Annotated in this window: 48 protein-coding genes and 1 riboswitch (1 of these 49 running past the window's edge); of the genes, 22 read left to right on the plus strand and 26 right to left on the minus strand. The window is 64.0% G+C overall.

Translation table 11 applies throughout. The features are described 5' to 3' along the window. A protein-coding gene (locus tag FJ977_RS34400; protein ID WP_140777053.1) for an MFS transporter crosses the window boundary here: on the plus strand, window positions 1–1,134 show its 3' portion. Its footprint begins 48 nt before the window's first position; 1,134 of the gene's 1,182 nt are visible here — the last part of the coding sequence; its start codon lies beyond the left edge, outside the window; the stop codon is at window positions 1,132–1,134. Here FJ977_RS34400 and FJ977_RS34405 read toward each other — a convergent pair. Continuing rightward, a complete protein-coding gene (locus tag FJ977_RS34405) occupies window positions 1,092–2,006 on the minus strand; it encodes a LysR family transcriptional regulator (protein ID WP_140777055.1) in 915 nt (304 codons plus the stop codon). The two genes, FJ977_RS34400 and FJ977_RS34405, sit on opposite strands and share 43 nt — an antisense overlap. A 114-nt stretch (window positions 2,007–2,120) precedes the next feature. Here FJ977_RS34405 and FJ977_RS34410 point away from each other — a divergent pair, with 114 nt between their 5' ends. Then, window positions 2,121–2,330, plus strand: a complete 210-nt coding sequence (locus tag FJ977_RS34410) for a DUF680 domain-containing protein (protein ID WP_140777057.1) — start codon at window positions 2,121–2,123, stop codon at window positions 2,328–2,330. 91 nt (window positions 2,331–2,421) lie between these two features. Beyond that, on the plus strand, window positions 2,422–3,381 hold the full coding sequence (locus tag FJ977_RS34415) for an SDR family oxidoreductase (protein ID WP_140777059.1): 960 nt from the start codon (window positions 2,422–2,424) through the stop codon (window positions 3,379–3,381). Between the two features lie 68 nt (window positions 3,382–3,449). On the opposite strand, the gene FJ977_RS34420 is transcribed toward FJ977_RS34415, so the two are convergent. The 4 genes from FJ977_RS34420 to FJ977_RS34435 form a co-directional block, all read right to left on the minus strand. Further along, the gene (locus FJ977_RS34420; RefSeq protein ID WP_140777061.1) at window positions 3,450–3,608 is read right to left on the minus strand and encodes a DUF3309 family protein; all 159 of its coding nucleotides are present in this window, start codon (window positions 3,606–3,608) and stop codon (window positions 3,450–3,452) included. 120 nt (window positions 3,609–3,728) lie between these two features. After that, window positions 3,729–6,905 carry an efflux RND transporter permease subunit gene (locus tag FJ977_RS34425; protein WP_140777063.1) on the minus strand — a complete coding sequence of 1,059 codons (3,177 nt, stop codon included), beginning with the start codon at window positions 6,903–6,905 and terminating at the stop codon, window positions 3,729–3,731. 77 nt (window positions 6,906–6,982) lie between these two features. After that, window positions 6,983–8,158, minus strand: a complete 1,176-nt coding sequence (locus tag FJ977_RS34430; protein WP_140777065.1) for an efflux RND transporter periplasmic adaptor subunit — start codon at window positions 8,156–8,158, stop codon at window positions 6,983–6,985. Window positions 8,159–8,933: 775 nt separating this feature from the next. Further along, complete coding sequence (locus tag FJ977_RS34435) at window positions 8,934–10,010, minus strand: substrate-binding domain-containing protein (RefSeq protein ID WP_140777066.1); 1,077 nt, start codon at window positions 10,008–10,010, stop codon at window positions 8,934–8,936. 230 nt (window positions 10,011–10,240) lie between these two features. Between FJ977_RS34435 and FJ977_RS34440 the strand changes: the two genes are divergently transcribed. Together FJ977_RS34440 and FJ977_RS34445 are read left to right on the plus strand one after the other, a co-directional pair. Next, window positions 10,241–11,695: an aldehyde dehydrogenase family protein gene (locus FJ977_RS34440; RefSeq protein WP_140777068.1), complete on the plus strand. Its 1,455-nt coding sequence runs from the start codon at window positions 10,241–10,243 to the stop codon at window positions 11,693–11,695. A gap of 107 nt (window positions 11,696–11,802) precedes the next feature. After that, a complete protein-coding gene (locus tag FJ977_RS34445) occupies window positions 11,803–12,795 on the plus strand; it encodes a methionyl-tRNA formyltransferase (RefSeq protein WP_140777070.1) in 993 nt (330 codons plus the stop codon). Between the two features lie 37 nt (window positions 12,796–12,832). Here FJ977_RS34445 and FJ977_RS34450 read toward each other — a convergent pair whose 3' ends face one another. Then, complete coding sequence (locus FJ977_RS34450; protein WP_140777072.1) at window positions 12,833–13,963, minus strand: patatin-like phospholipase family protein; 1,131 nt, start codon at window positions 13,961–13,963, stop codon at window positions 12,833–12,835. A 193-nt stretch (window positions 13,964–14,156) separates the two neighbouring features. Beyond that, window positions 14,157–15,245, minus strand: coding sequence for a citrate synthase/methylcitrate synthase (locus tag FJ977_RS34455; protein WP_140777074.1), 1,089 nt, complete (start codon window positions 15,243–15,245; stop codon window positions 14,157–14,159). Between the two features lie 93 nt (window positions 15,246–15,338). On the opposite strand from FJ977_RS34455, the gene FJ977_RS34460 reads away from it, so the two are divergent. Then, window positions 15,339–16,481 (plus strand): citrate synthase, encoded by a 1,143-nt coding sequence (locus tag FJ977_RS34460; protein ID WP_140777076.1) that lies wholly within the window; start codon window positions 15,339–15,341, stop codon window positions 16,479–16,481. A 14-nt stretch (window positions 16,482–16,495) separates the two neighbouring features. Here the strand turns inward: FJ977_RS34460 and ftrA are convergent, their stop codons facing one another. After that, a complete protein-coding gene (gene ftrA / locus FJ977_RS34465) occupies window positions 16,496–17,479 on the minus strand; it encodes a transcriptional regulator FtrA (RefSeq protein ID WP_140777078.1) in 984 nt (327 codons plus the stop codon). A gap of 108 nt (window positions 17,480–17,587) precedes the next feature. Between ftrA and FJ977_RS34470 the strand changes: the two genes are divergently transcribed. Then, a complete protein-coding gene (locus tag FJ977_RS34470; protein WP_140777080.1) occupies window positions 17,588–18,007 on the plus strand; it encodes a rhodanese-like domain-containing protein in 420 nt (139 codons plus the stop codon). Continuing rightward, window positions 18,004–18,486 (plus strand): GNAT family N-acetyltransferase, encoded by a 483-nt coding sequence (locus FJ977_RS34475; RefSeq protein ID WP_140777082.1) that lies wholly within the window; start codon window positions 18,004–18,006, stop codon window positions 18,484–18,486. The genes FJ977_RS34470 and FJ977_RS34475 overlap by 4 nt, the downstream gene beginning before the upstream one ends. 39 nt (window positions 18,487–18,525) lie before the next feature. Here the strand turns inward: FJ977_RS34475 and phaR are convergent, their stop codons facing one another. Beyond that, entirely contained in the window at window positions 18,526–19,137 is a 612-nt protein-coding gene (gene phaR / locus FJ977_RS34480) for a polyhydroxyalkanoate synthesis repressor PhaR (protein ID WP_140777084.1), read from the minus strand. A 296-nt stretch (window positions 19,138–19,433) separates the two neighbouring features. Between phaR and FJ977_RS34485 the strand changes: the two genes are divergently transcribed. The 6 genes from FJ977_RS34485 (at window position 19,434) to FJ977_RS34510 (ending at window position 27,476) form a co-directional block, all read left to right on the plus strand. After that, window positions 19,434–20,612, plus strand: coding sequence for an acetyl-CoA C-acetyltransferase (locus FJ977_RS34485; protein ID WP_140777086.1), 1,179 nt, complete (start codon window positions 19,434–19,436; stop codon window positions 20,610–20,612). 90 nt (window positions 20,613–20,702) lie between these two features. Further along, the gene (gene phbB, locus FJ977_RS34490) at window positions 20,703–21,428 is read left to right on the plus strand and encodes an acetoacetyl-CoA reductase (protein WP_140777088.1); all 726 of its coding nucleotides are present in this window, start codon (window positions 20,703–20,705) and stop codon (window positions 21,426–21,428) included. A gap of 708 nt (window positions 21,429–22,136) precedes the next feature. Continuing rightward, window positions 22,137–25,535, plus strand: a complete 3,399-nt coding sequence (locus FJ977_RS34495) for a helicase-related protein (RefSeq protein ID WP_140777090.1) — start codon at window positions 22,137–22,139, stop codon at window positions 25,533–25,535. A gap of 15 nt (window positions 25,536–25,550) precedes the next feature. Beyond that, complete coding sequence (locus tag FJ977_RS34500; protein ID WP_140777092.1) at window positions 25,551–25,937, plus strand: RNA-binding S4 domain-containing protein; 387 nt, start codon at window positions 25,551–25,553, stop codon at window positions 25,935–25,937. A 248-nt stretch (window positions 25,938–26,185) separates the two neighbouring features. Then, window positions 26,186–26,524 (plus strand): ferredoxin FdxA, encoded by a 339-nt coding sequence (gene fdxA / locus FJ977_RS34505; RefSeq protein WP_008873823.1) that lies wholly within the window; start codon window positions 26,186–26,188, stop codon window positions 26,522–26,524. Window positions 26,525–26,894: 370 nt separating this feature from the next. After that, complete coding sequence (locus FJ977_RS34510; protein WP_010911999.1) at window positions 26,895–27,476, plus strand: CarD family transcriptional regulator; 582 nt, start codon at window positions 26,895–26,897, stop codon at window positions 27,474–27,476. 87 nt (window positions 27,477–27,563) lie between these two features. Here the strand turns inward: FJ977_RS34510 and FJ977_RS34515 are convergent, their stop codons facing one another. From FJ977_RS34515 to FJ977_RS34525, 3 genes are all read right to left on the minus strand, one after another. Further along, entirely contained in the window at window positions 27,564–28,331 is a 768-nt protein-coding gene (locus tag FJ977_RS34515; protein WP_140777094.1) for an amino acid ABC transporter ATP-binding protein, read from the minus strand. Beyond that, entirely contained in the window at window positions 28,328–29,008 is a 681-nt protein-coding gene (locus tag FJ977_RS34520; RefSeq protein WP_140777096.1) for an amino acid ABC transporter permease, read from the minus strand. The genes FJ977_RS34515 and FJ977_RS34520 overlap by 4 nt, the downstream gene beginning before the upstream one ends. Before the next feature lie 136 nt (window positions 29,009–29,144). Next, window positions 29,145–29,918: an amino acid ABC transporter substrate-binding protein gene (locus FJ977_RS34525; protein ID WP_140777098.1), complete on the minus strand. Its 774-nt coding sequence runs from the start codon at window positions 29,916–29,918 to the stop codon at window positions 29,145–29,147. A 61-nt stretch (window positions 29,919–29,979) separates the two neighbouring features. Between FJ977_RS34525 and FJ977_RS34530 the strand changes: the two genes are divergently transcribed. Both FJ977_RS34530 and FJ977_RS34535 read left to right on the plus strand, forming a co-directional pair. After that, window positions 29,980–30,243, plus strand: a complete 264-nt coding sequence (locus FJ977_RS34530) for a hypothetical protein (RefSeq protein ID WP_140777100.1) — start codon at window positions 29,980–29,982, stop codon at window positions 30,241–30,243. Further along, a complete protein-coding gene (locus FJ977_RS34535) occupies window positions 30,240–31,103 on the plus strand; it encodes an RNA polymerase factor sigma-32 (RefSeq protein ID WP_140777102.1) in 864 nt (287 codons plus the stop codon). The genes FJ977_RS34530 and FJ977_RS34535 overlap by 4 nt, the downstream gene beginning before the upstream one ends. Before the next feature lie 263 nt (window positions 31,104–31,366). On the opposite strand, the gene FJ977_RS34540 is transcribed toward FJ977_RS34535, so the two are convergent. From FJ977_RS34540 to thiB, 4 genes are all read right to left on the minus strand, one after another. Then, window positions 31,367–32,836 carry a M48 family metalloprotease gene (locus tag FJ977_RS34540; protein WP_140777104.1) on the minus strand — a complete coding sequence of 490 codons (1,470 nt, stop codon included), beginning with the start codon at window positions 32,834–32,836 and terminating at the stop codon, window positions 31,367–31,369. Between the two features lie 259 nt (window positions 32,837–33,095). Further along, window positions 33,096–33,872 (minus strand): thiamine ABC transporter ATP-binding protein, encoded by a 777-nt coding sequence (gene thiQ / locus FJ977_RS34545; protein WP_140777106.1) that lies wholly within the window; start codon window positions 33,870–33,872, stop codon window positions 33,096–33,098. Next, window positions 33,865–35,460: a thiamine/thiamine pyrophosphate ABC transporter permease gene (gene thiP / locus FJ977_RS34550; RefSeq protein ID WP_140777140.1), complete on the minus strand. Its 1,596-nt coding sequence runs from the start codon at window positions 35,458–35,460 to the stop codon at window positions 33,865–33,867. Before thiP ends, thiQ begins: the two co-directional genes overlap by 8 nt. A gap of 178 nt (window positions 35,461–35,638) precedes the next feature. Beyond that, complete coding sequence (thiB, locus tag FJ977_RS34555; RefSeq protein WP_140777108.1) at window positions 35,639–36,637, minus strand: thiamine ABC transporter substrate binding subunit; 999 nt, start codon at window positions 36,635–36,637, stop codon at window positions 35,639–35,641. A gap of 43 nt (window positions 36,638–36,680) precedes the next feature. Further along, window positions 36,681–36,796: riboswitch (TPP riboswitch) on the minus strand. 87 nt (window positions 36,797–36,883) lie between these two features. Between thiB and FJ977_RS34560 the strand changes: the two genes are divergently transcribed. Genes FJ977_RS34560 through FJ977_RS34570 form a run of 3 tightly spaced genes read left to right on the plus strand, consistent with a single transcriptional unit; the run spans window position 36,884 to window position 39,653 of the window. After that, window positions 36,884–37,543 (plus strand): thiamine diphosphokinase, encoded by a 660-nt coding sequence (locus FJ977_RS34560; RefSeq protein WP_140777110.1) that lies wholly within the window; start codon window positions 36,884–36,886, stop codon window positions 37,541–37,543. 1 nt (window position 37,544) lies between these two features. After that, complete coding sequence (locus tag FJ977_RS34565; protein WP_140777112.1) at window positions 37,545–39,365, plus strand: ABC-F family ATP-binding cassette domain-containing protein; 1,821 nt, start codon at window positions 37,545–37,547, stop codon at window positions 39,363–39,365. 51 nt (window positions 39,366–39,416) lie between these two features. Continuing rightward, window positions 39,417–39,653, plus strand: coding sequence for a type II toxin-antitoxin system CcdA family antitoxin (locus tag FJ977_RS34570; RefSeq protein ID WP_140777141.1), 237 nt, complete (start codon window positions 39,417–39,419; stop codon window positions 39,651–39,653). Window positions 39,654–39,697: 44 nt separating this feature from the next. Here FJ977_RS34570 and FJ977_RS34575 read toward each other — a convergent pair whose 3' ends face one another. Next, the gene (locus FJ977_RS34575; protein ID WP_140777114.1) at window positions 39,698–41,356 is read right to left on the minus strand and encodes a hypothetical protein; all 1,659 of its coding nucleotides are present in this window, start codon (window positions 41,354–41,356) and stop codon (window positions 39,698–39,700) included. 74 nt (window positions 41,357–41,430) lie between these two features. Then, window positions 41,431–42,729, minus strand: a complete 1,299-nt coding sequence (locus FJ977_RS34580) for an adenylosuccinate synthase (RefSeq protein WP_140777116.1) — start codon at window positions 42,727–42,729, stop codon at window positions 41,431–41,433. Window positions 42,730–42,942: 213 nt separating this feature from the next. Between FJ977_RS34580 and FJ977_RS34585 the strand changes: the two genes are divergently transcribed. After that, window positions 42,943–43,875, plus strand: a complete 933-nt coding sequence (locus FJ977_RS34585; RefSeq protein ID WP_140777118.1) for a DMT family transporter — start codon at window positions 42,943–42,945, stop codon at window positions 43,873–43,875. A 37-nt stretch (window positions 43,876–43,912) separates the two neighbouring features. Here the strand turns inward: FJ977_RS34585 and serA are convergent, their stop codons facing one another. From serA to glmM, 5 genes are all read right to left on the minus strand, one after another. Further along, window positions 43,913–45,514 carry a phosphoglycerate dehydrogenase gene (gene serA / locus FJ977_RS34590; protein ID WP_140777120.1) on the minus strand — a complete coding sequence of 534 codons (1,602 nt, stop codon included), beginning with the start codon at window positions 45,512–45,514 and terminating at the stop codon, window positions 43,913–43,915. A 65-nt stretch (window positions 45,515–45,579) separates the two neighbouring features. Further along, window positions 45,580–46,755: a phosphoserine transaminase gene (locus FJ977_RS34595; RefSeq protein ID WP_140777122.1), complete on the minus strand. Its 1,176-nt coding sequence runs from the start codon at window positions 46,753–46,755 to the stop codon at window positions 45,580–45,582. A gap of 201 nt (window positions 46,756–46,956) precedes the next feature. Further along, the gene (locus FJ977_RS34600; protein ID WP_140777124.1) at window positions 46,957–47,739 is read right to left on the minus strand and encodes an outer membrane protein; all 783 of its coding nucleotides are present in this window, start codon (window positions 47,737–47,739) and stop codon (window positions 46,957–46,959) included. A 242-nt stretch (window positions 47,740–47,981) separates the two neighbouring features. Continuing rightward, entirely contained in the window at window positions 47,982–48,818 is an 837-nt protein-coding gene (locus tag FJ977_RS34605; RefSeq protein ID WP_140777126.1) for an outer membrane protein, read from the minus strand. A 253-nt stretch (window positions 48,819–49,071) separates the two neighbouring features. Continuing rightward, complete coding sequence (glmM, locus tag FJ977_RS34610; protein ID WP_140777128.1) at window positions 49,072–50,424, minus strand: phosphoglucosamine mutase; 1,353 nt, start codon at window positions 50,422–50,424, stop codon at window positions 49,072–49,074. Between the two features lie 370 nt (window positions 50,425–50,794). Here glmM and FJ977_RS34615 point away from each other — a divergent pair, with 370 nt between their 5' ends. Next, window positions 50,795–51,631 (plus strand): hypothetical protein, encoded by an 837-nt coding sequence (locus tag FJ977_RS34615; protein WP_140777130.1) that lies wholly within the window; start codon window positions 50,795–50,797, stop codon window positions 51,629–51,631. A gap of 186 nt (window positions 51,632–51,817) precedes the next feature. Beyond that, a complete protein-coding gene (locus tag FJ977_RS34620; protein WP_348643258.1) occupies window positions 51,818–52,327 on the plus strand; it encodes a hypothetical protein in 510 nt (169 codons plus the stop codon). Window positions 52,328–52,790: 463 nt separating this feature from the next. Here FJ977_RS34620 and ftsH read toward each other — a convergent pair whose 3' ends face one another. The 3 genes from ftsH to ybgF all read right to left on the minus strand — a co-directional run. Beyond that, complete coding sequence (gene ftsH, locus FJ977_RS34625) at window positions 52,791–54,719, minus strand: ATP-dependent zinc metalloprotease FtsH (protein ID WP_140777132.1); 1,929 nt, start codon at window positions 54,717–54,719, stop codon at window positions 52,791–52,793. Between the two features lie 122 nt (window positions 54,720–54,841). After that, entirely contained in the window at window positions 54,842–56,215 is a 1,374-nt protein-coding gene (tilS, locus tag FJ977_RS34630; RefSeq protein WP_140777134.1) for a tRNA lysidine(34) synthetase TilS, read from the minus strand. A gap of 58 nt (window positions 56,216–56,273) precedes the next feature. After that, window positions 56,274–56,990: tol-pal system protein YbgF (gene ybgF / locus FJ977_RS34635; protein WP_140777136.1), on the minus strand; the 717-nt coding region annotated here is incomplete at its 5' end.

Here is a 56,990-nt window from a genome sequence, read left to right on the forward strand (position 1 = left end):
GTGGCCGCCATTTTCCTTGCCAATGGCTTCCTGACCGGCAGCTGGGCGCCGCAGATTCCGGTGTTCCTGACCCGGCTGGACATTTCGAAATTCACGCTCGGCCTGCTGATCCTTCTGTTCGGTGCCGGCGCGGTCACCGCCATGACCTTGTGCGGCCACCTGATCTCGAAACATGGCTCGCGCACCGTGCTGCGCTGGTTCGGCCTTTGCGGCAGTCTCGGTTTGCTGCTGGTGGCGCTGGCGCCCGACGTGCCGCTGGCGGCCATCGCCATGTTCATTTTCGGCGGCTCGATCGGCGGCATGGATGTCGCCATGAATGCCAATGCGGTGGTGGTGGAGCGAAAAATGTCCCGCGCCATCATGTCGTCCTCGCACGGCTTCTGGAGCCTCGGCGGTTTCGCCGGCGGCGGTCTCGGCGGCTTTGCCATCCAGCACTATGGCCACCTCGCCCATACCGCTGTGGTGACCGCGCTTGCCTTCGCGGCGATCGCCATGGCGGTCGGCTATCTCGTTGCCGAGGACAGACCACAAGCGGCCGAGCATCATAAATTCACGCTGCCGGCAAACCCGCTGGTCTACCTGATCGGCCTGATGGCCCTGCTGACAATGATCTCCGAGGGCGCGGTGCTCGATTGGGCGGCGCTGTATCTCAGACAGGAACTCGGCGCCGACCTTGCCGTCGCCGGTCTTGCCTATGCCGCCTTTTCCGGCGTCATGGCGATCATGCGCTTCTTCGGCGATGGCGTGCGCAACCGCTTCGGCGCGGTGACGACGCTGCGCGGCTCGGCTGTCGTCGCCGCCGCCGGCATGCTGATCGCCGGCCTGTCGCCCTCACCCTGGCTCGCCATCGCGGCCTTCGCACTGTGCGGCTTCGGCATCGCCAATATGGTGCCGATCATCTTTTCGGCCGGCGGCAACCAGGAAGGCATGTCATCGGGCACCGGCATGAGCGTCGTCACCACCATGGGCTATTCCGGCATTCTGGTGGCGCCGTCTGCGATCGGCTTCGTCGCCGAGCATTCCAGTTTCGGGCCGATCTTCGTCGCCATGTCTGTGCTGCTGATCGTCGTCTTGCTGATGGCGGGCCTCGCTCACCGCGCCGAATTCGCCCCCGACACGGCACCCGCCGAATAGCGTTTGAGTTCCTCGTGGAGAAAGTCCGCCACGCGGCGGATGCGCACGCTGCCGCGCACATCGCGATGCATGGCCAGCCACACCGGCAGGCCAGGCAGCGGCAGGCCGGGAAGCACCTTCTCCACCAGCGGATCACGCTCGGCCAGCGGCTCCTGGCCAAGGCCAATGCCGTTTCCCGCCCGCACTGCTTCCCACAGCACGATCTGGTTGTCGGCCCTGAAGCGGAAGCTGCCGCGGGTGACCGGGATGCCATGCTGGACGAAGCCCCTGATGATCTCATCGCTTCGGTCGAAGCCGATCAGGGCGTGATTGACGAGATCGGCCGGCCCCGCTGGGCGGCCGCGCCGATCGAGATAGGAAATGGCCGCGCAGGCGCAGAGCGGGATATCGCAGACCTTGCGCGCCACAAGTTCGTTCTGCGCCGGCTTGACCATGCGGATGGCGATATCGGCGTCCCGGCGCAGCAGGTTCTCGACCTGGTTCGAGGCAACGATCTCGACCTCGATGCCGGGCTCCTCCACGCCGAGCCGCGCCATCATGTCGGGCAGCACATAGGCGGCCACCACTTCGCTGGCGGCAATGCGCACCGTGCCTTCGATCGCCTCGACCGAGCCCAACGCCAATAGCGAAAAAGCACTCGCCTGTTCACTGACCGCCTTGCCGCGCTCGAACAGCGTCGCACCGGCCTCCGTCAGCGCGTAGCCGCTCCGCCCACGCCGGAACAGCGTGACGCCGAGCGCCTGCTCCAACTCCCCGATGTGACGGCCCAACGTCGGCTGGCTGGCCGACAGTTTTCGCGCGGCGGCCGACAGGCTGCCGGTTTCCGCGACCGTGACGAAGCTCTTGATAAGGTTCCAATCGATATCTTCCATTCAATAATGAATATCAAAACTGCATCCATTGTCAATTTCAATTCATCCATGAGGCAATCATATTCGCCCTGCAAACACCGATACGGACTGCAAACACCAACCAGGAGAATTCAAATGACCAAGATCGCACTCACCGCCGCCGCCCTCCTCATCGCCGCCGGCACTGCTTTTGCCGGCAGCGACAAGTTCGGCTCGAACGATACCAAACAGCCCGCCACCACCAGCGCCGACAGCATGATCACCACGTCCATCGAGAAGTCCGGGACCGCCGATCAGCAACCGGTCATCCAGGGCGCCGACCGCAACCTGTTCGGCAACCGCTGAAGGGCGGTTCTCGAACGATCCTGAAAGCGGCGGGCTCGTCCCGTCGCTTCGGAACAAACCTGTCGCTTCAAAGCAAACAAGGAGACGAACAATGACCAAGATCGCAATTCTCGGCGCCAATGGCCGGCTCGGCCGCGTGGTTGCCAAAGCCTTCATCGACGCCGGCTTCGACGTCCGCACCGTCACCCGCACCGGCAAGGTACCGACCGAACTCGAAGGCGCCACGGCGGTTGCCGGCGATGCGCTGGACCGCCAATCGCTGATCCGCGCCACCGAAGGCGTCGATATCATCTTCAATGGCCTCAACCCGATCTACACCGACTGGGGCAAATGCCTGCCGATGGCCGAAAACGTCATGGCCGCCTGCCATGCCAACAGCGCGCTGCATCTGTTCCCCGGCACCGTCTACAATTACGGCTCGCCTATGCCGGCGGTGATCACGGAAGACACGCCGTTCCACCCGACGACCGAGAAGGGCCGCATCCGCTGCGCCATGGAGGATCTGTTCCGCCGCGAGGCCGAGTCTGGCCGGGTGCGCACCATTGTGCTGCGCGCCGGCGATTTCTTCGGCGGCACCGGCAGCGGCTCATGGTTCGACCTGGTTGTCGCCGCCAAGATCAGCAAGGGCGTCTACACCGCGCCTGGTCCCGCCGACCTCGTGCATGAATGGGCCTATCTGCCGGACTTCGCCGTCGGCTTCGTGGCGCTGGCCAGGAACCTCGACAAGCTCGGCTCCTACGAGGCGCTGAATTTTCCCGGCCACGCAGTCACCGATCTTGAGATCAAGGCCGCTGCCGAGAAGGCGCTCGGCTGGTCGCTCAAGATGACCTCGATGCCCTGGTGGGTGCTGCGCGCCGGCAGCCCGTTCGTGGCGATGTGGCGCGAGATCGTCTCGATGTCCTATCTGCGCTTCGAACCGCACCAACTGGTCTCGACGCGGCTGGAAGGCATCATCGGCGAAATCCCGCATACGCCACTCGATCAGGCGATCGCTCAAGCCCTCGAGGATATCGGCATCGCCACTGTGAAGGGCACGTCGAAAGCGGCCTGAGGCAGTCGGCGGGCCATGCCCGCCCTTCTCTTCCGCTGAAAGGCGTCTCGACCAACCGAAAAGGCTGCTCAGAGCCGCCCCATCAGCAGCAACACCAGAACCACCACCAGCACCACGCCGATAATGCCCGACGGCCCATAGCCCCAGGAGCGCGAGTGCGGCCAGGCCGGCACCGCGCCGATGAGGACAAGGATCAGGACGACGATGACAAGAGTGCTGATCGGCATGAGATATTCCCCGCTCTGCGTTGTTCCCGAGACAACGCTTCGCATTGCTCGTGGAGGGAAAATGCAAAAGGCCGCCCGGTTGTTCCGGGCGGCCTTTGCCGGTCAGATCAGGAAACCTGCCTACTCGGCGGCTTTGGGGAAGGCGATCGCGGGTTCCGCGCCGGCATCCGCAGTCGGCGCGTCCGACGAAATCTCGCCCTTGCCACGCCGGAACAGCCGGCTGAATAGGCCGCGCCGCGCGCCGGGTTTGACCTTGGCGCGGGTGAACACCATCAGCATCGACGGCGTCACCACCAGCGTCAGCACCGTGGCGAAGGACAGGCCGAAGACGATCGCTGAGGACAGCGAAATCCACCACTGCGTCGACGGCGCGTTGATCGTCGTCTCGTGATGGAAGATTTCCAGGCCAAGGCCGAACGCGATCGGCAGCACGCCGAGGATGGCCGACACCGCCGTCAGCACCACCGGTCGCGCGCGCTCGCGGCAGGTCTGCAGCACGGCGTCCATCTTGTCCCAGCCTTCTTCACGCAGCCGGTCATAGGTGTCGATCAGCACGATGTTGTTGTTCACCACCACGCCGGCAAGCGCGATGACGCCGATGCCCGACATGACGATACCGAACGTCTCGCCTGTTATCAGCAGCCCGAGGAACACGCCGATCGTCGCCATGACCACGCAGGACAGCACCAGCCAGACGCTGGTGAACTTGTTGAACTGCGCCAGCAGCACCAGGAAGATCAGGAAGATCGCGGCACCGAAGGCCTTGCTGAGGAAGGCGCTGGCTTCCGCGCTGTCCTCGTTCGAGCCGGCCAGCTTCCAGCGGATGCCGCTGCCGAGGTTCATGTCGGTGACGGCCTGGGTCACCTCCTGCTGAACGGCGGCGACCTGGGCGCCGGCGGCGACGTTGGCCTGCACCACCACGGTGCGGGCGCCGTCGATGCGGTTGAGGATGCCGACGCTGGGCTTTGCCTTGCGGACGACGAAGTTCGATATCGGCACCGAACCTTGCGCGGTCTGCACCCTGAGCTCGTCGAGCGTCGACAGCGTGCGCCGGTCCTCCGGCAAGCGCAGCCGGATGTCGACCGCCTTGTCGGCGCCGGCAGGCCGGTATTCCGACAGCTTCAAACCGTTGGTGACGAGCTGCACCACCGTTCCGACCGAGGTCGGACTGATGCCGTATTGGGCAGCCTTGGCACGGTCGACCTCGAGAGCCCAGTCGACGCCGGGTGGCGGCAGGCCATCGGAAATGTCGATGACGCCGGGCACCTTGGCGATCCGCGCCGCCACCGCCCGCGCCTTGTCGTCAAGGCCGGCCGGGTCGATGGCCGAAAGCCTGATCTGGATCGGCTTGCCGGTCGGCGGGCCGGCTTCCGGCACGCGAACCTCGACGTCGACACCCGGGATGCCGGCCATGACGCCGCGCAGATCGTTCAGGATCTGGTTCGCCGATTTGCGTTCACGCCAGTCGATGAATTCGTACTGGATGACGCCGACCACATCTTCCGGGACGTCCTGGCCGCCGCCTTGCGTCTTGCCGACGCGGGTGTAGACCGACTTGATGCCGGGCCAGCCAAGCAGCCTGTTTTCGGCGATCTTGGTCGCCGTATCCATTTCGGCCAGCGAAAGATTGCCGCGGGCATGCACGTAGAGCAGGCCGTAATCCGGTTCGACACTCGGGAAGAACTCGACGCCGGCGCCATACTTCGAATAACCGACGAAGATGCCGGCCAGCAGGACCACGGTGAGCACCATCACGGTGATGGGGAAGCGCACCGCTTGCTTGACGACAGCCATGTACCAGCCATCGCGATTGTCATCCGCGTGATGTTCCGGCGCCTTGGCGAAGATCGCTCCCAGCGTCGGAGCGAAGACCAGCGCATAGAGCATCGACGCCGACAGCGTGACGATCAGCGTGATCGGCATGTACTTCATGAAGTCGCCGATGATGCCCGGCCAGAACAGCAATGGCGAGAAGGCGGCGATGCGTGTCATCGTCGCCGCGATGACCGGACCGGCCATGCGCTTGGCGGCGAGCGCGAAGGCTTCCTGCTTCGGCATGCCTTCGCTCATCCGCCGTTCGGCGAATTCGGTGACGATGATGGCATCGTCGACCAGCATGCCTACGGCCAGGATGAGGCTGAACAGCACGATCATGTTGATCGTGTAGCCCATCATCGCGAGCAGCAGGATGCCGATCAGGAAGGATGACGGGATGGCCAGGCCAATGAGCAGCGAGGCACGGCCGGACAGCGCGTAGAGGATGACGATGAACACCAGGATGACGGCGATCATCACGTGGTTCTGCAGGTCTCCCAGCAACTGGTTGACGAAGACCGACTTGTCCTGCGTGTAGGTGACGTGCATCCCCTCGGGCATCGTCTTGACGAAGGCGTCGGACACCGCCCTCACCTTGGTGAGCGTGTCGATCAGATTGGCGCCGATGCGCTTCTTCACCTCGATGGCGATGGCCGGCTTGCCGTTGAGGCGCGTGATCGTGTCGGCATCGGCGAAGGTCGAACGGATCGTCGCGATATCCTTGGCCTGCACCACCGCATTGGGACCGGCAACCACCGGCAGCGCCGCCACATCCTCAGGCGTCTCGATCAGCGATGGCACCTTGACCGCGTATTTGCCCTGCGACCCTTCGATGTTGCCGGCGGCGACCAGGCTGTTGGAGGCGCCCACCGCCCCGATCAGCTGCTCGAGTTGCAAGCCGTAGGACGATAGTTTCATCGGATCGATGACGACTTCGACGAGATCGTCGCGTGAGCCCTGCAGCGAGCCTTCCAGAACGCCGGGCACCTCTTCGATGCGGTCGCGCAACTCGCGTGCGGCCGCCGCCAGCACACGCTCGGGCAATTCGCCCGACAGCGTGACGACGAGCACCGGAAATTCGGAGATGTTGACTTCGGTGACCACCGGTTCCTCGGCCGCCTGCGGCAGGTCGGCCTTGCCGTCCTGCACCTTGGAGCGTGTGTCCTGCAGCGCCGTCGCCAGATTGGTCTGCGGCTGGAACTCGACCAGCACGTAGCCGCCGCCCTGGAAGGCGGCCGAGCGCATTTCCTTGAGGCCCTTCAGGCTTTTCAGCTTGCTTTCCATTGGCCGCAACAGGAGGCGCTCGGAATCCTCCGGCGAAATACCTTGATAGATCAGGCTGACATACATCATCGGAATCGGAACGTCGGGTTCCGCTTCCTTCGGCGTCGACTGATAGGCGACCCAGCCTGCGATCAGCAGGAAGACCAGGACCGAGATGGTCAGGCGGGCATTGTTGATTGCGAGTCTGACGATATCCATGACTTATGCCTGCGGTTGCTTTCGGACGTGGCGAACGGACGTCTGTCGCCGGAAGGTCCGGCGTCGTCGCCCCCGCGCTACTGCGTGCCGGCGGTGGCTTCGCCGATCAGCTTGTTGATGGTCGCCTGGTCGGCCTCGACCGGATTGACCTCATCGCCTTCCTTCACCAGTTCCTGGCCGGCAACGATGATGCGTGCGTCGGCCGGGATTCCGCCAAGCACCAGACCGGTCGGCGTGTCGTCGACCAGGTCGATCGGGAAGAACGCCACCTTGTTGTCCTTGCCGACGGCGCGGATACCCAGATCGCCCTTGTCGCCCAGCGTCACCACCGAGCGCGGCAGCAGAACCGCATCGGTCGGCAACGCGCTGAGCTGGATTTCCGCCGTCATGCCGGCCGGTACGGAACCGTCGGCATTGGGGATGGCGACCTCGACACGGAAGGTGCGGGTCGCCGACGAGGCGTCGCGGCTGATATAGCGCACGGTGCCTTCGACGGTCTGGCCGCTGACCAGCCGCACTTTGGCCTTGTCACCGATCTTGAGATAGCCGAGGTCGCGCTCGCTGATCTCGCCGCGGGCGATCACCGGATCGAGCTTGAGGATGGTCGCCACCTCGCTGCCCTGCATGACGGAGCTGCCGAGTTCCACCGGCACCCGGTCGATAACGCCGTCGAACGGCGCCTTTACTTCGTTGCGGTCGAGTTCGGCCTGCGCGGTATCCAGTTGGGACTGCGCCTGGGTCAGGTTGGAGCGGGCGGTGTCGAGCTGCAGCTTGGGCAAATTGCCGGTCTTGGCCAGCCGCTCCGCGGCATCAAGCTCGGCCTTGCGCTGCGCCAGCAACTGCTTGGCGTTGTCGACATTAGAGATCTTCTCTTCCGCCGCCAGCATCAGCACCAGATCACCCGTCTTGACGTGCTGGCCCTGGCTGACCGGCAGCTTGTCGATGACGCCGCCGACACGGGTTGCCAGCACAGCGCGCTTGTCGGCCTCGGTCAGGCCTGAAATGCGGATGGCCCGCGCGTAGGTCTTGCGCGGCGGCGTCACCACCGCGACGGTGCGCAACGGCGCTTTCGGTTCGGCTTCCGCCGTCTTCGGCTTGCCCGCGTCTGGTGCCTTGCCCTGCTCGACTTCGGCCGCCTTTGCCTTGTTCGCCGCGACGCTTCCGACCGACGAGAATTCGCCTGTCGCCATCCAGGCCGCGAAGCCGATGAGCACAACAATGGCTGCAAGCTTGTGAAACCTGATTCTAGGCATCGTCGTTTTTTCCGTTGCGGGTTCGGCCAGCGCCGCGCCTTCATGACGCGGGCGCGTCGCCGATATGGGTGCGCGCCTGACCGTGTTCAAATTGCCGTGATCGGCGAGGGCGCTTCTACATCAAAGTTGCACCGCAATATAGTCCGAAAGTTGCAGCAGCATTGCGTGACGGGACAAGGCGTGGCCGCCGCGAAACTGTTGTTGATCCGTTAAAATACCAGTTCAGCGACTTGGCAGTCGGCTCACAACCTCTCCCTCATGACCAACCCTGAAACGGCCCGTCTGCCATTGCCGACGGGCAACGCGACGCCCCTCAAATAACGCCGCCGCCATGCGCAGATTCCTGAATCTGGACGCGAATTTAGACCGACGAGCCAAATCGTTTTCGGTTGGTGAACGATACTACCCCCCGCCTCGGGGCGCTTGTTCAATGCATTGGAATTGCTCGCCAAATGGCGGAGCAAACCAATCAGGCCGGGATCGCCTGAGGCCGGTTTCGTTGCCACGGAACCTAGCGTCGGCAACCTCGATGTGCCCTGTTCGGGAACATCCGGGATCGGTGGAACCTATCGGCTCGCGACCGGACAACGGGCGTGGTGCGACCGCGGAAATCCGAACGGTCTTCCGTGCCATTCGCTGGAGTGGCGTCTGTCGTTCGGCTCGTCGGTTCGGCAACACCGCGCTGCATCTTCGGCACGTGGGTGGCAGCAGGCGTCAGCATGATGAAGCATCCGTCACACGCGAAGGTTGTCGCAGTGCCGGATCGCCCTATCCGCTATTCCGATTTTCGAAAAACCTCACTGATGGTCTTGATCGATCCGGCATCCTTCACGCGATAGCCCGGCAGTTGCGAAATGGCGGCATGGAACTCCTCGCCGCGCATGATCGACAGCACCCGCTGGACGGCTTCCACTTCGAGGATCTGCTTCTTGCAGACGAAGAAATAATCCTCGGTCAGCACCCGTACGAAATCGAGCCCGAACTGCCGCGCGGCGGCCTCCACACCGAAGGCCACGTCAGCTAGGTCGCTGGCGACATAGGCGGCAACCGCGGCATGGGTGAATTCGGAATGCTCGTAGCCATTGATGCGCATCCCATCCAGCCCGTGCTGCGCCAGCAATTGCTCGAACAGCAGCCTGGTTCCTGAATCCGGATCCCGGTTGACGAAGCGGATCGACGGATCGAGCAACCGTTCCAGCGAGGTGATGCCAAGCGGATTGCCGCGTCGGACCATAAGGCCCATTTCGCGCGTCACGAAACTGATGACGCGATGGATGCTGGGCGTCAGCCAGCCCTTGCTGGCGGCGATCGCGCGTTTACGCAACTCGCCCTGCGGCAGGTGCAGGCCGGCCAGATCGCAGCCATCATGGGCAAGCGAGGCCAGGGAATTCTGGTTGCTGACATAGCGGAAGTCGACGCCGATATCGGGCTCGCGGCTAAGGATCTCGCGCAGCTTTGGCACCGCGAAGCCATGACTCGCATGAACCCGCAGGATCAGCGGGCCGTGCGGCAACATCTGGTTGATCTCGGTCTCCAGTTCCTGCGACAGGTTCTGCAGCAACGGACGAAGGCGGGCTTCCAGCCTTTGGCCGGCCCAGACTAGCTTGTCGCCGAACGGCGTCAGGCTGGTGCCGCTGCCTTGCTTGCGCACCACCAGCGGCATGTTGAAGAAAGCGGACCATTTCTCGATTAGGTTCCAGGCGTGCCGATACGAGATATGCGCCTTGTCGGCCGCCGACGTGATCTTTCCCGTCGCGCGTATTTCGGCGAGGAAGTCCAGCATGATTTGCAGCGACTGCGCATCCTCGCGCCGCCTGAAGCGCCATACCGGATCGATTTCGATCTGGATCATATAACCCGCCTCCTCCAGGAGCTTGCAGTAGATCAGAGATATGAACTCACAATCATATCTACAATCGCTACGAGATAGGAACCGTCCTTCATATCTTTGCCTGTGATGATAGGCAATAAATATCATATTCCCAGTGATTTAGCTGAGATGTAGGTTCCGTTGCGACAGAGCAGGTCGTGGCCTCACCGGCCACATATGCAATCAAGTTCATATATTGGGAGAAATGCCGCATGCTCACCCGAGCTTCCGACCAGACGCACAATCTCCTCATTGACGGACGCCGCGTGGCGGCGTTGTCCGGTCGTACCTTCGAGACGCTGAACCCCGCCACCGGGGAAGTCATCGCCAAGGTCGCCGAGGCGGGCGTGGACGATATCGATGCCGCCGTACGCTCAGCCCGCGCCGCCTTCGAAGGTCCATGGAAGCGCATGCGCGCCGCCGATCGCGGCCTGCTGATGCTGAAGCTCGCGGACCTCATCCGGCGCGACGAGGACGAGTTGGTCGATCTGGAGAGCCTCGATTCCGGCAAGCCGGTCTCGGCCATCCGCCGTCAGGACCTGCCGGCGGTGCTCGATACGCTGACCTACTATGCAGGCATGGCCGACAAGATAAATGGTCAGGTCATTCCCGCCCGTACCGATGCCTTGACCTACACGGTGCGCGAGCCGCTCGGCGTCGTCGCCGCGATCATTCCCTGGAACTTCCCGCTGATGATCGGCATGTGGAAGATCGCGCCTGCGCTCGCCTGCGGCTGCACCGTGGTGCTGAAGCCCGCCGAGGTGACGCCGCTGACGGCGCTCAAGATCGGCGAGCTGGCGCTCGAAGCCGGCTTCCCCGCAGGTGTCCTCAACGTCGTTCCGGGCTTCGGCAAAATCGCCGGCCAGGCCCTCGTTGATCATCCCGACGTCGACAAGATCACCTTCACCGGCTCGCCGGTCGTCGGCCGCCAGATCCTGCAAGGCGCTTCGGGCAATCTCAAGCGCGTGACGCTGGAACTCGGCGGCAAGTCCGCCAACATCATCTTCCCTGACGCCGACCTCGACGCCGCGGTCAAGGCCGCCGGCTCCGGCATCTTCTTCAACACCGGCCAGGTTTGCTCGGCCGGTTCGCGCATCCTGGCGCATGAATCCATCTATGACGAGGTCGTCCAGCGGCTGGCCGCTCGCGCCGAATCCACCCGCATCGGCAATCCGCAAGAGACCTCGACGGCGATGGGTCCGCTGGTCTCCGAAGTTCAGATGAAGCGCGTGCTGGACTATATCGAGATCGGCCGCAACGAAGGCGCCTCGCTGGTGACCGGCGGCAGCCGCCACGGCGATGTCGGCTATTTCGTCAAGCCGACGGTGTTCGCCAATGTCGGGCACCAGATGCGGATTTCTCAGGAAGAGATTTTCGGCCCGGTCGCGACAGTCATCAAATTCACCGATGAGGCTGACGCCCTGCGTCTCGCCAACGGCACCGTCTACAGCCTGGCGGCCGGCGTCTGGAGCAGCGACATCGGCCGTGTGCATCGCTTCGCGAGGGAACTGAAGGCCGGCACGGTCTGGGTCAACACCTACGGCCCGACCGATATCCGCTTGCCCTGGGGCGGCTCGCGCGATTCCGGTTTCGGCCGCGAACATGGCGACGCGGCCATCGAGAATTTCACCGAGCAGAAGGTCGTATGGATCCAGACCGGCAAGTGATCCTCCGGCCGACCTGAAGCCTCACGTTTCGAACCGACATCCACCTTCGCGACCGCTGGGCTGCGAGGGTTCACCCGAACTTTGTCCAACGCATAAGGAAAACCATCATGCGCATTGCAATCATCGGACAGCAGGCCTTCGGCAAAAGCGTGCTCGAGGCCTTCCTGGCGCGCGGCGACGACATCGCAGGCGTTTTTTGCGCCCCGGAAAAACCCGGCTCCAGGCCCGATCCGCTGCGCCTTGCAGCGGAAGAGCATGGACTGAAGCTGTTCCAGCTGCCAAGCCTCAAGGGCGAAGCGGCCGAGACCGCGCTGCGCGAGCTCGACGTCGAGCTCGCGGTCATGGCTTACGTCTTGCAGTTCGCCCCGCAGACCTTCGTCAACATTCCGAAGCACGGCACCATCCAGTATCATCCTTCGCTGCTGCCTAAGTACCGTGGCCCAAGCTCCATCAACTGGCCGCTGATCAAGGGTGACAGCCAGACCGGCCTGACCATCTTCCGGCCGACCGATGGCCTCGATGAAGGTCCGATCCTGCTGCAGGTGACGATCGGCATCGGTCCCGAGGACACGCTGGGCACGGTCTATTTCGACCGGCTGTTCCCACTCGGCGTCCAGGCCATGCTCGATACCGCCGATCTCGTCGTCTCGGGCCGGCACCAGGAAATCCTCCAGGACGAATCCCAGGCGAGCTACGAGGGCTGGTGCAAGGACGCCGAGGCGAAAATCAATTGGAACAGCCATATCGACACCATCCACAATCTCATTCGCGGCTGCGATCCCGCACCGGGCGCCTGGACCACGGTGGATGGCGAAAAGATCCGCTTGTTCGAAGTCAGGAAGCACTCAGCGCGCAAGTTCGCCGATGTGGTGGGCAAGCCCGGCGAGATCAGCTGGGTCGGCGACAAGAGCCTGCAGGTCACCGTCCAGGGCGGTAATCTGGAAATCTTCAAGGTGCGCACCGAGGCCGGGACAAAGATGTCCGGCGCCGAGTTCGCGAAGTCGAAAGGCCTGCTCGCCGGTTCGAAACTGGGCACCGACGCCCCGGCTGCCAAGCCTGCATCGCCCGCCAAGGTCGAGAAGGACGTCGCCGACGCTTGATCGCCGGCGCTATCAAAAACAGCGAGCGCCGGCGAGTTCAGGCCCGGCGGCGCTCTGCTTCCGGGTTCTTGCGCACGGCGAGGAATTCCTTGACCCGACGGCCGGGTGCGGGACCGCGCACCGGCTTGAAGCCATCATCGAGTTCACCGGAGAGGTCGAGCGTGGCATGGCTGCCGACGGCGTCGTAATTCTCCTCCAGCCAGTCGCTGGCAGCGGTGCGGCCAAGATCCCTGAGATAGGTCAGGAACGCCCATTCGGCATTGACCTTCGATGACGCCGACAAGTCCTTGAACGCCTCGTCGGCATCGATGCGGTGCATGCGGATGTCGCGGTATTCGCCATGCGGCAGGCGGCCGGCGGCGATCAATTCCTTGACGAAGGCGATCGAGCGGAATTCGCGCAACAGCCCCGCATTGAAGGTGATCTCGTCGATGCGGTTCTGGATCTCGTTGGCGCTCCTCGGTGTTCCCTCGCGCACCACGGGGTTGATCTGCACCAGGAGCACATCCTCGGTCGCCGCTGTCTTGAAGAACGGATAGAGCGCCGGATTTCCGCCATAGCCGCCGTCCCAATAAGGTACGCCCTTGATCTCGACGGCACGGAACAATTGCGGCAGGCATGCCGAGGCCATCACCGTGTCGAGGTCGATCTCGCCGTCGGAAAAGACCCGCAATTGCCCGGTCTCGACATTGGTGGCGGAGATGAACAGTTCCATGGACTTGCAGGCGCGGACATTCTCAAAGTCGATCTCCTGCGCGACCACGTCACGCAGCGGATTGAGGCCAAGCGGGTTGGCGACATAGGGCGAGAACACCCGCGACATCGTATCGAAGAAGACATAGCCTGGCGTATTCTCGATCGACCAGTTGCCCCATGCGACGTCCCACGGCATGCGCTGGACCGGGCTGAACCGGCCCTTCGCCGCGACGGCGTGCCAGAAATCATCGAGCTTCCTGCGCGCGCCCTCGACCCCGCCGCGGACAAAACCGTCGGCCAGCGCCACCGCGTTCATGGCGCCGGCGCTGGTGCCGGAAACGGCCGATATTTCCAGCCTGCCGTCCTCCAGCAGGCGGTCGAGCACACCCCACGAAAAGGCGCCGTGCGAGCCGCCTCCCTGAAGGGCGATGTTGATCTTCTTCTTGTCCTCCGCCTTGCCGTTCTTCGTCATGGCGTTCCTGTCATCCTGATGCGTCAGCCTGCCCCAACGTCAATGGAGAGAGCTGCTGCTGTCGCTCTATGTTGCAGTGCAGCATATAAGGATGGACCATGGCAAGACACGAACACGGTCGCGTTATCACATGAAATTTCGCTCATGCCGAAAGGCCCCTCCGCTTCGACGGAGAGGCCGTGCCCTTGATGGGTTAGGCGACGAGATCCGGCACCGGGCCGACATAGCGCGATTGCGGCCGGATCAGCCGCCCGGTTGTCTGCTGTTCGCGCGCATGCGCGATCCAGCCGGCAACACGGCCCGCGGCGAAGACATTGCTGAAAGCCCGCGGCGGGAAACCCGCCGCTTCCAGCACCAGCGCTGTATAGAACTCGACATTGGTCTGCAGCGCGCGCTGCGGTTTGGCGATCCGCAGCACTTCGAGCGCGGTTTGCTCGACCGTTTCGGCGAAGGCCAGCCGGCGGCCGGTTTCGCCTTCGCCGCCAAGCTGCCGCACCACGGCCTTGAGCACATCGGCACGCGGATCGCGCACGCGGTAGATGCGGTGGCCGAAACCCATGATGCGCTTGCCATGGGCGATCTCGTCGCGCAGCCAGCCGGCCGCGTCGCCATGCGCCTCGATTGCATCCAGCATCTCGATCACCGGTCCGGGCGCGCCGCCATGCAGCGGTCCCTTGAGCGCGCCGAGCCCGGCCAGCACCGACGAGGTCAGGCCGGCCAGTGTCGAGGCGACGACACGGGTGGCGAAGGTCGAGGCGTTGAGCCCGTGGTCGCAGACGGTCACCAGATAGGTGTCGAGCGCTTTTGCCAATGCCGGCGATGCGGCGACGCCATTGAGCATGCTCAGCATGTCGGCGGCATGATCGGCCTTGCCGTCCGGCGCGACCGGCTGCTCGCCGCGCTGCTGGCGCAGCAAAGCCGGCGTCAGCACGGCGGGCGCCGCGATCAGCCGCAAGGCGTCCGCCAGCGTCTCGCCATCCGGCAGCAGGGCCATGCCGGCGCGCATGGCGCTGTAGATTTCGAGCGGCGCCAGCAAGGGCAGCGAAGGCAGGAGGCGCTCGAACACCTCGACACGGGCCCCGCCCAGTCTGGCCGCCAGTTCGGCATCGCCAGGCAGATCGTCGAAGAAACCATCCAGCAGCAGGCGCACCACTTGCGGGTAACTCCATCGTCCGGCCAGTTCCGGCAGCGAATAGCCACGGATCGTCAGCCGGCCACCCAGACCATCCACATCGGACAGCACGGTTTCGGCCGCCACCACATCATCGAGCCCATTCGCCATAGCCTTGTCTCCTTGAAGCTTTTCCATGTGGGAGATAAGGGTAGGCCGGATTGTCATCAATCTTGATCAATAGAATCAATATCAGGGCTCGCCATGTCCGAATGGTTGTCGCGGGAAGAGGCGCTGGAAAGGCTGCGGGTGAGGCCGCAGACGCTCTACGCCTATGTCAGTCGCGGTCGCATCGGCATGCGCCCGGACCGCGCCGATCCGCGCCGCAGCGAATATCGCGCCGACGACATCGCCGCGTTGGCAACGCGAAGGGCGCGCGGGCGCAGCCCCTCTGCCATCGCCGAAAGCGCCATTGCCTGGGGCGAACCGTCGATCGCAACGGCGATCTCGACCGTCTGGCACGGCCATCTCATCTATCGGGGCCAGGACGCCGTTGCGCTGTCCGACCATGCGACGCTGGAAGAAACCGCCGCCGTGCTTTGGGCCCTGCCTGAACCGGTCCGCTTCGAGGCGCCGTCGCCAGATGCGCCGGGCCAGTTCGGCCGAGGCCCGGCCTTCGCGCAACTTGCCTTGCTTGCCGGCCACGCGCGGCCTTCGCTTGGACGCAGCGCCGCCTCGCTGTGCGCCGACGCGGCGCGCGCGATCGGCGCGCTGGCCGGCGCTCTCGGCGCCGAGGCAGGGCCGGAGCCGGTGCATCGGCGACTGGCGCAGGGATGGTCGGTCGGCGATGACGGCGCGGAAGCGATCCGGCGCGCCCTCGTGCTGCTCGCCGATCACGAACTCAACGCATCGACCTTCGCGGCTCGCGTCGCCGCCTCCACGGGAGCCTCACCCGCCGCTTGCCTGCTGGCGGGGCTGACGACGCTGTCCGGCCCGCGGCACGGTGGCGCCGGCGAGGCGGTGATGCACCTCGCCGAAGATGCGGCACGGCACGGCGCCGATGCAACGATCCGGCGCTGGCTCGGCCATGACCGGCCGTTGCCGGGTTTCGGCCATCAGCTCTACCCCGAAGGCGATCCCCGGGCCACGGCGCTCCTGGCGTCCGTCGGCAACACCGACGAGACATTGCGGTCGCTGGAAAGCGCCGCCATTGCCGCGACCGGCGCTCCAGCGAATATCGATTTTGCCCTCGCCGTGCTGACGCGCAGCCTGGGCTTGCCGCGCGATGCGCCGTTCCACCTGTTCGCGCTTGGACGCAGCGTCGGCTGGGCCGCCCATATGGTCGAACAGATCGTGAGCGGCAGCATCATCCGTCCGCGCGGACGCTATGAGGGATTGCTGCCCTGACAGCGGTGATGTCGTCAGGCTGGGTCGGCACTGGTTCCGAACCGCGCCCGGTAAGCGACGGGCGTCGTTGCGAATTGCTGGCGGAAATGATGCCGTAGCGTCGCCGCCGCGCCAAATCCGGCGGTCTCGGCAATCCGCTCGATCGGCATGGCGGTGTCTTCCAGCAATGTGCGCGCCCGCGATAGCCGTTCCGAAAGCAGCCAGCGCGCCGGCGTGACACCGGTAGCGGCCGCGAACCGGCGCAGAAATGTCCGCTCGCTCATTCCGGCCAGGTTGGCGAGGGTGACAATGGTATAGTCGGCGGAAATATCCGCGCGCATCCTGTCGATCAACGGTCCGAGCCGGCTGCGTTCATGAGGCTCGGGAACCGAGCTCTCGACATATTGCGCCTGGCCGCCGTCGCGATGCGGCGGCACGACCAGCCGTCGCGCCACCATGTTGGCGGCCTTGGTGCCGAAGTCGCGCCGGACCAGATGCAGGCACAGGTCGATGCCTGCCGCGCTGCCGGCCGATGTCAGGACATTCCCCTCATCGATGTACAAAACGTCAGGAACCACGGTGATATCGGGATACATCTCCCTCAGTCTCTCGCTGTAGCGCCAATGCGTGGTCGCCTTCTTGCCCGACAGCAAGCCGGCCGCGGCGAGCACGAAGACGCCCGAGCAGATGGACAGGATGCGTGCGCCCCGCTCATTGGCCGCCCGAAGCGCCTCGATCAGCAAGGGCGGCACCGGACACTCCACACCGCGCCATCCCGGCACGATCACCGTGCCGGCCTCGCCGATCAGATCCGGCCCGCCATCGGCGACGATGCGCACGCCGCCCATCGCACGCATTTCGCCGGCATCTATCCCGGCGACGGCAAACCGATACCAATCCGCGCCCATCTCCGGCCTGGGCAAGGCGAACATCTCGGCCGCCACGCCGAACTCGAACGTGCACAGCCCGTCATAGGCGACAGCAACGACCAGTGGATTGGCGAGAGGCAGATTTGGCATGATCTTGACGATATATGGCAAAGCTGCCAGCTGCAATTGCCTCGCCCGGTGCGCTACCTCGGTTCCATCAGAGATGGAGACCAGCTCCATCGGAGATGGAGACCCCTTATGAGCCTGGTGACAGACATTCCGGCGGCATCGCCGGAGATTGCGCGCGACCATTTCCTGCGTCGGCTTTCGGTCGAGACCGACTGCTCCGACGTTGCAGCAGCCCTGCGCGCCGGTGGCCCGGACTTTGTCCTTCTGCATGTGGTCGGTTCGCCTGATGCCTATGAGCGCCGCCATGTGCCTGGCGCGCTGCACCTGCCGCACCGCGAGATCTCGGCCGAGCGAATGGCGGAATGGCCGGCAGGCACGCTGTTCGTCGTCTATTGCGCCGGGCCGCATTGCAATGGCGCGGATCAGGCGGCCTTCAAACTGGCCAGCCTCGGCCTGCCGGTCAAGATCATGATCGGTGGCATGACAGGCTGGCAGGATGAAGAACTTCCTTTCGCCTCGGGCAAGGCGCCTGGCACGCTGAGGTCATGACCCCAACTCCGAGCCCAGCGCGCAAAGCGGTCGTCCGTCCGTTCGAGCGGCGGGATGCCGGCGCGGTGCTCGTCCTTATGCGGGCGCTCGCCGTCTTCGAGGGCTATGACGACAAATTCCGCGTCACCGAGGCCGACATCGTCGACCATGGGCTGGGGCCATCGCCCCGCTTCGGCGTGTTCGTTGCGGAAGTCGATGGCGCAATCGTCGGCATCGCCGTCCACTATCTCATCCCCTGGACCTACGATCTGAAGCCAGTCGTGGTGCTGAAGGAACTCTACGTGGCTGAGGCTGCGCGCGGCATGTCGGTCGGCCACGCTCTTGTGGAACGGCTCCGAGACCATGCCACCAGCATCGGTGCATCCGCCATCAAGTGGACGGTGCTGCACTCCAACATGCCGGCCAAGGCTTTTTATCGCTCGCTTGACGGGCGGGCCGACGACATCTGGGAATTGTGGAAGCTGACCATCGACGGATAAGGCACGGCCGGGTTGGGCTGCGCCCGACCGGCTGCCGGTCTACGACATCGTATCGAGCTTGCGCTGCATGGCCGCGATCTGATCCTTCAGCTGCTGCAGATCGTCGGACTTCTCCGGCGGCGCGTCCTTCCTGGCCGGCTCGGCGGGGGCTGCGGCCGGCGCAGAACCCGGGGGTGGAAAAGGCGTGAACAGCCGCATCGCGTTCTGGAACATCTCCATGTTGCGGCGTGTCTGTTCTTCCAGCGCCTTGATCGGCGTCGCCATCTTCATCACATCCAGCGGCGACTTGCCGATCGCGCCCTTCATCTGCTCGCGAAAGCGCTCCTGCTCCTTGGAGAAGGCGATCATCGACTGTTCGAGGAAGCTCGGCACGATCATCTGCATCTGGTCGCCATAGAAGGCGATCAGCTGGCGCAGGAACGGGATCGGCAGCATGTTCTGCCCGTCCTTGTTCTCCAGCTCGAAGATGATCTGGGTCAGCACCGGATGCGTGATGTCGTCGCCGGTCTTGGCGTCCTGGACGGTGAACTCTTCGCCCTTCTTGACCATCTCGGCCAGATCCTCGAGCGTCACATAGGTGCTCGTCCCCGTATTATAGAGGCGGCGATTGGCGTATTTCTTGATAATGATCGGGTCGTCTTTTGCGGCCATCTGCATCCTCCCCGGACACCGGCGCGCCTGAGTAAGCGGCCGGTAACGATTGCGCCCTTTTTGAGGATATGCGCAAAAGCCTCATAATTCCAAGCAGTTTGTGCAGTGCGGGATCATATAATGCTGCATAGCAGGCAAAATATGCTGCGCAGCAGCGGCCAGCCCGAAGGCATGGCGGCGCGTGACCTGCTTGGCGTGCATGGGCGCCATGCCGATTTCCGGTTTGACTTGGGGTTGGGAAAGGGCAAGAAAAGTCCTCAACGACAGAACAACATCCTTGAAGTCTGGAGAAGAAAATGTCCGATTCCATCGTCATCGCCAGCGCCGCGCGCACGGCCGTCGGCTCCTTCAACGGCGCGTTCGCCGCCACGCCGGCACATGAGCTCGGCGCCGTCGTCATCAGGGAACTTTTGTCGCGCGCCGGGGTCGAAGCGGCAGAGGTCGACGAGGTCATCCTCGGCCAGGTGCTGACCGCGGCCCAGGGCCAGAACCCGGCCCGCCAGGCCTCGATCATTGCCGGCCTGCCCAAGGAGACCACCGCCTGGGGCCTCAACCAGGTTTGCGGTTCGGGCCTGCGCGCCATTGCACTCGGCATGCAGCAGATCGCCACCGGTGACGCCAAGGTGATCATCGCCGGCGGCCAGGAATCGATGTCGCTGTCGCCGCACGCGCAGCACCTGCGCGCCGGCGTCAAGATGGGCGACTACAAGATGATCGACACCATGATCAAGGACGGGCTGTGGGATGCCTTCAACGGCTACCACATGGGCAACACCGCCGAAAACGTCGCCCGCCAGTTCCAGATCACCCGTGACGACCAGGACCAGTTCGCGCTGGCCTCGCAGAACAAGGCCGAGGCGGCGCAGAAGGCGGGCAAGTTCAAGGACGAGATCGTCGCCTTCACCATCAAGGGCAAGAAGGGCGACACCATTGTCGACCAGGACGAGTACATCCGCCATGGCGCGACGCTGGACGCCATGACCAAGCTGAAGCCGGCCTTCGACAAGGACGGCACCGTGACCGCAGCCAACGCCTCCGGCATCAATGACGGTGCCGCCGGCGCGCTGCTGATGAGCGAAGCGGAAGCCGCAAGGCGCGGCATCACCCCGCTGGCGCGCATCGCGTCCTGGGCAACCGCCGGCGTCGATCCGGCGATCATGGGCACCGGCCCCATTCCCGCCTCGCGCAAGGCTTTGGAAAAGGCCGGCTGGTCGGTTGGCGATCTCGACCTTGTCGAAGCCAACGAGGCTTTCGCCGCGCAGGCCTGTGCGGTCAACAAGGACATGGGCTGGGATCCCTCGATCGTCAACGTCAATGGCGGCGCCATCGCCATCGGTCACCCGATCGGCGCCTCGGGCGCCCGCATCTTCAACACGCTGGTCTACGAGATGCGTCGTCGCGGCGCCAAGAAGGGCCTCGCCACCCTGTGCATCGGCGGCGGCATGGGCGTCGCCCTGTGCGTGGAAGCCCTCTGAAGAAATACTGAACGGGCGGCGCAGGCCGCCCGTTTCATATCCAGTGCCTGCCAAGCCCGACAACAGGGCGATATCAAAAAGGGGAAATGCATGACCAAGGTTGCAATCGTCACGGGCGGATCGCGCGGCATCGGCGCGGCGATCTCGATCGCCTTGAAGAACGCCGGCTATTCGGTCGCGGCCAACTATGCCGGCAACGACGAGGCGGCAGCGAAATTCAAGGCCGAGACCGGCATTCCGGTCTACAAATGGTCGGTCGCCGACTATGACGCTTGCGCCGCCGGCATCAGCCGAGTCGAGGCCGACCTCGGCCCGGTCTCGGTGCTGGTCAACAATGCCGGCATCACCCGCGACGCCATGTTCCACAAATTGACCCGTGAGCAGTGGAAAGAGGTCATCGACACCAATCTTTCCGGCGTCTTCAACATGACGCACCCGCTGTGGGGCGGCATGCGCGACCGCAAGTTCGGCCGCGTCATCACCATCTCCTCGATCAACGGCCAGAAGGGCCAGGCCGGCCAGGTCAACTATTCCGCCGCCAAGGCCGGCGACATCGGCTTCACCAAGGCCCTCGCCCAGGAGGGTGCCCGCGCCGGCATTACGGTCAACGTCATCTGTCCCGGCTACATCGCCACAGAGATGGTCAAGGCGATCGATGAGAAGGTGCTCAACGAGCGCATCCTGCCGCAGATCCCGGTCGGCCGCCTTGGCGAACCGGAAGAGATCGCGCGCTGCGTCGTCTTCCTCGCTTCCGAGGATGCCGGCTTCATCACCGGCTCGACCCTCACCGCCAATGGCGGCCAATACTTCGCCTGAAACGTCCAACGGCTTCAGACTGTAGCGAACGGACCGGGAAACCGGTCCGTTTCCGTTGAAGCCTTTGAGGCGAAAGAACCCCGCCGCGGCGCAATGCCCCAATCCGGCACGCAAGGGTTAATGGCGGCAGCGCCGCCTGTGCGGAACCCTGTGGTCAAGCCTGTGGATTGTCGGTGGATAAGCTGTTCACAACACAAGATATTGGGGAACAAAAAGGGAAAATGCCGTCGGCGCTGTTTTGTCGCCGATTCGTTCCGGCTTTGAGCGCAAGTTAACGTTAATAGGCCGGAATCGCCCGCAGTTCCTTAACACCAAATTCAGAAAGATTAACAATTTCATAATCTTGAGTGATGGGCATCGTGCCGCCGGCGTCGTTTCCCGGCAAAGCTTAACGGCTGAACTCGCCTAGCATAAAACGGGCCAGTTCAGGGATTCAGCATGTGGTGAGAGTCACGGTCACGAAATCCACATATAGCCGTGAACAAAAGCTGAATCTGGTCGAGTCACCGATTCGTCGCCGATTCGTTCCAGACTCGTTCCATCAGTTAAGCGACAGCCAATTTAGCGCTGGACAAAGAGGCCTTCGAACCGCCCACGGAACATTCCGCTTTCGCTTCGCGCCCGAAATCCCTATGTGTCGCCTGTCATACGCGCCAGTTGAGGCACGCTCCCGACAATGAGAGGCCAGAAAGCCTTATTTCCGAGCCGATGAACATCCAGCCGAAACATACCGAGCCGCTGATCCTGTCGGGCCGCGACGTGACCGCCGTGCTTGGTCCGACCAACACCGGCAAGACCCACCTCGCCATCGAGCGCATGGTGGCGCATGAAACCGGTGTCATCGGGCTGCCGCTCAGGTTGCTGGCGCGGGAAGTCTACACACGCGTCTGCGAAAAGGTCGGCGCCCATAAAGTCGCGCTGATCACCGGCGAGGAGAAGATCCAGCCGCCAGGCGCCAGATATTCGGTCTGCACGGTCGAGGCCATGCCGCGCGAGACCGACGCCGCCTTCGTCGCCATCGACGAGGTGCAGCTCGCCGGCGACCTCGAGCGCGGCCACATCTTCACCGACCGCATCCTGCATCTTCGCGGCCGCCAGGAAACGCTGCTGCTCGGTGCCGCCACTATGCACGGCATCCTGCAGCGCCTGCTGAAGGGCGTTTCGGTGGTGACGCGGCCAAGGCTGTCGCATCTTGCCTATGCGGGCTCGAAGAAGCTGACGCGCCTGCCGCGCCGCACCGCCATCGTCGCCTTCTCCGCCGACGAGGTCTACGCCATCGCCGAGCTGATCCGCCGCCAGCAAGGTGGTGCCGCCGTCGTTCTCGGCGCGCTCTCGCCGCGCACCCGTAACGCCCAGGTGGCATTGTTCCAATCGGGTGATGTCGACTATCTCGTCGCCACCGATGCCATCGGCATGGGCCTCAACCTCGATCTCGACCATGTCGCCTTCGCCCAGAACCGTAAGTTCGACGGCTACCAGTACCGCAACCTGACGGCGGCCGAGCTCGGCCAGATCGCCGGCCGCGCCGGCCGGCATCTGCGCGACGGCACTTTCGGCGTCACCGGCCAGGTCGATCCGCTCGACGAGGAACTGGTCAAGAAGATCGAAGGCCATGACTTCGATCCGGTGAAGGTGCTGCAGTGGCGCACCGCTCATTTCGACTTCGCCAGCCTCGATGCGCTGAAGCGCTCGATCGAGACCAACGCTCCGGTGGAGGGCCTGACGCGGGCGCTGCCGGCGGTCGACGCGCAAGCGCTCGAATATCTTTCCCGCGACGAGGATATCCGCGCGCTGGCGACCGACGCCAAACGCGTGGCGCTGTTGTGGGAAGCCTGCGCGCTGCCCGACTACCGCAAGATCGCCCCGGCGCAACATGCCGACCTCATCGCGTCGATCTATATGGACCTCGCCAAGCGAGGCCATGTCGACGAGAATTACATGGCCGAGCAGGTACGCCGCGCCGACACCACCGAGGGCGACATCGACACGCTGTCGCACCGCATTGCCCAGATCCGCACCTGGACATTCGTGTCGAACCGGCCCGGCTGGCTGGCCGATCAGGCACACTGGCAGGAAAAGACGCGCGAAATCGAAGACAGATTGTCGGATGCGCTGCATGAGCGGTTGACGAAACGCTTCGTAGACCGCAGGACTTCCGTCCTCATGCGGCGCCTTAGAGAAAATACCATGCCTGAAGCCGAAATTAGCCCTACCGGAACCGTCCTTGTCGAAGGCCATCATGTCGGCGAGTTGCAAGGGTTCCGCTTCACCGCCGACCAGACCGCCGGCGGCGAAGACGCCAAGGCCGTGCGCACCGCCGCGCAAAAGGCGCTGGCCGCCGAGTTCGAGGCGCGCGCCGACCGTTTTGGCGCCTGCGCCAATGGCGACCTGGCACTTGGCTCGGACGGCACGCTGCGCTGGATCGGCGCGCCGATCGGCACGCTTGTCTCCGGCGAGGACGCGCTGAAGCCCCGCCTCGTGCTGCTGGCCGACGAACAGCTGACCGGCCCGGCGCGCGACAAGGTCGCCGCGCGCGCCGAACGTTTCGTCAATTTCCAGATCGAGTCGCTGCTGAAGCCACTGGTCGACCTGAAGAACGCCGACCAGATTTCCGGCATCGGCCGTGGTATCGCCTTCCAGCTGGTCGAGAATTTCGGCCTCATCAACCGCCGCGACATCGCCGAGGAGATGAAGTCGCTCGACCAGGAAGGTCGCGCGGCGCTTCGCCGGCTTGGCGTGCGCTTCGGCGCTTACCATGTCTTCGTCCCGGCGCTGATCAAGCCGGCACCCGCCGGACTGGTGACCTTGCTGTGGGCGCTGAAGAATGACGGCAAGGACAAGCCCGGCTTTGGCGACGTGGTCCACGCGCTGGCGTCCGGCCGCACCTCGGTGGTCATCGATCCGGCCTTCGACAAGGCCTTCTACAAGCTCGCCGGCTACCGCAATCTCGGCCGCCGCGCCGTGCGCATCGACATTCTGGAGCGGCTGGCCGACCTGATCCGTCCGGCGACCAACTGGAAGCCTGGCCTCGGCCAGCGTCCGGACGGCGCCTATGACGGCCAGTCCTTCATGGTGACGCCGCCAATGATGTCGATCCTCGGCGCCACCGCCGACGACATGGAAGAGATTCTCAAGGGCCTGGGCTATCGCGCCGAGCCGAAGCCGGCTGCAGAGGTCAAGGCACGGCTCGAGGCGCAGGACACCGCCGCGCGGGAAGCCGCCGCCGCCAAGCTCGCGGCGGAAGAAGCCACGCGCGCCGAGCAGGCCAGGGCGGCCGAAGCCGCGGTAACGGACGCCGCCGCGGAAGCGGCGGTCGAGGGTTCGGAACCGGCCGCTGCCGAGGCTGGCGTCGAAACTCCGGCCGAAGCTGTTGCGGAAGCGGCGGCGGAGCCTGTCGCGGAAGAGCAACCGGAAGCTCCGGCCGAAGCCGTGGAAGAGCCCGCTACGGAGGCTGCCGCCGAAGCGGCTGCTGAACCAGATGCCGAGCCAGAAGCGGAAGCCATCGCTGACATCACTGCCACCGAAAGCGCCGACGCCCTTACCTCCCCCTCGATGGGGGAGGTCGCGGCGCGAAGCGACGCGGGTGGGGGTGATGGCGCCAACGATGCAGGCAGTGCTGACGGTACCGCCGCCGAAGCGCCCAAGCCTATCCTGCTGTGGCGCCAGGGCCGTTTCGAGCAGCGCCCCCGCCATCACGAAGGCCGCAACAATCGCCAGCGCAACGGACAGGCGCGCGGCCGCGGCAATGCACCGGCCGAGGCCGGCGCCGCTCAAGCGATCGGCGCACCGGGAGAACGCCCCGCCCATGAAGGGCGGCGTGACGGCGCCGGCAAGCCGCGCTTCGACCGGTCGAAGTTCAAGCCCAAGCCGCAGGGTGAAGGCGAACAGCGCCGTGACGGTCGGCCCCAGGGCGATCGTCCCGAGCGCCGTGAAGGCCGCCCCGACTGGAAGGGTGGCCGGCCCGAGGGCAAGGGTGGCCCCGATCGCGGCAAGGGAGGCGCAAAGCCGTCCTTCCAGCCGAAGCCGCGCGAGGAACGTCCGGTGCGCTTCGATCCGGACTCGCCCTTCGCCAAGCTCGCCGCCTTGCGCGACCAGCTGAAGAAGTAGGCTCGGTAGGGTTCGATGGTTGCCGAAGGCCGCCAGCGCATCGACAAATGGCTGTTCTTCTCGCGCGCGGTCAAATCGCGCTCGCTGGCGGCGAAGCTCGTCGTCGCCGGGCGCGTGCGCATCAATCGCGACAAAGCAGCGCAGGCCTCCGATCTGATCAAGCCGGGCGACGTGCTGACCATCACGCTGGACCGGCGCATTTTCGTCTGGAAGGTGCTCGGCGCCGGCGTCCGGCGCGGCCCGGCGGAGGAAGCCCGCACCCTTTATGAGGACATGTCACCGCCGCCCGCACCGAAGGGTGAGGCCCTTCCCAATGCGATTCCGGGGCTGCGCGAGGCCGGCAGCGGCCGCCCGACCAAGAGAGAACGCCGACAGACCGACCGCTTGCTTGGCGAAGACTGATCCCGTCGCTCAACACCGCATGGGGCTTTACGGCAATGACACGGCCTGGGGCGAAACCGAACCCGGCAAACAAGACCCTCCCGAGGACATGACAGGCTAGCGCCGTGCCCGCCGTCTGGAATTCCATTCCGGAAACGACGACGCCGCCGCGCATGGCCGCCCTTGCAAGCGACGGACAAAGGCGTTACCTCACGGAAAAAGCCCAACAAAACTGGCCCATTAAAGCTGGGGCGTCCCGGAGCCAACCGATGACCTATGTCGTGACCGACAATTGCATCAAATGCAAATACATGGACTGCATCGAGGTCTGTCCGGTCGACTGTTTCTACGAAGGCGAGAACATGCTCGTCATTCATCCCGACGAGTGCATCGACTGCGGCGTATGCGAGCCCGAATGTCCCGCCGATGCGATCAAGCCGGACACCGAGCCAGGCCTCGACAAATGGCTGCAGATCAACACCGAATATGCCGAGAAATGGCCCAACATCACCGCCAAGAAGGAGCCTCCGGCAGACGCCAAGACCTTCGACGGCGAGGCCGGCAAGTTCGAGAAATACTTCTCGGCCGAGCCCGGTGAAGGCGATTGACAATGCGGCCGTAAAGGTCGGTATTACGCAGCGTAAGAGACATGTCGCATAAACCGCCTTGACAGGCGGCGCGAAGCTGTGGCCTTCGCGAACGCAGCAAAACCTTGATTCTTCCGACTTTTTGTGTTACATCAGCGAAACATGCCGGTGACACAACGTCGATTTATGGCGCAGACGCCCCAAATCACTGAAAGGTGAAAATCCCATTCCGGACCAGAGCGATCTGGGCCAGGCGGTCGCAATTCGTGCGGTTTGCCGGTCCCGGCCTTTCCGGTGGGGTTCATCTGTTGTGCGGCTAACGGTCGGTGACCCCGATCGCACGAGTTCAGCCGGCACCGCCGCCGGCCCACAACAAGGAGTTCAGGGCGTAATGGCAACGATCACCCCGCAGAAGAAGTCCACCGGAGCGCGTCACGGTTTCAAGACTGGTGAGTACATCGTCTACCCGGCGCACGGCGTCGGCCAAATCGTGTCGATCGACGAGCAGGAAGTGGCGGGCCACAAGCTGGAACTGTTCGTCATCGACTTCCAGAAGGATAAGATGCGCCTGAAGGTGCCGGTCGCCAAGGCGACCTCCATCGGCATGCGCAAGCTGTCGGAAGAGGATTATGTCGAGCGCGCGCTCAAGGTCGTTCAGGGCCGCGCCCGCGTCAAGCGCACCATGTGGTCGCGCCGCGCCCAGGAATATGATGCCAAGATCAATTCGGGTGACCTGATCTCGATCTCGGAAGTCGTGCGCGACCTCTACCGCGCCGACAACCAGCCGGAGCAGTCCTATTCCGAACGCCAGCTCTATGAGGCCGCGCTCGACCGCATGGCCCGCGAGATCGCGGCCGTCAACCGCATGTCGGAAACCGAAGCCGTGCGTCTGATCGAGGTGAACCTCAACAAGGGCCCTAAGCGCGGTGCCAAGGCTGACAATGAGGAAGCCGAGCAGGAAGAAGCAGCCTGAGGCTCCTTGGCCTTCGAATTTGAAAAACCCGGCCTCGCGCCGGGTTTTTTGTTTTTTGACCTACACTCCCCACAAGGGGGTAGGAGCTCAGCCGCCGCCTTCCCTCTCCGCCTCCTGCTTCAGCGTCGCGATGAACCGCTTGGTCCGTTCGCGCTCGGGGTTGCCGAACAGCACCGCGGACGGCCCCTTCTCGACGATGACGCCGGCATCGAGGAACACCGCCTCCTGGGCGATCTTGGAGGCAAGCCGCAGGTCATGCGTCGCCATCACCATGGTCGTGCCTTCGCTGGCGAGCTTGCCAAGAACATCGACCACCTCTTGCGCCAATTCAGGATCAAGCGCCGATGTCGGCTCATCGCACAGCAGTACCTTCGGTGATGGCGCCAGAGCGCGGGCAATCGCCACGCGCTGCTGCTGGCCGCCCGACAGCGTCGCCGGCCAGGCGTCGGCCTTGTGCGCCATCCCGACCTTTTCCAGCAAGGCGAGCGCCCGCTCGCGGGCCTTCTCGGGCGACCATTTCAGCACCGTGACCAGGCCTTCCATGACATTCTCGATCGCAGTGCGATGCGGGAACAACTGGAAATTCTGGAACACCATGCCGGTCTGCAGGCGCAACCGCCTGATGTCGCTCGCCGGCACCTTGACGCCCGGACGGAACTCGAGCGTCTCGTCACCTATGCGCACCGTGCCCGAGGTCGGGATTTCCAGCAGGTTGATGCAGCGCAACAGCGTGCTCTTGCCGCCGCCCGAAGGGCCGACCAACGCGGTGACGCTGCCTTCCGCAATGGCGACGGTCACGCCCTTCAGCACCAGATTGTCGCCGAAGCGCTTTTCGATATTGGTGAGGCCGATCATGAGCGCGCCTCCAGGAAGCCGCCATAGCGGTTGAGCCGCTCCTCCAGCCGCGTCTGCAAGGCCGACAGCACCGAGCTCATCGCCAGATAGAGGATCGCCGCCTCGACATAGAGGATCAGCGGCTCATAGCTGGTGGCGACGATGCGCTGCGCCGCCTGGAACATCTCCGGCACGGTGATGGCGGCGGCCAGCGACGTGTCCTTGACCAGCGAGATGAAGGTGTTGGAAAGCGGCGGCACCGCGACGCGCCCGGCTTGCGGCAGGATGGTGCGGCGCATCGCCTGGCTCCAGGTCATGCCGATCGAATAGGCGGCTTCCCATTGGCCTTTCGGCACGGAGCCGATCGCCGCGCGGATGATCTCCGACGTGTAAGCGCCGATGTTGAGCGTGAAGCCGATCAACGCTGCCGTGAAGGCGTCGAGCAGGATGCCGACCGACGGCAGGCCGTAGAAGATCAGGAACAGCTGCACCAGGAGCGGCGTGCCGCGAAAGATCCAGACATAGAAGCGTACGATCGCGACCAGCGGCCTTGGTCCGAACAGCCGGCCAAGTGCCGCACCGAGGCCAACCGTCAGGCCGAGGACGAACGACAACAGCGTCAACGGCACGGTGAAGATGAGAGCGGCCCAGAGCAGCGAAGGCAGCGACTCCAGCATCAGTTGCAGCCAATGCGGCACGAAAGACCCCCAGAATGATCGCGGCGGCGTTATCGAAATGCGAATGCAGGCGCCATATCACGACAAAAGCGGCGGGCCGTCAAAGACGGCTCGCCGCTGGCATGTTGCAAGGCCGAAAACCGGCCCCGATAATCAACTACTTCGAAACGTCCTGGCCGAAATAGGTGTCGGCGATCTTCTTGTAGGTGCCGTCGGCCTTGATGTCGGCCAGCGCCTTGTTGATGGCCGCGACCAGTTCTGGATCGCCCTTGCGCACGATGACGCCGGAATAATCGGCGTTTTCTTCCTGCGCGGCGATCTTCACATTGGCGTCTGGCTTGTGCTTCTTGAAGTCGAGGAACGACAGGCTGTCATTGATGGTGGCGTCGGCACGGCCGGTCAAGAGAAGCTGGATCGATTGGTCGAAACCGTCGGTACCGACCAGTTCGGCGCCGTTGCTCTCGGCCAGCTTGCCGAAATTCGAGGTCAGCGACTGCGCCGACTTCTTGCCCTTGAGGTCGGCGAAAGTCTTGATGTCGGTGTTGTCGCCGCGCACGATCAGCACCGCCTTGGAAGCGATGTAGGGATCGGAGAAATCATACTTGGCCTTGCGCGCGTCGGTGATGCCGACTTCGTTAATGACTGCGTCATAACGGCTGACGTCGAGACCGGCGATCAGCCCATCCCACTTGCCTTCGAGGAACTCGACCTTGACGCCCAGCTTGTCGGCGATCGCCTTGGCGATCTCGACGTCGAAGCCGACCAGCGCGCCCGAACCGTCATGATAGGTGAAGGGTGCGTAGGTGCCTTCCGTGCCTACCTTGATGACGCCGGCCTGCTTGATCTGATCGAGATTGGCGCCCGCATGGCCTGAGGTGACAGCCAGAGCCTGCAGCGTTCCGGCGACGATAAGCGACTTGAGCCATTTCATCTTTTTGTGATCCCGTCCTTGGCCTGAAACCCGGCCTGTTGTGAGGGCTGGAAAATGACAGATGCAGACAGAAAGAATAAGGAATCAGATTTCAAAAACAAAGAATTTCCGAAACCCCATTCTCAAAAATGGATTGTTAGCAGCGTCCGAAGCGTTCGGGCGATGGTTCAAAAATCGCCTGGACAGCATCACTCGCCCGCCCGCGCCGGCGGAACCTTTCTCGCGCATGGCAGTTTTGGCTGTTCTAGGGCGCGACGCCGCGATTTCAACCGGTGCCCTGCCAAGTTCGCAAGTCATCTCGCCTGAACCAGGGAGCACCTCATGATGGAAGACATGGCAGGACGGATCATGGTCCGCGCGGCGATGAAGGCTCCCTATCTCGAACGGGACGAGGAACATCGGCTGGCCTTGCTCTGGAAGGAAGACAACGACCAGAACGCGTTGCACTGCATCACCGTCGCCCACATGCGGCTGGTCATTTCCATGGCCTCGAAATTCCGCCACTACGGCCTGCCGCTTGGCGACCTGATACAGGAAGGCCATGTCGGCCTGCTCGAGGCCGCCGCCCGCTTCGAGCCGGAGCGCGAAGTGCGGTTTTCGACCTATGCGACGTGGTGGATCCGCGCCTCGATGCAGGACTACATCCTGCGCAACTGGTCGATTGTGCGCGGCGGCACCAGCTCGGCGCAAAAGGCCCTGTTCTTCAACCTGCGGCGCCTGCGCGCCAGGCTCGCGAACGGCACGGAACCGCTCTCCAACACAACTCTGTACCGCGAAGTTTCGGTTGCGCTTGGCGTTTCCGAGGCGGATGTGGCGATGATGGATTCGCGGCTGTCGGCACCCGACTCCTCGCTCAACGTGCCGCTTGCCGACGATTCAGGCGGCACCGAGCGCATGGACTTCCTGGTCTCGGACGATCCCCTGCCCGACGAGATCGTTGGCGACAAGATCGACGTCGCGCGCCGCTCGCTCTGGCTGCGTGAGGCACTTCGCGCGCTCAACGCACGCGAACTGAGGATCATCGAGGAGCGCCGGCTGAACGACGAGGGCGCCACGCTCGAGGCGCTTGGCGAGACGCTTGGCATTTCCAAGGAACGCGTCCGCCAGATCGAGGCGCGCGCCATGGAAAAGCTCAAGGTCGCGCTGGTGAAGCAGAATCCGGAGTTTCTGGCGACAGCCGCCTGACCGCTCAAAAGCACAGGATCAAGAGCGCGTTGAAAACTCGCTCCGCTGAGGCGAATGGCGTGGATTTCAAGAACCGGAGCGGAGTGGACTCTAGAGCAATTCCAGGAAAAGTGTGAAACGGTTTTCCGTCCGGAATTGCGTAAAAACAAATAGTTAGAGCGGTTCTGCGATTCCGTGAAACGCTGAACCGCTCTAAGTCCATGAGCACCGGAAGCATAGAAAATCGCGGCAGGCGTGCAGCGAAGTGAGTTTGCAGCGTGCTCTTACTTGTCGGTGACGATCTTGACCTTGTCGCCGGCCGAAACCGCAGCCCCCGGCGACAGCGCATTGAGCACCCGGAACAGGTCGAGCTTGCGGTCGACGCCGACCATCTGCGCGGCGAGCGTGCCCATGGTCTGGCCCGGCTGCACTGTGAGCACGCGGATATGCAGCGGTTTCAAGGCCGCCTTCTCCGCGGCGCTCAGGATACGGAATGAGCCGCTGACCGAACGCGCGACAGAATCCAGCGAGGTGCTGGCCGAGGGTGCCGCGGTCAGCAGCCGGTAGACCTGGCCGCCGGCGCGGATCACCGCGATGTCGAACTGCCAGCCTTCGGCGCCGGCATGCGCGGTCGCCGCCTCGTTGCCGTTGATGGTTTCCTGCTTGACCGTGCTGTCGTCGAGGCCAGCCACCCAGCCGCTTCTGATATAGTCGGTCAAGGCGCGGTTCTTGTCGATCGAAACGCCGTCGAAGCGGATCGCGATGTCGCCCGGCCCGGTCGCCGTCACCGCTGCCGCCGAATTGTCGATGATGAAACCGTCCGGCACCGTGAACGACACGCCAAGCCCCGGATGCAGGAAGGTCTCGCCGCGCACATAGCCTTCTTCCGGCGTATCGCCGTAGAGCAGGCCATCTATGCCGGCGAGGAAGGAATCGCGGTCGCGCGTGCCGAAGCCGGGTGCGCCGAACTGGCGGGCATGGCGCTGCGCCAGGTCGATGCGCTGCGGCGTGTTGGGATGCGTGGCCAGGAAGTCGAGGCTGGCATCGGTGGCACCGCTGATCGACCGGAAATCGGTATAGGCCGACATCGACTGCAGGAAGCGGCCGGCGGCATAGGGATCATAGCCGGCTTCACCGATCGACTTGATGCCGATGGCGTCGGCCTCCAGCTCCTGGTTGCGCGAGAACTGCGCCAGCCTGAGCTTGCCGCGGATCAGTGCCGCCTTGGCGGTTGGGCTGTCACCCAGCACATCCGAGACCACCTTGGTCGCCAAGCCTTCCTCGGCCTCGAGTTGCTGGCGCTGCAGGCCGTGATTGGCGGTGACGTGACCCATCTCATGCGCGATGACGGCGGCGAGCTCGGACGAATCATTGGCAAGCGCCAGCAGCCCGCGCGTGATGTAGAGATAGCCGCCCGGCAGCGCGAAGGCGTTGACGTTGGGCGAGTTGAGGATGGTGATGCGGTAGGTCTGGGTCGGATTCGCCGACACAACGGTAAGGTTGCCGACCACCTTGGCGACCATGCGCTCGAGCTTGGGATCGGAATACTCGCCGCCATAGGTGGCCAGGATGCGCGGATGCTGCGCCTTGGCCAGTTCCGCGAGTTTGTTGTTGGCGGCGACATTGTCGACCGTGATCGGCTTGTCGGACGGCTGAAAGCCGGATTCCTGGACCTCCGGAGGCGTGAACATCTGGCAGCTTGCAAGCGCCACGGCAAAGCCGGCTAGCGCCAGAAAGCGCGCCAGTGGATTCATTCGCAGCTTGTCAACGCCGATCGCCAGAACGGCTTCCTTTCAGGTCCCGGCGCATAACCACGAAAATCGGGGGCGATCTCCGGAACCTGTCATGCGCAAAAAACAAACTTCTACAGCATCCGTCGCGCGTCCCTCGGGGCGTGCGGCGGATGCTGTAGGCAAATCACGGCTTGTGCCGGACCAGTAGGGCGGACCTAGCCACACTACTTCTGCCATGGCAAGCAAGCGCCCCATCGCCTGAGGCCGGTTTGACCGTAAATTATGTCCGCTTCCGGGCAATATCTCGTGATACGGCATTCCCGGCACTGGCACCGATATAGCGCCGGAAGGCGTCGGGACCAGCCCCGGCAAAGAAATCGTCCGCGCTGCCGGTGGCCGCCACGGTGCCATTGTCCAGAAACACCACATTCTGGCTGATTCGGCGGGCGTCCTCCGGCTGGTGCGTGACGAACAGTACCGTCATGCCGCGCTCCGCATGCACGCCGGCAACCAGATCGAGCATGTCGTCGCGCAGGGCTGGCCCCAGCGAAGCGAAGGGTTCGTCGAGCAGAAGCACCGGGCGATCGCGCACCAGCACGCGGGCCAGGGCAACACGCTGGCGCTCGCCGCCGGAGAGTTCGCGCGGCAAGCGTTTTTCCTTGCCGCCAAGGCCTGTGCGGGCAAGCGCCCCGGCGATATCAGCGCTGTCCGCTTCGGTCAGCCGCAGCGATGGCGAGCGCCCGAGCCCGACATTCTGCTCGACGGAAAGATGGGCGAAAAGATTGTTTTCCTGGAACACCATCGACACTGGCCGTTCGGCCGGCGGCGCGGCGCCGACATCGGCCCCGCCGATCAGCACGCGGCCGGACAACGGCGTCTCGAACCCGGCGACGAGGTTGAGCAGCGTCGACTTGCCCGAACCGCTCGGCCCCATGATGGCGGTGATTTCCGACGCGGCAAACGCGACATCGAAGACGAGCGGGGCCTCGCCGTAGCTGAACGAAACCTCGTCCAGCCGCACCGGAACGCCCTTCCTGTCCATCGCCCCATCAGACATTGCCGACCTTTTCCCTGCCGAGCCAATCCGCGGCCAGCACCAATGCGAGGCAGACGATGCCAAGCAACAGCGCCAGGCCGGCGGCGTCCTCGGTGCGGTAGCTGCCCATGCGCGCCAGGAGAAGGTAGGGCAAGGTCTGCACGGAATCACTGCCGAACAGCGCGATCACGCCGAGATCGCCGAGCGACAGCGCCATGGCGAAAGCAAAAGCGGTGGCGAGCGGGCGCCGCAGTGATGGCCAGTCGACCAGCCGCAGCCTCGCCCAGCCGGAGATACCGAGCTGTGCGCAGAGCCGTTCGTGACGCTCGCTCGCCGCGTCATAGGCGGGACGGACGGCGCGCAGCGCGAACGGCATCGCCATGACAGCATTGACGGTGACAACCATCACCGGGGCGATGGCGAAGACATCGCCGGCATGGCGCAGCAACAGGAACCAGCCAGCGCCGATGACGATGGGCGGCACGACCAGGACGAACCCCGCGCCGGTGTCGGTTGCATGCTCAAGCAATGTCCTTGGCCCGGCACGGCGGCCCAGCGCCAGCGCTCGCCGCGCCATGGTGAGCGCCAGGGACAGCATCACCGAAAGCAGCGCCGACAGGAAGGCGAGCACGGCGCTGGTCAGCATTGCTTGCCGGACGGTGGCCTCTCCGGCGAGCCGGCCGAGATCGGCGCCCAAACCGGCCACCACGGTCGCCGCCATCGGCCCGACAACGAACAGCAGCGCCAACACGATGAGCACGGCGTTGAGCGACGCCTCGGTCCCGTTGACGGAGAGATAGCGGCGCGGCGCGACCGGCAGGTTGGTGTCGCCGACGACATTGGCGCCAAGCCGCGTCAGCGCCAGCACCACGATGAACGTCAAGGCGATCTGCAGCAATGTCAGGGAGACCGCGCGCGCGGGATCGAAATCGAAGCGCAGCGCCTGATAGATGCCGACCTCCAGCGTCGTGGCGGCCGGCCCGCCGCCGAGTGTCAGCACGATGGTGAAGGAGGTGATGCAGAGCATGAAGACCAGCCCGGCGACGCCGGGCAGAGCGGCGCGCAGCGTCGGCCATTCGATCAGCCGGAACGCCGGCCGCGCGCCCATGCCGAGCTGGCTCGCCAGCCGCCACTGGTCGGCGGGAATGGTCTGCAGCGCCTCGAGCAACAGTCGCACGCTGAGCGGTAGATTGAAAAAGACATGGGCGACGAGAATGCCGGACAGGCCGTAAATGCCAGGCCAGCCCCGGCCGCCAATCGCGCTGAACAGCCCGGCGAAGTAGCCGGCGCGACCGTAGAGCGCCAGGATGCCGAGCGCCGCGACGATCGCCGGCAGCGCCAGCGGCACGGCAAAGAGCTGCAGGATGAAGGCGCGGCCAAAGAAGCGCGGATGCCGCGACAGGGCGCGCGCAACGAAGAGTGCCGGAATGACCGAAAGCAGCGTCGAAAGGATTGCCTGCCAGAGCGTGAAGCGGACAACGCGAAGGAGATAGGGATCGAAGGCCGCCCAGGCGCCCGAGAAATCATGGGCGCCTTCGATGAGCAAGCCGGCAAACGCGCCACCGATCAGCAGCGTGATCGCGGCGAGCGCGATGATGCCGGCGGTGATGCGGGAGTCAGACGCGCGCCTTCCACCATCCCCCTTGTGGGGAGGGTCGGAGCGCGGATGCCGCGAAGCGGTGTCCGCGAGCCGGGGTGGGGGTGAGGCAGTGCTCAGCGTCGGCACTCCCGCCCCGCTCCGCTTCGCGGATCGACCCTCCCCACAAGGGGGAGGGTGAAGAGCGCGCTCATTTGCTCATCACCGCCAGCCATTCATCGACCCAGGCCCTGCGGTTGGCCGCGACCTCTTCCGGGCTGAACAGCAAGGTCTTGGTCGGCTTGACAAGCTTGTCGAAGGCCGGGTTGAGCGGCTTGTCGGTCTTGCCGGCCGGGAACATCCAGTTGGTCTCGGGGATCGCATCCTGGAATTTCGGTCCGGTCATGAAGGCGATGAACTTTGCCGCCAGCGGGTTCTTGGCTCCGGTCGTGGTGATGCCGGCGACCTCGATCTGCAGGTATTCGCCCTCTTCGAAGGAAGCCGCCTGGTAGCGCTGCGTGTTCTCGGCGACCATGTGGTAGGCCGGTGACGTCGTATAGGACAGCACCATCGGCGCTTCGCCCTTGGTGAACAGGCCATAGGCCTCGCTCCAGCCGGGCGTCACGGTCAGCACCTTGGCCTTGAGCTTGGCCCAGGCCTCCGGCGCCTTGTCGCCATAGACCGACTTCACCCACAGCAACAGGCCGAGGCCGGGCGTCGAGGTGCGCGGATCCTGGATGACGATCTTGTCGTCGGCGCTGCCTTCGACCAGGTCCTTCAAGCTCTTCGGCGGCGTCTTCAGCTTCTCGGTATCGTAAACGACAGCGAAATAGCCGTAGTCGAACGGAACGAAAGTATCGTCGCTCCAGCCGCCCGGCACATTAACGTCGTTCACCGCGCCATGCGGCGCGAACAACCCGCTGGCCTTGGCATCGGCGGTGAGATTGGTGTCGAGGCCGAGCACGATGTCGGCCTTGGTCGATGCGCCTTCGAGCTTGACGCGATTGAGTAGCGCCACGCCATCGGCAACCGAGACGAACTCGACATCGCAGCCGCATTCGGCCTCGAATTCCTTCTTCACCACGGGACCTGGACCCCAGTCGGCGGTGAAGCTCTCATAGGTGTAGACGGTGAGCTTGTCCTTGGCCAAGGCCGGCCCCGACAACGCAACAACCATGGCTGAGACAAGAGAGTATAAAAGCGTGCGCATCGGCGCCTCCTTCGTTCGCGTGACAAGGAATTGAGGCGTCGGACTGTCCGAAACGTCTAATCCCTCCGCCGGTACAAACCGGATCAGGTTCAGCGGGTTGGCGAGACTGCCTCTCAGCCGGTCCGCGAAAGATCGCAGCCGGCACCCCGTTAGAGCGTTTCGACACATAGGCCTGGCCGAGGAACCACGCAAGTGGGAGTTTGCCGCCTTCCGTTTCCGCTGCCGGGCTGGTACAGGCCACCGGATATGAGCACATTCACCATCCTGCTTAGCGGCGATCTCATCCGCACGCCCCGGCTCGACCGCCAGGTCGAGGGCTCGCGCGTGATCGCCGCCGACGCAGGCATCGGCCATGCCAGGCTGCTCGGCCTTGTGCCGGAGCTGTGGGTGGGTGATTTCGATTCGGTGCCGGCCGACCTGCCCGCCGACCTCGCCGCGGTGCCACGCCAGACCTTCCCGGCGGAAAAAGACAAGACCGACGGGGAACTGGCGATCGCGGCAGCCCTTGAGCGCGGAGCGACCCGCCTTGTGTTGGCGGGCGCGTTCGGCGGCAAGCGCGCCGACCATGCCTTCCTGCATCTGGCGCTCGCCCTGCGCCTGGCCGAGGCCGGAACGGAGGTGCTGCTGACCAGCGGTGCCCAGGAAGGTGTCCCGCTGCTGTTGGGAACGGCCGGCTTCGACTATGCCGACGGCACGCTGTTTTCGATCCTCGGCTTTTCCGAACTTGCCGGCCTGACCGTTGCCGGTGCCAAATGGCCGCTGAATCAGGTCGAGGTGACCTTCGGCTCATCACTGACCATCTCCAACGAGGTCAAGTTCGACAAGACCGGGGGCCGCCTCGAAATCGCGCTCGGCCATGGCCGCGCGCTGCTGCTCGCCCATCCCTATCCTTTGCCCGAAAGCTGACATGGCCCCGCCTCTTCTCAATCTCGACGGGATAAAACTGACCTTCGGCGGCACGCCGCTGCTCGACGGCGCCGCCTTGACCGCTTCGGCCGGCGACAAGATCGCGCTGGTCGGCCGCAATGGCTCCGGCAAGTCGACGCTGCTCAAGATCGCCGCCGGCCTGATCGAGCCGCAGGACGGCGAAGTCTTCCGCCAACCCTCGGCGACGGTCCGCTACCTCCCACAGATGCCCGACATGGAGGGCTTCGCCACCGTTCGCGCCTATGTCGAGGCGGGCCTCGGGCCTGCCGACGATCCCTACCGCGCCTCCTATCTGATGGAGCATCTTGGCTTGTCGGGCGAAGAGCGGCCGGGCGACCTCTCGGGTGGCGAGGCCAGGCGCGCCGCCCTGGCCCGCGTCATGGCGCCGGAACCCGACATTCTGCTGCTTGATGAGCCGACCAACCATCTTGACCTGTCCGTCATCGAATGGCTCGAAGAAGAGCTCGTCCGCACCTCTTCGGCGCTCATCGTCATCTCGCACGACCGCCGCTTCCTCGAACGCGTGTCGCGCACCACTGTCTGGCTCGACCGTGGCCAGACCCGCAGGCTGGACAAGGGTTTTGGCCATTTCGAGGAATGGCGTGACCTGGTGCTGGAAGAGGAAGAGCGCGAGCAACACAAGCTCGGCCGCCAGATCGTGCGCGAGGAGCACTGGTTGCGCTACGGCGTGACGGCGCGGCGCAAGCGCAACATGCGCCGCCTCGGCGAGCTGCAGACCATGCGGCAGCGCTTCCGCGGCCATCGTGGCGCCGAAGGCAACGCCACCATGGTGGCGAGCGATGCCGCCGAATCCGGCAAGCTGGTGATCGAAGCAAAGAACATCGAGAAGAGCTTTGGCGATCTCACCGTGGTCAAGGGGTTCTCGACCCGCATCCAGCGTGGCGACCGTGTCGGCCTCGTCGGGCCGAACGGCGCCGGCAAGACGACTTTGTTGAAGATGCTGACCGGCGAATTGGCGCCGGATGCCGGCTCGGTGCGGCTCGGCACCAATCTGGAAATCGCCACGCTCGACCAGAAGCGCGAGGCGGTCGACCCGCAGGAAACGCTGGCGCAGTATCTGACCGACGGGCGCGGCGAAAACCTCGTCATCAATGGCGAGCAGCGCCATGTCGTCTCCTACATGAAGGATTTTCTGTTCAAGCCTGAGCAGGCGCGCACGCCGGTGCGCGAACTGTCCGGCGGCGAGCGGGCGCGGCTGATCCTGGCGCGCGTGCTGGCGCGGCCGGCAAACCTGCTGGTGCTCGATGAGCCGACCAACGATCTCGACATGGAGACGCTGGAACTGCTGCAGGAACTTGTCGCTGGTTTTGCCGGCACCGTCATCCTGGTCAGCCACGACCGTGATTTTCTCGACCGCACCGTGACCAGCGTCATCGCGCCGGACGGCGGCGGCCGCTGGGTCGAATATGCCGGCGGCTATTCCGACATGCTGGCGCAGCGCGGCGGCACCAGGCTCGACGACCGCAAGGCCCGCGCCAAGGCGGAAGCCGCAGATATGCCGGCGGCAGGCAAGAGCGAACCGGCGGCCCCAAAAGGGCCCGCGAAAAAACTGTCGTTCAAGCAGAAATTCGCCCTGGAATCGCTGCCGAAGAAGATCGAGGCGGTGACCGCATCGATCTCGCGGCTGGAGAACAACATCGCCGACCCGGCCTATTACGAGCGCGATCCGGCCTCGTTCCAGAAGACCATCGCCGCCCTCGACAAGGAACGCGCGACGCTGGCCGCGCTCGAGGAAGAATGGCTGGAGCTGGAGATGCTGCGCGAGGAGATGGAGGGGTAGTTGGTGCCTGCGAGGTTATGCGTCTATGTTGGACGCATAGAGGGCAACCCCATGCTTCAATCGAAACGCAAACTTCAGCGAAAATCCGTCAAGATATCGATCAGCTTGCAGCTGCTCGAAGACGCCAAGGGATTAGGCATCTCCCGTGCCGCGGAGACCGGTATCGCCAAGGTGATTGCAGCGGAAAAGACGCGCCGATGGCAGGAAGAGCACAAGCAAGCCATCGAAGGCTGGAACGATTATGTCAGGCGCAACGGACTGCCCTTAGCCAAGTATCGGCCGTTTTGACCCCGTGACTATAGCCATACTGCTCTTGAAACGGCCGCCCGTCGTCAGCCCGCCGTCTTCGCCTGCCAGGCCTTGATCGCCTCGTCGAACACCTTTTCTCCGGGGATGCCTTTTTCCATGGTCAGCAGCGCCCGCCGGCCGGTCTTGTAGACCACCGGTACGTCGATCCAGTCCTGGCCGCGCAGCAGGGTCATGTTGGCGTCCTCGTCGGCCTTGGTGTCGTTGAGCGCGACGAGGAAGAAGCCGTCGGCGATCTTGGCCGGAATGCCGATCAGCGGGCTGCCGGCATCCTGTTCGGAGCTTTTCATGGCGACGCGCAGGATGTTGTCGACACCGCCGCCTTCGAAACCGTCGGGCGTCAGGAAGATCATCTCGATGATATGGCTGGCCGGCAGCGTCTGGTCGGTGTTGCGGCGGATGGTCATGCGCAACTGGATGTCCTTGCCGGGGATGGTTGCCTCGGCACGGATCGCCGGCTCCGGCGGCAGGTCGCCACCTGGCGATTCCTGCACCAGAGACCAGACGATGCTGCCGGGCTCGGCCGACCCCTGCGCCGTGCTGGTGCGCTCCTCATAGAAGATCGCCTTCTGGCCGACCGGTACCGAGGCTTCCGTCGCCGGAGCGCCCGCCGGCGCGGGCGGCGGTGTGGCAGCGGCGTCGGCCGGTGCCGCGGGTGCGGTTCCGTTGGCGGGCGGTGTCGCGGGCGCGGCACCCGGCGCAGGCGTGGTCGCGGCAGGCGCGGCCGCGGCGGGTGCCGCTGCGGCCGGTGCGCCGGTGACTGGTGGCGGAGCCGCCGGGGCGTTGGTCGCCGAAGGTGGCGTCGTCAGCGCGGCGACGGATTCACCCTCGCCTATGCCGCTTTGTCCGCCGGCCGGGCCGGGATCGGTTTCGCCGCCTTCAGGCGTCAGGCGCTGCGTGAATTTGGTTCCTTCGGCGCCGGCTGCCGGCACCGGTGGCGTCGCCGCCGCGTCGGTAGCGGGCTTGGCCGGCGCCGGTTTCACCGGCTCGGTCTTGGCAACAACCTTGCCGCCGTCCAGGCCCAGCATCCTGCTGAAGGCATCCTTGTTCAGCCAGATGCCATAGCCGCCGCCGGCAACGACCAGCAAGGCGGCAACGGCGGCGATCAGCCCGCCATAGCTGCGCTTGCGTTCGGCTGGGCGCAGGCGCCGGAATGTATCGGCCGCCTCCGGCTCTTCGTCATTCGGGAAGACATCGGCCTGGTCATCGTCCTGATCCGCATCCATGCCCCGCAAGGCCTGGTCGGCAAGGTTCGGAGCTGCCGGTTGCACCGGCGTGGGCTTCTGCCAGCTCGGCTCGGCCTTGGCGGCGGGCGGTGGTGCCGGCCGGTAGGGTTCCGGCTTGGCGGCTGGCGGCGCCGGCCACGCCGGCTCGGCCTTCACCGGCTGGCGCGTGTGGCTCGGCTGGTTCTTGTTGCGGTCGATGGAGGAAAAGATGTGCTCCAGCTCGGCGAGCGGGTCTGTTTCCGGCACGCTCTTGGCATAATCCCGCTCGACGACCGCGATAGCGTCTTCCAGCGAGCGCTTCTGCGTGTTTATGGCTTCGGCGGCCGGCGGCGGCGAATATTCCGCAAGCTTCTTGGCCAGCATGGTTCGAACGCTGTCATAGATGCGCGTACGCTTCTCGGGCGTCTCGTCGCCGTGCTTGTCGAGCGCCTTTTTCAGAATAGCAACGAAATCTGCCATGCTTCAGTCGACCTGTATTTTGCTTCCGCGCCGGCCCCCGCAAATCAGCCGCGATGCCCGGAAAGGCTCAGAAACTAGTCTTGAAACGGATCGGTCACAAGTATCGTGTCATCCCGTTCCGGGCTGGTGGAGAGGAGTGCTACCGGCGCGCCGATCAACTCCTCGATGTAGCGGACATATTTGACCGCCTGGGCCGGCAGGTCGTTCCAGCTGCGCGCGCCGGCAGTGGTGCCTTTCCACCCCTCCAGCGTCTCGTAGACCGGCTCGACACGGGCCTGCGCGCCCTGGCTCGCCGGCAAATAGTCGATCGTCTCGCCGTCGAGACGGTAGCCGGTGCAGACCTTGATCTCGTCCAGCCCGTCGAGCACGTCGAGCTTGGTCAGCGCGATGCCCTTGATGCCGTTGACGGCGACAGCCTGGCGCACCAGCACCGCGTCGAACCAGCCGCAGCGGCGCTTGCGCCCGGTGACGACGCCGAACTCATGGCCGCGCGTGCCGAGGAATTCGCCGATCTCGTTCTTCTGTTCGGTCGGAAACGGGCCTTCGCCAACGCGCGTCGTGTAGGCCTTGGTGATGCCGAGCACATAGCCGATGGCGCCCGGACCGACACCGGAGCCGGCAGCGGCCTGCCCGGCCACCGTGTTGGACGAGGTGACGAAGGGATAGGTGCCGTGATCGATATCGAGCAGCGTGCCTTGCGCGCCCTCGAACAGGATACGCTCGCCGGCGCGGCGCTTGTCGTCGAGGATTTTCCAGACACGGTCCATATAGGGCAGGATCTCATCCGCGACCGACGTCAACTCCGTCATGATCGCGTCATGCGTGACTTCCGCGTGGCCAAGCCCGCGGCGCAGCGCATTGTGATGCGTCAGCAGCCTGTCGACCTTCAGGGGAAGCGTTTCCAAATCCGCCAGATCCATCACCCGCACCGCGCGCCGACCCACCTTGTCCTCATAGGCCGGACCGATACCCCGGCGGGTCGTGCCAATCTTCGTTCCGGAATTTGAGGCGGCGTCCTCACGGAATCCGTCCAGCTCCCGATGCACCGACAGGATAAGCGCTGTGTTTTCGGCTATTTTCAGGCGATCCGGCGCCACTTCGACGCCCTGCGCCTTGAGTTTCGCCACTTCGGCCACGAAAGCATGCGGGTCGAAGACCACGCCATTGCCGATGATGGACAGCTTGCCCTGCCGCACGACACCGGACGGCAACAGCGACAGCTTGTAGACCTTGCCGTCGACGACCAGCGTGTGGCCGGCATTATGGCCCCCCTGGAAACGCACCACCACATCGGCGCGCTCCGACAGCCAGTCGACGATCTTGCCCTTGCCTTCGTCACCCCATTGCGAGCCGACGACCACCACATTGGCCATGTTTCTTTTCCCTTGAGATGCCGCCGAGCGGCCTGGATATGGTTCGAAACGACAGGCCTCTATAGCGTCAAGACCTCGCGAGTGCGACCTTTCTTTGCCGCCGAAAATGCCCTGAGGCACAACAATTTTCGGCTTTGACATCATTTACTTGGGCTCGCCGGGGCAATAGGCCGGCAAACACCCCGGCGCGCCCGCCGCGGCCGGAATCCAGCGATGCATCGAAGTGCCTACATTTTCCTGCTGCTCACCACCCTGCTGTGGGGAGGCAATTCGGTGGCCGGCAAGCTGGCGGTCGACCATGTCTCCCCGATGACGTTGGTCTTCCTGCGCTGGGTGCTGGCAGTCGCGATCCTGCTGCCGATCGGCTGGCGCACGATCCAGCAGGATTGGCCGGTGGTGCGCCGGCACTGGTTCGTGCTGGCGGCACTTGGGGCCAGCGGCTTCACCCTGTTCAACACCATCTTCTATACGGCGCTCAACTACACGACGGCCATCAACGTCTCGATCGAGCAGGCGGCGATGCCGGTCCTGATCATCGTCGCCAACTTCATCTTCTTCCGCCTGCGTGTGAGTTGGGCGCAGATTGCCGGCGTCGTGCTGACCATTGCCGGCGTGATCCTGACCGCCTGCCATGGCGACCCGCGCCGGCTGCTGACGCTGGAGCTCAATTTCGGCGACGCCATCATGCTGGTCGCGGTCGTCCTCTACAGCGGCTATACGGTCGGCTTGCGGCTGAAACCGGTGATGCGCTGGCAGAGCCTGATGCTGTCCCTGGCAGTCGCCGCGCTCATCACCTCGCTGCCCTTCTTCCTGTGGGAGGTCGCCGCCGGCAAGGCCATCGCGCCCGACGCGCGCGGCTGGACCGTGATCGTCTATACCGCGATCGGCGCTTCGGTCATTTCGCAGGTAACCTACATCAGGGGCAACGAGTTGATCGGCGCCAACCGCGCCGGCCTGTTCATCAACCTGGTGCCGATCTTCGGCACGCTGCTTTCGGTGCTGATCGTCGGCGAGACGTTCCAGCTTTACCAGGCACTGGCGCTGGTCCTCGTGCTGGGCGGCATCGCGCTGGCCGAATACAGCGGGCGCAAGATGGCCATGATCACGCCGTCAAGGCGCGCCGAACAGCAAGAAGGCGCGACATAGGCCGCGCCTTCCGATCTCTAGCTAGCAAAGGCCGGGATCAGATCCCGCCCACGTCGAACTGCAGCCGCTTGGCCGAGTCGATCGACTTGTGCGCCCGCACCTGCTCCAGCACCTTTTCCGGGAACGGCGCATCGAGATAGAGCAGCGCGATGGCGTCGCCGCCCGGCCGGTTACGGCCAAGCTGGAAGTTGGCGATATTGACGCCATTCTCGCCACACACCGTGCCGAGCAGGCCGATGATGCCTGGCGCGTCGGCATTGGTCGTGTAGAGCATGTGCTGGCCAACCTCGGCGTCGAGGTTGATGCCCTTGATCTGGATGAAGCGCGGCTTGCCGTCGGAGAAGCAGGTGCCGGCGATCGAGCGCGTCATGTGCTCGGTCTTGACGGTGAGCTTGATGTAGCCGTCGAACACGCCCGACTTGTCCCGCTTGACCTCGGCTACGATGATGCCGCGCTCCTTCACCATGATCGGCGCCGAAACCATGTTGACGTCGGCGACCTGCGGCCGGATCAGCCCGGCAAGAGCGGCACTGATCAGCGCGCGCGTGTTCATCGTCGCGGTCGAGCCGTCGAACAGGATCTCGACCTCCTTGATCGGATCCTCGGTGACCTGGCCGACAAAGGCGCCGAGCACTTCGGCGAGCTTGACGAACGGCTTCAGCCGCGGCGCTTCTTCCGCAGTGATCGACGGCATGTTGATGGCATTGGAGACGGCGCCCTTGATCAGGTAGTCCGACATCTGTTCGGCGACCTGCAGCGCGACGTTCTCCTGCGCTTCCGCCGTGGAGGCGCCGAGATGCGGGGTGGCCACCACGTTTTCCATGCCGAACAGGGGGTTCTGCTCGGCCGGTTCGACCTCGAACACGTCGATGCCGGCGCCAGCCACCTTGCCGCTCTTCAGCGCCGCGATCAGATCGGCCTCGACGACCAGTCCGCCGCGGGCGCAATTGATGATGCGCACGCCGTTCTTCATCTTGGCGATTGCCCCGGCATCGATGATGTTGCGCGTCTTGTCGGTCAGCGGCGTGTGCAACGAGATGAAGTCCGCGCGCGCGAACAGCTCATCGAGCTCGACCTTGTCGACGCCGAGCTCCTCGGCGCGCTTGTCCGACAGGAACGGGTCGAAGGCAACGACATGCATCTTCAGGCCGACGCCGCGCGTGGCGACGATCGAACCGATGTTGCCGCAGCCGATGACGCCCAGCGTCTTGCCGGTGATCTCGACGCCCATGAAGCGGTTCTTCTCCCACTTGCCGGCATGGGTCGAGGCGTTGGCTTCCGGGATCTGGCGGGCGAGCGCGAAGATCATCGCCACGGCGTGCTCGGCCGTCGTGATCGAATTGCCGAAGGGCGTGTTCATCACGATGATACCCTTGCGGCTCGCCGCCGGGATATCGACATTGTCGACGCCGATGCCGGCGCGTCCGATGACCTTGAGCCTGGTGGCGGCGTTGATCAGCTTTTCGGTGACCTTGGTCGCCGAGCGGATGGCGAGGCCGTCATACTGGCCGATCACCTCGAGCAGCTTTTCCTTGTCCTTGCCGAGATCGGGCAGATAGTCGACCTCGACGCCGCGATCCTTGAAGATCTGCACGGCGGTGGGAGAGAGTTTGTCAGAGACGAGAACACGGGGCGCCATCGCGACCTCCTTGAAAAATGGGATTGATCCGGGAATGGGCGGCCTGCGGGCCGCCACGGAAAATCTCAGGCAGCCGCTTTCAGCGACGCCTTCTGTGCCGCGAAGGCCCAGTCGAGCCAGGGCAGCAGCGCCTCGAGATCGGAGGTCTCGACGGTCGCGCCGCACCAGATGCGAAGGCCAGGAGGCGCGTCGCGGTAGGAGCCGATGTCATAGGCAACCCCTTCCTTGTCGAGCGCCGAGACAAGACCCTTGGCGAAAGCCGCCTGTCCGTCGGCGTCGAGCGCCGCGATATCCGGATCGGTGAAGGACAGGCAGACCGAAGTATTCGACCGCGTCGCTGGCAGGGCGGCAAGATGACCCAGCCAGGAGGATTTATCGACAAAGCCATCAAGCACGGCAGCATTGGCATCCGCCCTGGCGACCAGCGCATCGAGGCCTCCGATCGACTTCGCCCAGAGCAGTGCGTCGAGATAGTCCTCGACACACAGCATCGACGGCGTGTTGATGGTCTCGCCCTTGAAGATGCCTTCGATCAGCTTGCCACCCGAGGTCAGGCGGAAGATTTTCGGCAGCGGCCATGAGGGCTTGTAGCTCTCCAGCCGCGCAACGGCACGTGGCGACAGGATCAGCATGCCATGCGCACCCTCGCCGCCCAGCACCTTCTGCCAGGAGAAGGTGACGACATCGAGTTTTTCGAAATCGAGCCTCTGCGCGAAGGCGGCCGAGGTCGCGTCGCAAATGGTCAGGCCCTTGCGATCGGCGGGAATGAAATCGCCATTCGGCACGCGCACGCCCGACGTCGTGCCGTTCCAGGTGAAGACCACGTCGCGGTCGAAGTCGATCTTGGTGAGATCCGGCAATTCGCCATAGCCGGCCTCGAGCTTGCGCACGTCGGGCAGCTTCAACTGCTTGACCACGTCGGTGACCCAGCCGGAACCAAAGCTTTCCCAGGCGACCATGTCTACGCCGCGCTCGCCGAGCAGCGACCACAGTGCCATCTCGACCGCACCGGTGTCCGACGCCGGCACGATGCCGATGCGGTAGTCCGCCGGGACCTGGAGGATTTCGCGCGTCAGCTCGATCGTCTGTTCGAGCTTGGCCTTGCCGATCTTGGCGCGATGGGAACGGCCGAGCGCGGCATTTTTGAGCGCCTCGACCGACCAGCCGGGACGTTTTGCGCAGGGACCTGAGGAGAAATTGGGGTTTGCCGGACGGAGTCCGGGCTTCGTATGCGTCGTCATCGTGGTCTATCCTTCCAGATAGTGGCCCCTCGTTGGGGAGGGGTGGCCCACGGACGGCGATATGCGTTCAGGCTTCGGGCGTCAAGAGGAAAGTTTTTGTCGCTGCCGGGATACCGGCGATCCGCGATCAGGATTGTGTGATTTCAAACGCAAACGGCGGACCACAGGGATCCGCCGCCAAGGTTCTGCTTTGTCCCAGGCCTACCAGAGATCGTAGCGCAGCCCGACCTTGACCTGGTGATTGCTGATCCCCTTTTTGATCGGAAAGGAGGTCAGGCTTTCGGCCGTCACATATTCGGCATTCGGGGCGGAGAAATACTGGTAGCCCAGATCGACGGAAACGTTCTTCGTCACCTGGTAGGCAAGGCCCGCATTCAGCGTATAGGCGAGGGAGTATTGTGTCGCATTGTCCTGCAGGCTGAAACTGTTGGCGGGCACATTGTTGTCCGTGTAAGTCGCCGAAAGCTTCCGCGAACTGCGGACAAAGCCGACGCCGGCGCCAACATAAGGCGTGATTCCGACATAGGTGCCGAGATCGACGTAGCCGTTGAGTATCCCCGAGAAGGCATAGTTCTTCAGCGATCCCGCCCCCTGGGTCGGCAATGTCGGCAGTGCCACGACCGCTGAATCGTCATAGCCGAAGCTGGCCTTGTTACCCGGCAAGTAGCCGAAGTTAACATCGGCGCGGAGGTAATCGTTGAAATGATATCCGAAGCCGACGCTCGCAAAATATGCGTCTTCGCTCTCGCTGAAGTTTTCGTTGTTGATCGCCGACGGGAAGGTGAAATCCCCATTTTTAAAGCTCTTCTGCACCAGGTACGAGACATCGCCGCGCAGATACCAGCCCGAGCCGACCTCGACCGGCACATAGTCGGGCGCCTGGTCGACATAGATCGGCGGATCATAGTCGGCGGCCAACGCTGGCGTCAGCGGCAAAAGCCCGAATCCGGCAAGCGCCAGCACGATACGCGATGTGAGTGTCATGGTCCCCGACTCCCGGATTTGGCGGCGCTTGCAATCACAGCGGCAGCCATCGTTTCAAGGAGCATTGTTAACCATAGTGGTTAAGTCACGGTTAAGGCTAACAGAGCGTTAGCGAATTCATTCTCGCTAATGCATGACACTCTGAATTATCTTCCCTGCCTGGGCACTTCATTGGCGACCGCTCAAACGAAAACCGCCCGGCAAGGCCGGGCGGTTCGTATATATTCGAGGGAGTGGATTTCTTACTTGGTGTAGATCGGCTCAGGTTCGGGCTGGTAGGCCACCACCGGTGCCGCGCACCCATTGTTGCCGCCGAACTGATAGCGCAGGCCACCGCGCACTTCGTGGGTGTTGATGCCGCGGTCGAAGCCCGGGCCGGCGCTGCTCACATCCCATTCGAACATGCGGCCGCCCTGGATATGGGAGAAGCGATAGCCCGCGTCGAGGATGATCTTGTCGGTCAGGCAATAGGAGGCACCGGCCATCAGAGCGTAGGCGAAGCGCCAATTGGATGCTCCGGGATTGGTCTCCGGGGTATTCGGGTCGTAGACCGTATCCCACTTTACCCGCGCACCACCGATACCAGCGCCGACATAAGGCGTGATGCCGTGCCATGTGCCGATATCGACATAGGCATTGGCCAGCAGCAGCAGGGCGCTCATCTTCGACACTTCCGTCGATGTCGAAACGAGATCCGAGGTTCCGCCGTTGAAGTTGGACTTGAACCAATAGTCGGCGGTGACGTCAGCACGCAGATGATCGCTGATCTTGTAGCCGACGCCGGCACCGAGCGAGAAGCCGCCCTTCAGCTTGGCGTAGTCGAAGCTCTTGCCACCAACCAGGATGTCACCGCAGTTGCAAGGGTCGAGGGAATAGGTCGAGTAGTCGATGCCGCGCACATCAGACTTGTGGTAGTCGATATCGCCACGGATATACCAGCCGCCGACATCGACCGGTTGCTCGTAGACAGGCGGCGGCGCTTCTTCGACCTGCGGCTCTGGCAGGTCGGCTGCGAACACTGGCCAGGCCATGCCCGCGAACAGCAACGCGAACAGGGCCTTTCTTGCTGTATTGAACATGCTTGTCACCCCTAGGAACCCTCGGAACGCGGTCGCGTCCGAAATGAGATTGGCTTTCAAGCGTGGATAATGAATTGCAAAGGTTAAAACGCGTTTAACCCTGTCGATTAACCACGAATCGCTAAAATCCAAGGGATTCAGGAGCTAATTTCGACAACTGGAGAACGGCACTCCGGCCACAAAAAAAGCCCGCCGGAAGGGCGGGCCTGGATGCAACCGAAGCAGTTATGACGCCCTGCGGGCGCGCCGGAAATCAGGCGGCGCTGCGGGTTTCGGATATGACTTCGACAATGTTGTTGACGACGGCCTCGACCAGTTGCGGATCGTCGCCCTCGGCCATGACCCGGATCAGCGGCTCGGTGCCGGACGGACGGATGACCAGCCGCCCGGCCTTGCCGAGACGGTTGCGCGCATCCTCGATCGCGGCCTTGACCGGAGCTTCCTCGAGCGGCTTGCCGCCGGCGATACGAACGTTCTTCAGGAGTTGCGGCACCGGCTCGAACTTCTTCGACAGCTCGCTGACCGGGCGGCCTTGCCGCTTGATGCAGGCCAGCACCTGCAGCGCCGATACCAGGCCGTCGCCGGTGGTCGAGAAATCCGACAGCACGATGTGGCCCGACTGCTCGCCGCCGACATTAAGCCCATGCGCGCGCATATGTTCAACGACATAGCGGTCACCGACCTTGGTGCGGTGCAGTTGCAGCTTCATGTCGCCGAGGAAGCGTTCGAGGCCGAGATTGGACATCACCGTCGACACGACGCCGCCGCCGGCAAGCCGTCCGCTCTGGTGCCAGGACTCGGCGATCAGCGCCATGATCTGGTCGCCATCGACGATCGCGCCATTCTCGTCGACGATGACGACACGGTCGGCATCGCCATCGAGCGCGATGCCGATATCGGCGCGCACTTCATGCACCTTCTTCTGCAGACCGGCCGGATGGGTCGAGCCGCATTCCTTGTTGATATTGAAGCCGTTGGGCTCGACGTTGATGGCCACGACTTCGGCGCCAAGCTCCCACAGCGCCTCGGGCGCCACCTTGTATGCCGCGCCATTGGCGCAATCGACGACGATCCGCAGACCCGAAAGCGACATCGAGCGCGGCAAGGTGCGCTTGGCGAATTCAATGTAGCGGTCATGCACGCCGTCGACGCGCTTGGCCCGGCCAAGCCCGTCGGAATCGGCGAGTGAGAGTTCGATATCCTTGTCGAGCATGCTCTCGATGCGCTCTTCGATCTCGTCGGAGAGCTTGTAGCCGTCTGGCCCGAACAGCTTGATGCCGTTGTCGTAATAGGGGTTGTGCGATGCCGAGATCATGACGCCGATATCGGCGCGCAGCGAACGCACCAGCATCGCGACAGCTGGCGTGGGAATCGGGCCGAGCAGGAACACATCCATGCCGGCGGCGCAAAGACCGGCCACCATGGCATTCTCGATCATGTAGCCGGAAAGCCTGGTGTCCTTGCCGAGAACGACACGATGGCGGTGGCTGCCGCGCTGGAACGAAAGGCCGGCAGCCATGCCGACACGCATGGCGATTTCAGCGGTCATCGGAAACTTGTTGGCGCGTCCGCGAATGCCGTCCGTGCCGAAGTAATTCCCTGCCATGCTAGTTAGATTCCCTGACGGTTCTTTGCCGGCGTCTCATGCCACAATTGGAAGGTCCGCCATGATCACATTGTGTGATTATATGTTACCAATCCTTAGAAAATCCTTGTTGTGCACTGCACGCAACAACGCCCCAGCATAACATGATGGCACTGTAACACTGCAACATACCAGTTCTGCGAGCTATTCGGCACAGGTGCACGCGGAAAATCTTGTTTTCAACCCGGCAAGGGGCAATGATTTCATCACCTTATCGGGAGGATCGAGCCTCCGGCGATATATACCTCACTTAGCATCTGGCGCAACCGATCGTTGAGCGTTATTGATTCGCAGGGACGTATATAATGGGCTGCAGCAACGGAGAAACGCTATGCTCATCCACCGACTTGCCACTCTGACCGGCCTCGCCGTAGCGACGTTGTTCCTGGCTGCGCCAGCCAACGCGCTGACGATGGCCGAGTGCAGCACGAAATATAACGCGGCCAAGGACGCGGGGACACTTGCTGGCGCGACCTGGAACCAGTTCCGCAAGGCGCAGTGCGGCACCGACGCGGCTGCCACTACGGACACCAAGCCGGCCGACACGAAGAAGGCCGCCGAGACCAAGCCGGCCAAGGCCGCCAAGGCAGCGGCGGCTGACGACAGCGCCGCCAAAGGCCTGACGGCCAAGGAATGCAGCGCCAAGTACCAGGCGGCCAAGGCCGCCGGCACGCTGAACGGCCAGAAGTGGAACGACTTCCGCAAGAGCCAGTGCGCCGCCGGCGCATCCGCCGCCGCCGACACCACCAAGCCGGCAACCACCAAGGCCGCCGCGGCTGCCGCCGACGGCAAGGGCCTGACCATGGCCGAGTGCAGCGCCAAGTATCAGGCTGCGAAGACCGGGAACACGCTGAAGGGCCAGAAATGGAACGACTTCCGCAAGGCCGAATGCGGCGCCACCGCCTCGGATGACGACAGCGTGCCCGCTCCGAGCGAGGCAAGCTACACCAAGGAACCGGCAAAGCCGACGACGGTTGCCCCCAAGGGCGTCACCTTCCCGTCCGCGATCTCGGCAAAATATGCCAGCGAAACCCCCGGAAAGGGCCGCATGCATACCTGCCTCGACCAGTACTATGTCCTCAAGGATGCCAACGCGCTTGGCGGCCTGAAGTGGATCCAGAAGGGCGGCGGCTTCTACAGCCTTTGCAATGCCAAGCTGAAGGGCTGATCGACAACTGCATCTGAAAAACAAAGCCCGCGAGCCGCAAGGTTCGCGGGCTTTTTGTTGCGTTGAAAAGCTCAATGGTCCTGCTTCCGCTACCGCGAAAGTCTTGAACCGATAGCGTGGTAACCCACGCCCGGCAGCCGGGTGCGGGACGTCTTCTGGGTGAGGCATAAGATTCCAGTTGAACATATGCAGAACAAAAAGTATACAAAAGATGTTCAATCTGTACTCGATATGGAGGGCTTGATGTCTGGCTTGAAATTGGCGGCGCTGGCTGCAGCGACTTTTATTGCCTGGGGCGCCATCCCGGGAAACGCAATGACGATGAAGGAATGCGGCGAGACCTATCGGACCGCCAAGGAAAGCGGTGCCCTGAACGGCATGGACTGGAACGCTTTCCGCAAGGATAAATGCGCAACGTCCGCTACGGGAAGTGCCGAGGCGAACACGGCCAAAGCGACACAACAGCCGAAGAAGGAAGCCAGCTCGGCGACCGCACCCACCGTAGCGCCGGCTGGCGTGACGTTCCCAACCACGCTCGCGGCCGAATTTCAGGCCGAAAAACCCGCCAAGGCGCGAATGAAGACCTGCCTCCAAGGCTATCATAGCAACAAGGATGCCGGAACGTTGAGCGGCCTGAAGTGGATCCAGAAGGGTGGCGGCTATTACAGCCTGTGCAATGCCAAGCTGAAGACCTGATCGCCTAAATATCCGAGGAAAGAGAGCCCGCGCATCGTGAGATGCGCGGGCTTTTTGTTGGGTGCTTCAGAAGGGGAGTGCCGTCGGGGACGCTGCCAATCTCCCCCTTGTGGGGGAGATGTCCGGCAGGACAGAGGGGGCGCGAAGGAACTCGACGCTTGTAAAGTGACGGTCGCTTCATCTGACGAAAGTGGGGAGGGAGTGGCTCGGCGAAGCCGAATAGGAGCGGGCACCGAGCCCGCTTTGTCGCTTTCGGCAAGGGCGAGTAACAAGAACTTGGCAATCCTGGCGGGACAGCGCCCCTCTCTGCCCTGCCGGGCATCTCCCCTACGAGGGGGAAGATTGGCCGTCGCGCCGGCTTTCGCCAATCACCAACGTGAAAGCCGTCAACTCTCCGGCGTGCCAAACAAAAACGCCGCGGACCAAGCCGCGGCGTTTCTCGACCAGTCTCTCTCGGCCAATCTCAGCTCGACGGCTGAGGTTCCATGCCACCTTCGGGCTCGGGGCCCTTCTTGCGGCGGCCACCGGACTTCGGCACGGCCGAGCCACGGCTGGGCGGCGTGTCGTCGCCGAGGTCGCGCGCGGGCTTTTCGCCGGCGATCAGCTGCTTGATCTCGTCGCCCGACAGGGTTTCGTATTCGAGCAGGCCCTGCGCCAGTGCGATCCATTCCTTCTTCTTCTTGGTCAGGATGGACTTCGCCGTCGAATAGGCCTCGTCGATCAGGCGGCGCACTTCGGCATCGATGATCTGCGCGGTCTCTTCCGAAATGTTCTGCGTACGCGCCACCGAATGGCCGAGGAACACCTCTTCCTGATTGTCGCCATAGGCGACATGGCCGAGCTTGTCGGAGAAGCCCCAGCGCGTGACCATGGCGCGCGCAAGCTTGGTCGCCTGCTCGATGTCCGAGGACGCGCCCGAGGTGATGTTCTCCTTGCCGAACTTGAACTCCTCGGCGACGCGGCCGCCCATCATGATGGCGAGACGCGAGATCATGTACTTGTAGCTCATCGAATAGCGGTCGCCTTCCGGCAACTGCATGACCATGCCGAGCGCACGGCCACGCGGGATGATCGTGGCCTTGTGCAGCGGGTCGGCCGACGGCACGTTGAGCGCCAGGATGGCGTGGCCGGCCTCGTGATAGGCGGTGAGCTCCTTCTCGGCCTGGGTCATGGCCGACGAGCGGCGCTCGGCGCCCATCATGATCTTGTCCTTGGCGTCCTCGAACTCGGCCATGGTGACGAGGCGCTTGTTGCGCCGCGCCGCCATCAGCGCGGATTCGTTGACCAGGTTCATCAGGTCGGCACCGGAGAAGCCCGGCGTGCCTCGCGCGACGACCTTGAGGTCGACATTGGGCGCCAGCGGCACGTTGCGCACATGCACCTTGAGGATCTTCTCGCGGCCGACGATGTCGGGATTCGGCACAACCACCTGGCGATCGAAACGGCCCGGCCTGAGCAGCGCCGGATCGAGCACGTCGGGACGGTTGGTGGCGGCGATCAGGATGATGCTTTCGTTGGATTCGAAGCCATCCATCTCGACCAGCAGCTGGTTCAGCGTCTGCTCGCGCTCGTCATTGCCGCCGCCGAGACCGGCGCCGCGATGGCGGCCGACGGCATCGATTTCGTCGATGAAGATTATGCAGGGCGCATTCTTCTTGGCCTGATCGAACATGTCGCGGACGCGGCTGGCGCCGACGCCGACGAACATCTCGACGAAGTCCGAACCGGAAATGGTGAAGAACGGCACGTTGGCTTCGCCGGCGACCGAGCGGGCGAGCAGCGTCTTGCCGGTGCCCGGAGGGCCGACCAGCAGCACGCCGCGCGGGATCTTGCCGCCGAGGCGCTGGAACTTCTGCGGATCGCGCAGGAACTCGACGATCTCTTCCAGGTCTTCCTTGGCTTCATCGACGCCGGCAACATCCTGGAAGGTGACGCGGCCATGCGCCTCCGTCAAAAGCTTGGCCTTCGACTTCCCGAAACCCATGGCACGACCGGAGCCGGACTGCATCTGGCGCATGAAGAATATCCAGACACCGAGGATCAGGATCATCGGCAGCCACGAGATCAGGTAGCCGAACAGCGAATTGGAGCCGTCGGTCTCGGGCCGCGCGTTGATGGTGACGTTCTTGTCCTGCAGCCGCGACACCAGCTGGGGATCGCCGGGCGAATAGGTCTGGAAGCCGCTGGAATTGTCGGTGTAGGTGCCGGTGATGCGGGCGCCCGCAATAGTCACCGTCTTGACCCGGCCGGCCGCGACGTCCTGCAGGAACTGCGAATAAGGCACATCGCTCGAAGCCCCACGCGTCTGCGGCGTCTGGAACAGATTGAAGAGAGCGATGAGCAGGACCGCTATGATCGCCCAGAGCGCGAGGTTGCGATAATTCGGATTCATCAATTGTCCCGTTGGTGTCCGCGGACGGACAGCATCATGAGAGGAAACTTGGGCCTAACATAGGGAGAGCGCCTCCCCTTGCCAAGCAGAACAGCACGTCTGGGTTAAGCTTTCGACCACCATCAGCCGGCACTGTGGCCGCTGAAAGGCGGGGCGGGAAGCGATGGCGCGCCGATCAGTTCGGCGACGGCCCGCGCCGGCGCCAGATCGAAAGACGGCAGGAAGCGGGCAAAAGGTGCAACGACCGGCCGCACCGCGAACCCTTGGCGGACCGGTTCGTCGCCTCGCGGTCCAGCGTTTTCAACGGCTTGCCGCAACGTCGGTTCAGCAGCATACGCGGCGCGCATCAGGCTTTGCGGTGTCCCTCCCTTGCCGATTGCCAGCCGTCTCGTCGCCGCGCTCCCCAACGGCGCGATCAACAATGCGCCGGAGCTGTCGTCCAATGTGATGTGGCGGCGACCATCCCAGATGGTGTTGTCGATGGCCGCGGCGATGGGCGGCAAACCCCTTGCCTCGCGCCGCAGGAAGATGCCGGCGCGCCGGAAATCGACCACGGTCCGCGACAATGTGGCGCAAAGGGATCCGGCCTTCAGCCGGTTGAACAGCGCCTCGCTGCGCGCCTGGTCCGGAAGAAAGGCGACGCCTCCGGCGGTGGCCAGCAAGATACGCAACGCATAGACGGCCGCCCGGTCGACGCCGGCCGAAAGCAGGCGCGGATCGAGGCGGATAAGGCCGATGGCGGGCTGGCCGGCGAAACGATGGATCAGATCGGCGGCGCTTTCGCCTAGCTGCCGGCGTTCGACAGCCGCCTGGTTGGCCAGTGCCAGCGCATCGTCCATACGCCGAAAACTCTCGGCGGCGAGCGAGGCACGCATTCGCGGCCGCTCGAAGGCCTCGTCGATGTTGGACGGATCCTCGGCCCAGCCGACATGTTCACGCCGAAGGTAATCGCGAAGCGCCGAGCGCCGCGTGCCCAGCAGCGGGCGAACGATCCATTCGCGCCAGTCATAGAGAGTGGCCGGTGCCATGCCGGCAAGCCCACGGCCGGCCATTTCGGCAAACTCCCGGGGCTCATCCCGCGCCTGCCGCATCAGCACCGTCTCGGCCTGGTCATCGGCGGTATGGCCAGTCACAATCAGGCCGATGCCATGCGCGCGCGCCGCCTCCGCAAGCAGCCGATAGCGCGCTTCCCGCGCCGCCGCCGGCAGGCCGGCCGATGGTTTGCTTCCAGCCCAGACCATGGTGCGGTGGGCAATGCCGCGCCCGGCGCACAGCTTCGCCACGGCTTGCGCCTCGGCCGCCGAACCGTGCCGGAGGCCATGGTCGACCGTCACGGCCAGCAGCCGCACGGAGGGCGCGGTTCGGTCGAGATGCTGTTTGAGAAGGAGGAGCAGGGCGGTCGAGTCGCTGCCGCCGGACACGGCCGCAACGGCGCCGTGGGTAAAATCTATATGCGAAAAAAGTCTGGTCGAAAGATCAGGCTCGGTCTCGAGCATCAACGCGTGTCGCCCAAAAGTGGTCCCGGTTTCGGGAATAGGACATGCGGGAGAAAAATCAGCAAGCAGCCAGGGCCTTCTCCTGCTTGACCCGTTCCTTGAGCGCATTGGAGATATCGGGGTAGCGCTTGCCGACCTCGCTGAAGGTGGCGCAGGCGACGTCGTGCTGCTTGAGGCCGACCAGCGACACGCCGAGCTTCAAAAGCATGTCGGGCGCCTTCTTGGCCTTGGGGTAGTCCTTGCTGGCGGCGAGGAAGACCTCGGCCGCGTCGCGGTATTTCTGCTGGCCAAGCAGCGATTCACCCAGCCAATAATGCGCGTCCGCCGTCTTCGCATCGCGGGGGAAGCGGGAAATATGATCGCGAAAACCCTGTTCGGCGGTGCTGTAGTCGCCCGACAGGATGAACTGGTAGGAATTGCGGTAGAGTTCTTCCGGGTCGTTGGTGGAAGGCAGTGCGGCAACCACCGTGCCGCTGGACTTGCCGGCCTTGGCCGGTGCGCCGGTGGCCGGGGCGGTGTCTTGCGCCGGGGCGGTCGCCTGGGTGCTGCCGCCGGCATCGATCACGTTGCCGTTCTTGTCGACGGTGATGGAACCAAAGGTCTTTTCCGGCGCTCCCGTGCCCGGGATCACCTTGCCAGGGTCGCCATCGGGTGATTCGACGATGACGTCCTCGACCGTCTTGCCGCCGGAGGACTGATCGCCGCCGGGCGCGGCGCCGGCATCGGCCGGCGCCTGCGTTGCCGGGGCCGACGCCACGTTGGTGGGGGTGTCGGT

Source organism: Mesorhizobium sp. B2-1-3A, from assembly GCF_006442655.1.
Classification (GTDB): Bacteria; Pseudomonadota; Alphaproteobacteria; order Rhizobiales; family Rhizobiaceae; genus Mesorhizobium.

Excerpts from the sequence above, each read along its gene's own strand:
- FJ977_RS34455 (WP_140777074.1), bottom strand. The coding sequence starts at position 15,245 with ATGGCGAATGGGCTCGATGATGTGGTGGCGGCCGAAACCGTGCTGTCC.
- FJ977_RS34470 (WP_140777080.1), top strand. The coding sequence starts at position 17,588 with ATGAGCCTGGTGACAGACATTCCGGCGGCATCGCCGGAGATTGCGCGC.
- FJ977_RS34560 (WP_140777110.1), top strand. The coding sequence starts at position 36,884 with ATGAGCACATTCACCATCCTGCTTAGCGGCGATCTCATCCGCACGCCC.
- FJ977_RS34615 (WP_140777130.1), top strand. The coding sequence starts at position 50,795 with ATGCTCATCCACCGACTTGCCACTCTGACCGGCCTCGCCGTAGCGACG.
- FJ977_RS34620 (WP_348643258.1), top strand. The coding sequence starts at position 51,818 with ATGCAGAACAAAAAGTATACAAAAGATGTTCAATCTGTACTCGATATG.
- FJ977_RS34595 (WP_140777122.1), bottom strand. The coding sequence starts at position 46,755 with ATGACGACGCATACGAAGCCCGGACTCCGTCCGGCAAACCCCAATTTC.
- FJ977_RS34435 (WP_140777066.1), bottom strand. The coding sequence starts at position 10,010 with ATGATCCAGATCGAAATCGATCCGGTATGGCGCTTCAGGCGGCGCGAG.
- FJ977_RS34535 (WP_140777102.1), top strand. The coding sequence starts at position 30,240 with ATGATGGAAGACATGGCAGGACGGATCATGGTCCGCGCGGCGATGAAG.
- FJ977_RS34475 (WP_140777082.1), top strand. The coding sequence starts at position 18,004 with ATGACCCCAACTCCGAGCCCAGCGCGCAAAGCGGTCGTCCGTCCGTTC.
- fdxA (WP_008873823.1), top strand. The coding sequence starts at position 26,186 with ATGACCTATGTCGTGACCGACAATTGCATCAAATGCAAATACATGGAC.
- ftrA (WP_140777078.1), bottom strand. The coding sequence starts at position 17,479 with ATGCCAAATCTGCCTCTCGCCAATCCACTGGTCGTTGCTGTCGCCTAT.
- FJ977_RS34580 (WP_140777116.1), bottom strand. The coding sequence starts at position 42,729 with ATGGCCAATGTGGTGGTCGTCGGCTCGCAATGGGGTGACGAAGGCAAG.
- FJ977_RS34530 (WP_140777100.1), top strand. The coding sequence starts at position 29,980 with ATGCAGACAGAAAGAATAAGGAATCAGATTTCAAAAACAAAGAATTTC.
- tilS (WP_140777134.1), bottom strand. The coding sequence starts at position 56,215 with ATGCTCGAGACCGAGCCTGATCTTTCGACCAGACTTTTTTCGCATATA.
- FJ977_RS34605 (WP_140777126.1), bottom strand. The coding sequence starts at position 48,818 with ATGTTCAATACAGCAAGAAAGGCCCTGTTCGCGTTGCTGTTCGCGGGC.
- FJ977_RS34415 (WP_140777059.1), top strand. The coding sequence starts at position 2,422 with ATGACCAAGATCGCAATTCTCGGCGCCAATGGCCGGCTCGGCCGCGTG.
- FJ977_RS34565 (WP_140777112.1), top strand. The coding sequence starts at position 37,545 with ATGGCCCCGCCTCTTCTCAATCTCGACGGGATAAAACTGACCTTCGGC.
- FJ977_RS34600 (WP_140777124.1), bottom strand. The coding sequence starts at position 47,739 with ATGACACTCACATCGCGTATCGTGCTGGCGCTTGCCGGATTCGGGCTT.
- FJ977_RS34405 (WP_140777055.1), bottom strand. The coding sequence starts at position 2,006 with ATGGAAGATATCGATTGGAACCTTATCAAGAGCTTCGTCACGGTCGCG.
- FJ977_RS34570 (WP_140777141.1), top strand. The coding sequence starts at position 39,417 with ATGCTTCAATCGAAACGCAAACTTCAGCGAAAATCCGTCAAGATATCG.
- FJ977_RS34450 (WP_140777072.1), bottom strand. The coding sequence starts at position 13,963 with ATGACGAAGAACGGCAAGGCGGAGGACAAGAAGAAGATCAACATCGCC.
- FJ977_RS34495 (WP_140777090.1), top strand. The coding sequence starts at position 22,137 with ATGAACATCCAGCCGAAACATACCGAGCCGCTGATCCTGTCGGGCCGC.
- FJ977_RS34575 (WP_140777114.1), bottom strand. The coding sequence starts at position 41,356 with ATGGCAGATTTCGTTGCTATTCTGAAAAAGGCGCTCGACAAGCACGGC.
- serA (WP_140777120.1), bottom strand. The coding sequence starts at position 45,514 with ATGGCGCCCCGTGTTCTCGTCTCTGACAAACTCTCTCCCACCGCCGTG.
- ftsH (WP_140777132.1), bottom strand. The coding sequence starts at position 54,719 with ATGAATCCGAATTATCGCAACCTCGCGCTCTGGGCGATCATAGCGGTC.
- FJ977_RS34485 (WP_140777086.1), top strand. The coding sequence starts at position 19,434 with ATGTCCGATTCCATCGTCATCGCCAGCGCCGCGCGCACGGCCGTCGGC.
- FJ977_RS34500 (WP_140777092.1), top strand. The coding sequence starts at position 25,551 with ATGGTTGCCGAAGGCCGCCAGCGCATCGACAAATGGCTGTTCTTCTCG.
- FJ977_RS34460 (WP_140777076.1), top strand. The coding sequence starts at position 15,339 with ATGTCCGAATGGTTGTCGCGGGAAGAGGCGCTGGAAAGGCTGCGGGTG.
- FJ977_RS34440 (WP_140777068.1), top strand. The coding sequence starts at position 10,241 with ATGCTCACCCGAGCTTCCGACCAGACGCACAATCTCCTCATTGACGGA.
- glmM (WP_140777128.1), bottom strand. The coding sequence starts at position 50,424 with ATGGCAGGGAATTACTTCGGCACGGACGGCATTCGCGGACGCGCCAAC.
- FJ977_RS34510 (WP_010911999.1), top strand. The coding sequence starts at position 26,895 with ATGGCAACGATCACCCCGCAGAAGAAGTCCACCGGAGCGCGTCACGGT.
- FJ977_RS34425 (WP_140777063.1), bottom strand. The coding sequence starts at position 6,905 with ATGGATATCGTCAGACTCGCAATCAACAATGCCCGCCTGACCATCTCG.
- FJ977_RS34540 (WP_140777104.1), bottom strand. The coding sequence starts at position 32,836 with ATGAATCCACTGGCGCGCTTTCTGGCGCTAGCCGGCTTTGCCGTGGCG.
- FJ977_RS34420 (WP_140777061.1), bottom strand. The coding sequence starts at position 3,608 with ATGCCGATCAGCACTCTTGTCATCGTCGTCCTGATCCTTGTCCTCATC.
- FJ977_RS34430 (WP_140777065.1), bottom strand. The coding sequence starts at position 8,158 with ATGCCTAGAATCAGGTTTCACAAGCTTGCAGCCATTGTTGTGCTCATC.
- FJ977_RS34585 (WP_140777118.1), top strand. The coding sequence starts at position 42,943 with ATGCATCGAAGTGCCTACATTTTCCTGCTGCTCACCACCCTGCTGTGG.
- phaR (WP_140777084.1), bottom strand. The coding sequence starts at position 19,137 with ATGGCCGCAAAAGACGACCCGATCATTATCAAGAAATACGCCAATCGC.
- thiB (WP_140777108.1), bottom strand. The coding sequence starts at position 36,637 with ATGCGCACGCTTTTATACTCTCTTGTCTCAGCCATGGTTGTTGCGTTG.
- phbB (WP_140777088.1), top strand. The coding sequence starts at position 20,703 with ATGACCAAGGTTGCAATCGTCACGGGCGGATCGCGCGGCATCGGCGCG.
- FJ977_RS34410 (WP_140777057.1), top strand. The coding sequence starts at position 2,121 with ATGACCAAGATCGCACTCACCGCCGCCGCCCTCCTCATCGCCGCCGGC.
- FJ977_RS34525 (WP_140777098.1), bottom strand. The coding sequence starts at position 29,918 with ATGAAATGGCTCAAGTCGCTTATCGTCGCCGGAACGCTGCAGGCTCTG.
- FJ977_RS34515 (WP_140777094.1), bottom strand. The coding sequence starts at position 28,331 with ATGATCGGCCTCACCAATATCGAAAAGCGCTTCGGCGACAATCTGGTG.
- FJ977_RS34445 (WP_140777070.1), top strand. The coding sequence starts at position 11,803 with ATGCGCATTGCAATCATCGGACAGCAGGCCTTCGGCAAAAGCGTGCTC.
- thiQ (WP_140777106.1), bottom strand. The coding sequence starts at position 33,872 with ATGTCTGATGGGGCGATGGACAGGAAGGGCGTTCCGGTGCGGCTGGAC.